Here is a 47,623-nt window from a genome sequence, read left to right as displayed (position 1 = left end):
ATTTTCACCGCATTTATCATGATACGAATGATCATGCATATAACCCGGTAAAATATTTAGTTTTAAAACAGGCTCTAATATGGATACTGAACACAAGAAACAATTACGCGCCGCTTACAAATTAGCGCCAACTTACTATGGAGTGATTCAAATTAAGAATCGCCGTAATCAAAAGATATTTATTGATACTGCGGCCAATCTGCACAATCGCTGGCATTTTTACCAGCTTAACCTGGATAAGAATTTCTACCGTGACACACCCTTGCAATTAGATTGGAATTCACAAGCACCGACTGATTTTGACTACACCGTTTTATGGCAAGCTGAAACTGCCGATGTCACTAATATGCGACAAACGTTGAAAACGCTGAAGTTAAAATGGCTAGCTAAGCTAAAACCATTCGATGACCAAGGTTACAATCGCCGGCCCAAAGATTGGGAGGATGTTCAACATGACGACTGACTTAAACACTGCGTTTACGCCCATCGACCAAGCGACCTGGTGCTATGATCACATGGCCACGGCGCGATTACTTTTATTACTTTACTAAGCTGATGCCCACTGGCTTTAGCTTGACCGTCAACTTAGACATCACAAAAACCTTAGCATGGACCAAAGCCCATGCCTTCAAGTTTAATCCTGCGTATCTCTACTTAGTCAGTCGCTTGTTGACGCAGCACCCAGAAATGCGAGTGGGTTATGTCGACGACCAATTAGTGACTTTTGACGTCCTACATCCGAGCTATACTGTTTTGCATGCAGATGAGACCATGGCTAATCTATGGACAGCTTATGATGCCGACTTTGTAGTTTTTAATCAAGCATACTTGGCTGATGTGCGCACTTATCGTGATAGCGCTGGTCCGATGCCAAAAGCCCCGCAGTCCGCTAACCTAGTCAATATTGGTAGCCTGCCTTGGGTTAACTTCAGTAGTTACACGCCCTTACCAATGACACCTTTGAAGACCTTTTTCCCAATTTTTCAAGCTGGTCAATTCGTCACTAAGCAGCAAAAGACGACGATGCCCCTGTCAATCACGATTCATCACGCGACCGCTGACGGTATACATGTCAGTCGCTTTTTCAATGAGTTACAAGCAGCTTTTAACCAACCGGAAAAATTACTAGCACACTAAAAAATCCGTTTAGCTAATTTAATTAGTTAAACGGATTTTTTAGTGTGCTTAATACCGATGTGACCGTAGTGCTATCCAGCTAGCACCACCCACAACAACCAGGAGCCCGGCAACGGAACCCATTAAAACGGGTTTATCCGGAGACTCGCTAGTAGCTGGTGTCTGGTGCTTGGCAGGCTTAACTGACTTACCTTTTTGGGACTTAGCATTGACCTGATCACCATCAGCTTGCGTTGTCGTTGGTGATTGGGCTTGGCTAGTCGACTTAGAACTAGCTGAAGCACTCGGTTTAGCTTTGGAACTGACTTTGGTTACACTGCTGCTAGCGGCTGACTTAGCTGAAGAACTGGCCGCAGTGTGCGTCCTTTTTTTAGACTAGTTCCCTTAGTCGCCTTGGTAGACGTGGCCACTGCCTTCGTGATGACGTGGGCTTTCAACTTAGGCAACTGTGATGCCTTAAACTTGAAGCTCATCGCATGGGTCGCTTTATAAACGTGTAAGACGTTAATCGATAATTTCGCCGTTATTTTTTTCTTCAAGTTCTTAGTCGTAAAGGAATAGTAAATATTCGAATTACCTTTTTTATCCCGCACTTTGCGAACATGCTGTGGCTTGGCACCATTCACCTTTAAGACTTGCACCGGATACTTCCCCAGCGACTTGGCCGTCTTCAAATGCATCGTCACCACATACTTCTTATGTTTAACAACCACTTTTGCCGGCTTGACAAAGTATTTGCTGGCAATCGATGACTGATTAGTGCCATATTTTAATGCTGAATAATTAACGGACTTAGCTTGCGCACCAGTCGTTAGGCCAAAGAGACTCAGTCCCAGTACACCAGCGGTCATTAGCCATTTAGTCGTCATTTCATCACCCTGCTTTTCCGATAAATAACTGCGCCACTCACTGCCAATAGCGTGACGAGTCCTAATACACTAGCCAAAACGGTACGCCGTTCACTGGTCTGTGGCAAGTTGCCATGATGATTCCCAGTGGCTGTATCCGCCGTATCACCATTAGTTGAACCGTTTTTGGTCGTCTTGTTACTAGTTGGAACAGCTTGGGCACTGTCTGCCGCATGATTAACCGCAGTCCCTTGATGACTGAACTTGAATCGAACGGTAAAGTCTTGGTTAATCCCAACCGTTGGTACCGCAACGTGTACGGTGCCTTTAATCAGCTGGTTCAAGTCGCTTAACTTATTGACGTTAAACGTATAAGTCACCAAATAATTGTTACCACTCGTCCCATAAACCACATTCTGAGCGGCTTCACCATCAGTCGTGATTGGTTTAAATCCGCGTGCCTGCATCCCCGAGTTCTTTGCGTATTTAACCGTTAGTTGAACTTGATAGTGATTCCCAACCTTAGTGACTTTAGCGGCATGGGTATAAAACTTATTAGCAGCAGAAACCTGATTATTGTCCGCCTGTAAAACTTCATAGGTCCAACCAGTTGTATCTAAAGCTGAACGCGTTGTTTTAGCTTTAGTTGTAGTAGCTTTGGTCGTTGGTGTAGTGCTGGTCTTCTTAGCATCATTAGTCTTAGTCTTGGCACTAGTACTACTTGATGATGGGGCTGACGAAGTAGCCGGTGTCGAATCAGCTGACTTTGCCGGTGTAGTATTGTCCTTTGTCGGCGTTGTTACAACTGGTGACGTTCCCTCATTTACTTCAGAAGTTGCCGGTGCCGTGACAGTCGGTACATTGCTCCAATCGAAAACTAGCCATGCTGATTCCGTCTTTTTCATAGGTTTAGGCATTCCTGGCATATTTATCTCTAAATCGAATGCAATCTTTACATTAGTTGTTGGTTCAGAAAGGGTGAAACTAACGCTATTGTCCCTTAACGCACTTTGCCCATTAACAGTCACACCCTGCATCATCTTTTTTTGATCACTAGTAGCAATAGTTACTTGATATGTCCCATTATTGGCAACTACTGTCGCACTTTTAGCAAAATAAGGTTGTGCCGTCGAAGGGTTTGCACTAGGAGCGCCATTACCATCCTGCATCAATAAAACTGGTACGTTATACGTCCCATCCTTCAACGTACTAGCATGCACTGACTGCATAGCGCTTACATTTACCAACGCCAATATGAGCGCTATCAGACCCCCAAGCCAAACCTTGATCCACTTTAACTGCATTTATAACTCCTCCTAAAATAGAATAATTGTCAAATTCAAGATTAATTTTACCACAACTTATCCCTATTTTAATAACTAAATTATATTTATTTTCATTTAATAATGGAATTATCTTAAATCTAACAATTTCGAGTATTTCGCCCTCGACTTAATTTTACCGCACTTTGACTAATCTGGTTCAACCAGCTAACCATTTAATGTGAGTTATAGCCTGATAACTAAACTCAATGTCGATTAGAACGGGATTTTAAGATTGTTCACTGGCTTTTAAAACTAACACAGCCTGGTTCACTATTGATGCTAGTGAACCAAGCTGTGTTAGTTACTTCCTATATTTAAGTCGTTAATTTTTAATCTTAAAACTTTCCATCAAGTCGCCATGACTCACCATCCCGGTCTTCTCGATAACAAAATCAGTTGGTTGCCGATTAGTGACAAGACAAGTTACTAATGCTGACTGGTTAGCGGCATGCAACGAGTCAATAGCCATCGTAGCTAGCTGAGTTGCTGGTGCCACCGAGTCTCCCACCGCGACTAACCAATTAAAAGCGGTCGCTTCAGCGTGACCATCAGGCTGACCTAACTGCACCGTCACTTCGCAATTGTGATCAGCAATCAAGGTTAACCGCTGGGCGCTAATTTGCGTCACGGTCCCGGCAATTGGGGCTTGCACCTCACCGACCATCGGCTCCACGGCAAAGCCAACACTGGCACCTTGACTCCCGGCTTGCCGTAAATCAACATACAAGCCATTAACTGGGGCGACTAACTGCATTTGGTGTTTACGTTGAAATAACTTCATCATGATCCTTTACCTCCACTAACTTAAGCTAAGCGTATCGGTGGCCACCTGATTCACACTTAAACCGTTTGCTTTTTGGTCCACCTTCACTATAAAATATCGAACGAGTTTCAAGTCAAATGGTATTTTAAATGAGAGCTAGCCAGTCGCCACTAATGTCAAAATAATTATTTAGCCCTTAAATCGTTTCAATCAATTGTAATCAACTGTGATAGACGCGTAACTGCTTAGTAATACAACTGCAACATTAATCGTGTATCTTAGTATGTAGCGATTAATTAACGGGGAGTTTTTAAACTATATGTCAAAAATCAAAGTAAAATTAGCAGCACTCTTATTATTGTTCGGAATGGGCTTTGGCTTAACGACCAATGTTGCTTCCGACGTGTTACCACAAACGGCAACCACAACAGCTCAAGCTGCCACCCGGTTGTCTGCCAAACAAAAGAAGCAAATTAAAGCAATCAATGCTGGCTTATCTAAGAAACAAAAAGCCGCTAAAAACTGGATTGCCTACCGTGAATCAAGCTTTAGTTACACAGCACGCAACGGGAACTGTTACGGCCGTTACCAATTATTACGCGCTTACTTGCATGGTAACTACTCCGCCGTCAACCAAGAAAAGATGGCTAACAAATACGTTAGCGGCCGTTATGGTTCATGGACACATGCAAAGAAATTCTGGCAAGCACATCACTGGTATTAAACCAAATCAGCACTTACAAATCTGACATATAAAACAGTAAGACGACTCGGCTGCCTTTAGGGCGGCGGGTCGTCTTTTTTTTGCTCCTGCTCCGCGCAGTTGCTAATGAACTAACAACTGCGCTATGATATAGCGATACGCATAAGAGCCCTTGAAAGTGATGATGATAATGACCAAACGAATTTTAAAAATAGTGGGTTTCCTACTATTATTAGGGGTTTTAATTGGCGGTGGTCTATTAGTCGCTGGATCAAAAAAGGCACCAACGACCACTCACCCAGCCACCGCTAGTTCTAACAAGCAACCTAAAAAGATTACTACTCCTAAGCCAGTTGCTAAATTAACCATGACTGAATTAAAGCGCCATCCAGACTTACGCTATAGTAGTATTATCTACTACGGCATTAAATACACGCACATTCAGCGTTGGCAAGAAGTTTCCGATTTTAGCCGTGGCTGGCAAGTTGAAATTTATCATGCGCAGGCAAAGTATCTCGTCTGGCCGGATAAACATATCAAAGCTGAAGCCAAACAATTAGAGCCCAACTGGTTTAAGCTCGACCCACGAGGCAACGTGACTTATCACAGCTTTGTCGTCCACTCGTTTCGGGATGATCAGACGAAAACAGTTAACCTAACTGAAATCGTTGCTCAGATTAATCATGACCACGCCATGAAAAAAGTCCGTCAAATGCCAACGAATCTAACCACGCTCAATCACACTCAATAAGTTATTCCACACAAAAACCGACTTGCCGTTAAGGTGGCAAGTCGGTTTTTGTGTGTTCAGGTTGTGGGACAACTCAAAACATTAGCATGCACAGTCTTACCGATCTAAGGTCAAAAGTAAGCTTTCCTGAAATTAATCTGACAAATTCTCAGATAACCTTCACTCGGCATAAGGGGCAACCAATTCATCAACTGCGTATACTTAGGTCATCAAATACGAGTAGATTGTTTAACAAATGGTCACAATAGTTATTTATAGAAAGAAGTTGCGTTTATGATGATTATAATAAAAAAGCTTCACCACCTATTAACTAAGAATGATGTACTGGTTAGTATCGCCCTTTTAGTTGCGACTTTGGTCCCTCTAGCTTGCCTCTCATTACTGATTTGAGCGCCGTCCATAAAAATGATCTTTCAGGAAATAATCTTTCTGAAAAACGATTTTTAATTTGTCGCTGGTTGAATCTGTAGCAACACTGCTTTACGAATCGTATCAATCGCATCAGCGACCGCCGCATTTGACACGTCGCCATGCGCCAAAGTCCATTCGAGCACCGTCATTTGCACATTGGTTCCCATCGTTGCCATCAGGTCCGCGGGTACTTGCATCGCGTTACCATAAGGCGCAATAAACCGTTGCCATTCTTTTAATAATAATGACCGAAAGTTTGCTTGTAGATCAGCATGGTCTTCGTGAATCGTAAATAAGATTTGAATCGCCGGCCGTTTATCTGCCATATCCGCCAATAAGCCTTGGACGAGTTCATCAATCTGCCCATCAATCATCTGCATAAATCGGACATGAACCTGTTGGGCAAACATAGTTGTATGAACCGCGACCATGTTTTCTAATAAATCATACTTGTCTATATAATGTGCATAAAAGGTCGAACGACTTGTTAACGACGTCTGACAAATATCAGCGACCGTGATTTGTCGCACCGTCTTTTGCGTTAATAACGTCAATAATGCTTGTTGAATATCGCGCTCCGTCTTAATTTTCCGGACATCTTTAACCATATTACGCCTCGCTTTTGCTTGTTAATTCTAGCATAACACAGTCACTTTCAAATTAAACGTTGGTTTTCGAACACTTTGTCTGATAATTGTCCGAAAGCCAACGATTGTCACCATTTTGCTAGTGTACGCCCCCGTGACTTGGCCTTATGATGGTCTTGTTGAAAGCGAGATGGGTCAGCGCTTTCAAATCTAAGTGAGAAATGAGGTAAGTATTATGTTCACATGGATTTTTTGGATTTTAGCAATTTGGTTTGTTGTTAACGTCATTTGGATGTGGTTCGATCTGGATAATGAACAACTACAAAAGACATTTGCCTGGATCAATGTGGCTGCTGTTATTATTGGCTTCTGGGTCTTCTATGGCGCAACCTCGGTGGCCAGTTTAGCCACTTGGTTCCAAGTACTGAATTGGGTCAACGTTGTGTTAGCCGCCATCCAGTTCTACTTTGGCTACCGGCACGCTAATGGGAGTAGTCATAAAACCGCTTAATTAAACTAGCAACAAAAACTAAGTCCAGCATCAAACGTAATCGATCATCTCCAAGTAAGCCAAAGTCCGTTTTAACATCACCCACAGCTGATGTTGAAACGGACTTTTTTATTAATCAGCGCGTGGTCGGTACCACACACTGCCTAACACCGCTACCAGAACAGCTCCTAGCATTAACCCAATCGTACTTGTACGGGTTAATGTAACTGCCGCATGCGTATTCACGATATAGTACCGCCAACTGGCTTGTGGTCGTTTGAGAAGCTGACCCGTCGTTTGCTGATAATTCGCATTTGCGACACTATAGTTCACCGCGGATTGACCGATATTCCTAAGTTGTAAATATAGTTGACGTTGCGCCGTTCGCGGATATGTGACCTGCGCCAACTGGTTTGGTGTACCGGTCACTTGCCGCACCAGTCCTTGCCGAGTACTAATGGTCAAGCAGACCCGACCTTTTTTAGTCACCGGTAACAATTGGACCTGATTACTGACACCACTAGTTGGTATCAGTAACGTTTTGGTTTGTCCAGGCTGCAAAGCTTGACTGGTGGCGGTAAAATAAGCCCCATTCCCTTGGCGAGCCACAATCTGACTCGTTTGAGACCTATTTTGACTGGTTTGCAAGATACTGATAAAGCTGAAAATTGTCAACCATCCAGCTAAGCAACTCACTAGCTTTCGCCGTTGGGGCTGCCACACTGGTATCGTCATCCAGCCGTTAATTCCCAGTAGCATCAAAACTGGCAATAATGGTAATGCATAGCGAGCTTCAACTTCCCATAAACCAACATGAAATAGGGTCAGGCCGACGATCATTAATGCCAGTAGGCTAATGCCAAAGCGGTAATGGCTTGGCGTGACTAAGGTCCAAATACTGCCTAATAGTAACGCTAGGAACCCCACCTGCGTCCCAGTGACCAGCCAGAATTGCCAAGCCCGTTGTCCTTGCAAATACCAAGTCGGCGCTCGTAACCATTGCGTCGTTAACTTGAAGCTATCAAAGTCACCAGTTGCCCAAAAGACGCGAAACTTAGCGAATAAATGAGTTAAGCTACCCCAGACACCCATTTTAGTTAAGCGTTGCCTGATTAGCTTTTGTGCAGTTTGTTGCTTTTTAGCGGCTGATGGTTGTTGGCGAATCAGCTGCATGTCAGTAGCATTATATTGTCCGGCCAGCTTAGGATTCAAACTCATCGCCAGCCAACTCGTCGTGGGCAACGCAACCGCGGCTTGTTTTTGATAGCCGCTTTGATGCGCCCAGAGTTGCATGCCGAAAATGCCAAGGCCAAGTGCCACCACAGCGCGAACTAACCAAGTCCAAGTGACACACTGTTGCCAAACGGCCACCATCAGACTCAGTATCAAGGCCAGCCATAACACGATTAAGTTGGCTTTCATAGCCACGCCCAGCGCAACTAAGCCTAAACCAAGCCAACCTAACACCAGTTGTCGCCAGCCAAACGTCCGTTTAGCCAGATACGCTAGCGCTAAAACATCCACCGTTAGTGGCATCACTAGTGCATCCGTATAGGCAAATAGGCCAAACGCATAGATGGGCACACTTAACAACCAAGTCACGGCTAACGCCAAAGCCCCCGGTTGCCATCGCTGCCAGTGCTTGATAATAACTAAACCAGCCGCTAAGCCGGTATCAAGCCACAAAAAACGACTGATATTAAGTGCTACCCATGGTGTCTGAAGACCCAAACTCAAGCCGAGCTTAATTAACGCCGCTTCTAATAACGTAAAGTTGACATTATTTGGATATACCAGGAAGTAGTCATTCCAGTGATGACGACCTTGTGCTAAGACAATGGCTTGGTTGCGTACAAAGTAAGCATCGGCACGGCCCACATCAACAAATTGCCACGCGACAATTAATTGGGTCACCCCAATTAAAAGTATCACCCCAATTAAGACGCGCCGATACGTTATCGCTGACCAACGTGTCACCCACCGCCGTAACCCGTTTAAAATAACTAGCAATGCCAGCACTAGCAAGACCATTACCGCTGGTTGGACCCAGTCTTGATCGGCAAAAAAGTGAATTGGTTGTAGCGCGGCGAACAGTCCTGCCCAGCACAAGATGCCAGCTGCTAACCAATTCACGGCTTTCACCACCCGTGACATCCGGTCTAACCGCGTGATGACTTAGCCACTAACTGCGGCTGCTGGGCGGCAGAATAGTCATCGATCTCAATAATATAGCGCGGACGGTGTTTAACCTCGGCGAAAATCTTCCCGATATACGTCCCAATGACACTAATTCCAATCAACTGAATGCCACCTAAGAACCACAAACTCATCATTAATGAGGTCCAGCCATTAATGACATTGCCAGTAAAGAATCGAATTGCCGTATATATTAACATTCCTAAACTAATCAAGATCACCCCAATCCCCAACACCATAATCGCTTGAATCGGCGCAATTGAAAACGACGTGATGCCATCTAGCGCAAACGCGAGCATCTTCTTAAATGGATATTTTGATTCACCAGCAAAGCGTGGTTTGCGGCGATAAAAGAGCTTACTCGTTGGTAAGCCTAATTGTGGAATAATCCCTCGCAAGAATAAATTAGTCTCTGAATATTGCATCAATGCCTGCACAGCCCGGTGACTCAACAAACGAAAATCGGCATGATCTGGGACTAATTGCACCCCAATCTGCCGCATTAATTTGTAAAACGTCTCGGCTGTCCACCGTTTAAACGTCGAATCGCTACTCCGATCATTACGCACCCCCAAGACGATATCGTTACCGTCGTCAAACTGGGTAACCATCTTCGGAATCAGTTGCGGGTCATCTTGCAAGTCCGCATCAATCGTAATCACCGCATCGGCAAACTTGCCAGCCACTTGCATGCCAGCCATTAACGCATTCTGATGACCAAAGTTGCGACTGAATTTTAAACCACTAAAGATTAAATTATCCTGCTCTAATTGCCGAATCAACGTCCAAGTCTGATCGCTACTCCCATCATCCACGAATAAAATCTGACTGCGGGGATTAACCTGCTTACTTTGAATCATTTTCGTTAGGATTGTGCCTAAAACCTGCGACGATTTAGGTAAGACCGCCGCTTCGTTATAACACGGAACAATAATCGTTAATCGTGGTGCTGCCATGTTAACGCCCCCTCATATTCTGATACTTAACCCACACTCAGCTCATCAATCATGACCGACTGATAAGTCTAAAAATCCATAAGACACTCGCCATTAACCAAAATCCTTAATTAAGGCTTAATCTGAGAAATTTTCAGAAACGGTTTAGTTTTTCTAATTGGTCCCGAACTTGACGATTACTTATAATCAAACTTGTTGTTCAACTCTCGATACAAGCTAATTAATACCCCAATATTAATTAAGATTGTCATTATTATACGCATGCAGCCCAATTAACAACAGTAAGCCGGCGTTAATTCAGCCTCAAAAAAGTTGGCTTAACAAAGCTGTGTCATTAATTGAATTATTCTTGACCGTCACTTATGGTAATTAAAAAACAACTTATAAAAACACCTGGGCATTGACAAAATTAAACCGCCGCACCGTTCATTAATCTGACTGGGGGTCCAGCTCATGCAACACATTAAAACAACTTGGCACGGCCCATTAATCGCCGGTAGCTTAGCCTTATTAGTGATTAGTACCGTCTTGTGGCACCAACAAATCACCCCATTTGGCAACCATAATTTATTAATCAGTGACATGGGCACACAATATCTCTCCTTTTTCACCGCCTATCGCTACGCTTTACTCCATCAGAATTTTCAGCTCTATTCCTTCTCACAATCCCTAGGTGGTAGCGTGGTCCCAACCTTGGCCTACTACTTAATGAGTCCATTTAACTTGATTATCCTGTTGTTTCCAGCGGCTAACTTACCAACTGGAATCACAGTGCTTCTAATGGCAAAAGTCGCCGCAATTGCCATAACGATGACAATCTATTTACAACGCCACTACCACTCACAACGCTGGTCAGCCGCTATTTTTGGTGTCGCCTTTAGCCTATGTGGCTTTGTCGCGTTGAATTACTTTAACTTGATGTGGTTTGATGCTTTAATCTGGCTACCTTTAGTATTGGACGGCTTAGATTATCTGCTTGCGACTGGGCGTAGTGCCCGTTTCTTCTGGTGGCTCTGGCTCAGCATTGTTACTGATTTTTATCTTGGTTATATGACTTGTTTATTCGTCGTTTATTACTTCATTTATATGTGGTTTGAGACTAAAGCACCTGGTCAAGCTTTTAGCGCTGACTTTAAACAACGCCGAACCCTCGTTGGTAAAGCGATCTTAACTGGTATCTTAAGCGTAGTCACGACCTTATTTCTATTGATTCCAACAGTATTTGGTATGCTACAAACCGCTAAGAGTGCCAATTCAATGACGAACTTCTTACCAGTCCCACAGTACGGCTTAGATATTTTAAGCCAATTAGGCGTTGGGGCGAATACCTACGCTGATCGGTTGGTTCACGCCCCTACCTTATTCAGTACAACGGCGGTGGTCTTGTTGGCCTTAGCTTATTTCGTGCATCCTGATATTAGCCAAGCCCACAAATGGCATGCTGGAAGTTTAGTCATCGCACTGTTGCTCAGTATGGGCATCCGTTTATTAGATACTGTATGGCACATGTTTCAACAACCAGAAGGCTTTCCTTTCCGAGATGCCTTCTTCTTCAGCTTCGTCTTGATTAGCTTAGCTTTCGCTACTTGGCAGGCCCGGCCACAAAAAATCGCACGTAAGTGGCAATGGGGGTTACCGACACTGCTAGCTGGGCTATTGGTAATCGGTTGGTTGGCCAATCGCGCGGCTAAAACGCCGGTATCTCGCAACGCGTTATTACTTAGCTTCGGCTATGTGCTGTTAACCAGCTTAGTGTTATTCGCCACCCAACGCACGGTTCGGACGGTGTTACTTACCGGTCTAATGATGAGTGAAATGGGTGCCAATAGTCTGCTAAGTATGCGGACCACCCAATTTGGAAATCAGACCATTTATCAAAAAGCCTATAAAACGGAAGATAAACAGATGTCAGCCGTTAACGATCCCGATGGTCAACTTTATCGAGTCGACAATTCAAATACGCTGATCAATAAAGCTTATCAGGAAAAATATAATAACTATAATGATCCGTTATTATTCAACTTCCATGATATTAACTATTACAGCTCGACCTTGAATCAGACGACTTGGCAGACGCTGAAATCATTAGGTCTGTTTGGCAAGAATGCGCGGCGCATTAGCTCACAAGGTTTAACCCCCGTCAGTGGCATGTTATTAGGCATTAAGAATGACATCATGCTACAACGAGATGGACAAGCTCAGACAACACCTAATCTGAGTTACTTAGGGATGGGCTTTGCTGTCAATCATGGTTTCAGTAAGATTCAATTGATGAAAACCCACGCCTTGGCCAACCAAGAAAATAGCTTACAAAGTTTACGACCAAGTTCAACACCTTATTTTGTGACCGCCACGATCGCTAGTGACCAGGTCACCATTGATCGTCAAGCACTGATGTACCATAACTTGCATACCACAACCATCAAGATTAAGGCGACCGGACCACTGTATTACGATGATATTAGTGGCACGACCAAATACACGACTTTCCGCGTCAATGGGCAGTTGATTGCGCCAAACGTTGATGCCAATGAGCATCAGATGTTACTAGATTTAGGCAACTTCAACAAAGGTCAGACCGTTAAACTGACCTTCAAGACAAAACATCAAAGCTTAACGCCTAAAGTGGTGCTTGCAAGCTTGAATCTAACTCAGTTCCAACAAGTTAGCCAACAGTTAAAAACGAGTGCCTGGGTTCCCACTTATCGTGCCACTGGGTTTAATACGACCGTTACGGGAACGATGTATAACCCCAATATGCAAAACTGGTTGTATACCGCAATTCCTTATGATCCGGCATGGACGGCAACCGTGAATGGCCAACCTACCACGACTAAAAAGGCACTGAACGGTCTGACTTTAGTTCATATTGGTAATGGCAAACAAACCATTAGCCTGCATTATCAGGTATCTGGCTTAAAGCTTGGGGCAACCCTTTCGTTACTAAGCTTAATCACTTACCTTGCCTATGGTTGGTACTGCCAGAAACAACACCTTGTTTAACCCTTAAACCAGGCTGATAGTTGGCCTGGCTTTTCATTGTTTTATAAAATTAGTGGTAAAAGCCAACACTCAAGATTTTCAAATGCGGCCACCGCGTTCCAGCCAATTTTAGACCGACCAGAGTGGCAATTTAAACCAACTAGCCCCAAGCATAAATCAATCATTTTATTATCAAAATAATTGGTTCAAGGCACGAATTATCGTTATACTGAAATTAAGAGAAATTACGCTTGATGCTAGTTGAAATTATCGCCTGCCGGTTGGGTCCTAAAACGCTGGAACGCCAAGGCCCATTTTGAAGCTAAAGCCCGGTCTTCAAAACTGGCCTTGGCCTTAGTCCGAGCAGCCCACTTGCACTAAGGCCAACGACACGGCTGAGCATTTTAGGAACCAACCTCTCAGCCAAATTTGTTGATTGAACATTTTATAAATATCGACTAACTAACGGCGGGCGGGCCAGAATTGGCTCAGTGGTGTCGTTTGACTTAGCCGGGATTTTTCCGGGTTAGTCAAAGCCCGGCTTGTGAGACCGCTCTTCGGCTCACAAACGTGGCCACCACGTTCCAGCCGATTCTGGACCAACCAGAGTGGCAATTTAAACCAACTAGCACCAAGCGTAGAGAAATTAGAAAGTGGTGTCTGCATGGCAAAAATACTATTGGTCGATGATGAAGCCAGTGTCATTGACTTCTTACAACAAGAATTAACCTTTGAAGATTATGAGGTCGTGACCGCTTTAGATGGCCAGCAAGCTTATGACATTTACACGGAACAAAAAGACAGCTTAGACCTCGTGATTCTGGATTGGATGTTACCGAAAATGGATGGCTTAGAGGTTCTCCGTCGCATCCGTAAGCACGATACCCTGCCGGTAATCATGATGACCGCCCGCGATTACGTTGGTGATAAAGTGGCGGGTCTCGACGGTGGCGCTGATGACTACATTACCAAGCCTTTTGATACCGAAGAACTCTTAGCTCGTATCCGGGTAATCTTACGCCATGCGGATCAGACTAAGCATACCCAGGCCGTTTATCAATTCGCTGATTTGGAGCTAGATACTAAGGCCCGCCAAGTGCATCGTAACCATCACTTAATCCAATTGACCCAGCGTGAATACGACTTATTATTAACACTCATGCAACACGCCGGCGAGACCTTGTCCCGAGATGAACTTCTTGATGAAGTCTGGGGCATTGATTTTGATGGGCAACCTAATATTGTCGATGTCTATGTACGTTACTTACGACATAAAGTTGACACTGAAGCTGATCGTAAGCTCATTCATACGGTCCGTGGCGTTGGTTATTGTTTGCGAGATGATGCCCATGTTTAATCTACGCGGTAAATCGAACGTGGCCCAAATCACCCGTTCATTTACTTGGATGATGCTTCTAATCGTCCTGATCACTGGCACTAGTATTTCATTAGTCGTCGGCTACCGCTTAACCCGTAATCGGGTCGACGAAGCTCGAGCGCTGACAAAAAGTCTCGATCGTTCCATTATTGATGATGAACCTGACTGGAACCGGTGGAGTATCAACAGTCCAATCAATACGAAAAATACTTTTGTTAAAGTGCAGACGAATATTCCGAAACGCAAAGCGCATACCTTTTATTCCAAAGGGACCGTTAAGTTTCTCAAAGCTGACGCTTACCAAATGCCAATCTTGAGATCTGTCTGGTACTTACCAAAATACGGATTTCTTTACCGCGCTTCCATGAAATCAGACCATATTTACTATGAAACTTGGACCAGCTTTCAAGACGTTTCACATATCTTTAAGCTGATTCTAGAAGTGTTAGTCCTAGTCTTAATTCTTTGTAGCTTGTTAGGCTACTTTATCATCGCCTGGCTAGCGCGCCGCTTGAATAAACCATTAGCCAGCTTGACGACTGCTGCTAAGCAGATCAATCATAGTGCCAATATTTCGTACCATGAAGCCTTGCCCGTACCGGATAGCCCCGATGAAATTCATGATTTAGGTACCGAAATCAATCAGCTTTTAAAATCACTGAATGAGCAAGTCTTGCGCGATCATCAATTTGTCTCGGATGCTTCCCACGAGTTACGAACCCCGTTAACGGCGATTCGTGGCCATATTAGCTTAATTAATCGCCGTGGTGAACAACATCCGGAAATCATTCCGAAATCATTAAAATTCATCGATGAAGAATCAGCCCGTATGCAGACGTTAGTTGAAAGTCTGCTGCGACTCTCACGGATGGATCACGTGACGATTGAACGGCAACCGTTGGATGTGAATCAAGTCGTTCAACAGACTGTCGAAAATTATCAAGCTGAGATTAGCCAGCCGTTACAGTTAGACTTAACCGCCGGACCCTTAATGGCGATGATCAACCTAGATAGTCTGCAACAGATTTTAGTGGCCCTCTTGACTAACGCCAACAAATATTCACCGGCTGATCAACCCGTTACCCTAACCACTAGTCGTGTGAATGGCCACCCAACCCTGGCAATTGCTGACCTTGGTACTGGAATTGATGATGACCACAAAGCTAAAGTCTTCGAACGTTTCTACCGTGTCGACCAAGCCCGGTCGCAAGAGATTCCCGGCACTGGCTTAGGCCTCGCCATCGTCAGTCGGCTCGTTACTTTGAATCACGCCCAAATTGCCATTAGTGATCACCAGCCACACGGCGCGGTCTTCACATTAACCTTGGCAACTAAATAGGCCTCCAAAAACACCAGCATATGGATTAAATCCGTAATGCTGGTGTTTTTGACTTGAACAAGTTTATGTAAGCGATCACAAAAAAGACTTGACGGTGACTGCATTCAAGCCGATATTAGAAGAGAACCTTTAATTATTGGAGGAAACTAATTATGACTAAAGCAATCGTCGCCTTCGATCTTGATGCGACCCTATTAAACGACGACAAACAACTCTCAATTGAGAATCAACAAGCACTGCAAGCTTTGCGGGCCAACGACTGTTTACCCGTGATTGCTACCGGTCGAGATCGCTTTGAGATTGCCGATATTATGACTACTGGCCAATTCGATGCCATCGTCAGTGCAAATGGTGCCGACGTTTACTTGGCTGGCGACCAATTATTCGAAGATAGCTTAGCGGCCACCGTGCTCCGTGAGCTAGCTGCTTGGACCGCTGAAAATGCCATTAGCTTTGCGGTCTCAAATCATGACGGTATGGCTATTAGTCAGATTGATGACTTGGTACGGTTAAACTATCAACGAATTCACCGGCCGTTACCAACCGTTAATGCCACTTATTTTCAGCAGCGTGCAATTACGAAAGCCTTAACCTTTATCGATGAGACCCCAGCTGGTCAACAACTGGAAGCGACGCTACGAGCGAAGTTTCCAACGTTAACGTTCTACCGTAATTCTGATATTTGTATTGATGTGGTCGCTAACGGGACGACTAAAGCCAGCGGTATCGCAACGTTACAGACCCAGGCCAACTTAGCCGCCATCCCCGTCTATACCTTTGGCGATGGTTATAATGATATTTCGATGCTACAGTCCGCTGACGTTGGAATCGCAATGGGCAATGCGGATTTAGCGGTACAACAACAGGCCAACTATGTCACCCGTCGTTATGATGATCACGGTATTGTCGCCGCCTTACAACATTTTAAGTTGATTTAGGCTGGTAATATTTGCGATAATGAATCTGACAGAACTTAAGGGAGATGGCAGGATGACCACAAATCGTGGGTTTGAAATGGAAAGTTTTTATGAGACTGGTGAAAAGTTAGGGGCTGCGGTCGATGTGATTCGCAAAGATGATACCAATGGCATGACTGTGCGCTATGCTACCCGGAATGCCGGTGAAATTAAATTTATTTTCACCAATATGCGAACGGGAGCCGTGATTGAAATGGTCTATGAACAAGATCGGCAAGACGGCTGGACCTTTAACCCAACTGAATCGACGACAGTTAATACGGATCTTAATGTTTAAATCAAAAATCTCACCGAACTTAATCGGTGAGATTTTTGATTATTCTTAGTAACTGTAACCTTATCAGGCTTTAATAACGGCACTAACTTGTTGATCAACATCGGCAATTTTTGTCGCATTCAAAAAAACTAGTGCTTGTTTCTGACGACCATCGTATAAAAAGAGTAGTCCATTGGTCTCAGCAACACCAAAGAACAATGATCCAAAGACCTGCCCCGTCTTTAGTAGTCGCGAGTACTTTTGATAAATTGGACCAGTTGGGGCTAACTGCGCCCGCTGCAGGCTCAACAACTCAAAATAGTCATCTGAAATTTCAGTAAATGCGGCGCCAATCTTTTCTAAATCACTTAAATACGTTTGTTGCGGTTGCCGCATTGGTCGACCGGTCACATTAACAAACGCGTGGGCCGACAAGCCTAATGCTTGGGCACGATTAACTAAATTGGCTTTGGCAGTCTGTTGATCCCCGTAAACAAACTCTGCTAAATTCACGATAACATCTGGCGCTGGCACTACAATAGCTAGATTTAGCAAAGTGAATAAAGTATACTGATCCCCAATCGTCAAATCAACTTTATGTTGGCTGTGATCTCGAGCTAAGTCTTGGGTAATTGTTACTCGATCCGTTAAGTGCAACTTGCCCTGACTTAACTGTTCTAAGCAGGCCAGAATCACTAATAATCGGCCAACACCGTTTTGAGTATAGGCACCTGAGCTGGGGGCTACCTGGGTCATCGCAAAATTTCCTGCCCCACTACTATAATACAATGCTTTTCTGACTAAGGTTGGCGCCAATCTTGTAATTCCCGAATTTCTTCCAGAGCCTTTGATAAAGATTACGGTGTCAGTCCGAATAGCTTGAATCAAGGTCCGTGATAGTGCGTCCAGCTGGTCGAAGTGACCACCAAAGTTAGCCGTCTTAAAAGCAGCGGCGACTGAACCAATTTCCGGACCAAATGTATACAGTTGATCAAAATGACTCTGCATTAGCTTTTCAATTAACTGTAGATGTACGGCCCGCGTTTTATCACCTAAATTAATCACACGACCCATCACAAAAACTTTTTGCGTCTGCGATGAAACTTGATAAGCCTGCGCAAAGTCGATAAAGTTTTGCATTGATAAAACTTCCGCGTTATGCGTATCATCTAGCACGGTTACCTGATGACCATTGACCATAAAAGTGTGTACTTTGCGCGGATTGGCCTGCTGACACAGTTGATGCAACGGGTCTTGCCACGCTGCATCAAAGCGACCTTGTAATATGGTCATGGCGCTGATGGCTCCAATCGCATTGCTGATCAGCCCCGCATCAAAGTGGCGAACATCAATCGCTGCTAGTAGCTGCTGCTGATGACGAACTTGTAGATATCCATCTGTAACTTGACCAATATAATCACAGCCAGCCTGCATGCCATACGTGATCACTCGCGACGTATAACGTTGCGCTAATTGTTTGACTTCAGCTAAATTCTTGATATCACCATTCACTAATAATGGCCGATCAGGTTTTAACCCATACGCCAGTCGTGTCTTGAACTCCGCCATCGCATGCTCATCATAGCCACGCTGACCAATCCCAACCTGCGTAATAATGCCTAAGTCCAAGACTAAATCTTGCATAATGCCGACTTGCTTCGGCTTCTTACCATACCAGAAAGCGCCTAAAGCAATCTCCAGTACGTTATAGGTTGTCCCGACACTATTCATAACCGTAATCCGCGCTGAAGTGCGTGAATTATGATTAGTTGGCGTACTATGCGTTGGCGCAACCAGTTTCAACAGCCCAGTTAATAGCGCTTTCATCGTGCTTTTACCCACTGTGCCTGTAATCCCAATATTACGACTTGGCTGCGCCGCATTAATTAACGCAAAGATCTGTTTCATCGCTTCATAGGAGTTAGCGACTTTCAATTGCGGGACATTAACATCTTTAATCAACCGTTGCACGACAATCATTCGCAACTGATTGGCAAACTTATGAACGAATTTATGAGAATCAGGTGGATTGACAGCATACATACCCGCATTGCCAGTCCCTCTGACCCAAGTTGGACCATCCATCGCAAAAAACAGATTGGCTTGATCACTTGTTGAAAGCTCACCTTGATAAACGGCATAGTGTTTAATCGGCAAACTTGCGTCTACTGGCGGGATAACCCACTCACCACCGATAATCTCTGCAATCTCTTGCATACTAAAATAATCACCATTAAATGTTACCAAGTTAATCCCCCACTTTATTGATTTATTGACTGTTGGCTAGCCGCCATCTGATGATCATAAAATAGGCTCACCATTGAAGCCTAACTTATCAATACTGTATGGACTACGCTTATAACGGTAAAACTACCGCATTCAATCCATCCAGCTTAGTTGTCGCGTAATCCGCCCCAAAGATTCCGGCTGCTTCAGCGAAATCAGTATCATTCACGAAATCCGGCTGCCAGAATGTCTTACGGTTATTTGCATAAAACGGACATAAATATAAGCGATGTTGATCTAAATCTAACCGCACTGTCGCCCCATATGCTGGACAACCACGTTTGACGAACTCACCATTATTATTGAAGACACCATTACCGATACTGTAAATAACTGGTGCATGACCAACATACTTGATTGGCTGTAAGATATGTGGACCCTGACCAATGATTAAGTCAGCCCCAGCCGTCACCAATTTTTCAGCGGTAGCCTGTTGGACCGGCATAATCGCCTCATGAAAATCATTTCCCCAATGGGCGCTCACAATAATTTTAGCAGTGGGATGCTGCTGCCGATAAGCTTGAACATCTTCCCATACCAAGGTATCTAAGCAATTAACCCCGGCACTAGCCGACTTCGCATAAAAATCAAATAAATTGTAAGCGGGATTACGATACCAATAGCCATTGAATAGCGCGATTTTTTGACCTTGATAGTTAAATTCAACAAAGTGGCGACTATCCGTCTGATCACGTCCAGCCCCAATTGTCTCAATGCCAGCCTGATGGAACGCTTGAATGGTTTCCGTTAAAGCCGTCGCCCCCGCATCTTTAGCGTGATTGTTACCTAACATAGCTAGGTTAAAATGGCGTCTTGTTAATTCTTTCAATGTCGGTTCAGTTTTGGCATCCAAGACGAACGGTTTGATTCCTGTCAAAGCATGTGGATTTTCCGCAAAGACTGCTTCAAAGTTGCAGACATTATAGGCTGAACGATCAAAGAATCGGCCCAACTTTTCAAAAGAGTATCCGTAACCGTACTTTTGCAATGCATCATCGATTTTATTTCGTTTACGAGCTCGGGTATACATCTCACCAAAATACGTATCACTGAGTAGATTAATAATCGGTTGCTTCAAAGTAACCGTTGTCTTTGGTGGCATTATGGCCGTTGCTGACAAGCCACCATCAACTAATTGTTCCATCTTAGCATCAATGTAGCTAATATGCGGCGCATTAATAAAAGCACTGAAACGCTTGCCGTGTTGGTCATTAAAGAAAATTAAGCCATTGGTTTCTTTGGGACCGAAGAAGACTGAGCCATACGCTTTCCCGGTCTTTAATAACTGGGAGCGTTTCTGATAGCCTAACCGCTGATTCGTTAAATTTGCTCGTTGTAAACTTAGCAAACTAAAGAATTCATTAGGTAACTTGATATAGGCCGCGCCAATCTTTTCCAAATCACTTAAATAAGTTCGCTGTTCTGAGCGTGTTGGTCGGCCAGTAATATTTACTAACGCCTGTTTTGACAATTCTAATTGCGTCGCTTTTTTTCGTAACCCTTGAACCGCCGCTTGATTGCCGCCAAAAATCGACTCTGCCAGATTAATGATGACATCAGGTGCAGGCACCACAATGGCAACGCTTAGTAGTTCCAAAGCCGTATGCGTATCACCAACTGTCAGTCCAACCTTATTAACACTGCGATCGTTAGCTAAGTCTTGAGTAATTTTCACAAGATCAGTTAATCTGATTTTACTGTAAGTTAACCGTTCTAAGCATTCCAAGATCACCAGTAGTCGACCGACACCATTGCGCGTGTATGCGGTCGGCCGCGGATAAATATCAGAAATGGCAAGCCGATCCGCCTGTGTTGCAAAGTAGTCCGCTTTAGTAACCATTTGACGACTAATGCGATTAATATTAGAATTCCGACTCGACCCTTTAATGAAAATGAGCGTATCACTTGTCACTCGTTGGGTTAAGGCCTTAACTAAAGCGTCAACCGACGTAAAGTGCCCGCCGTATCGTTGCGGTTCAAAATCAGTGGCAATCTGATCAATCTCAGGACCAAACGTGTAAACAGCCTCAAACTGACTATGATTAAAGGTCGTTACTAATTGCTGATAGACTTGGTGTGCTTGCTTTCCCAAATTAATAATCCGACCAACAATAAAAATTTTCTTAGTTGTCGCCGGTGCACAGTAGGCTTGTGCATAATTGATAAAGTTCTGCATCGACAGTAGCTCAGCGTTGTGCGTATCATCCACAATCGTCACTTGATGCTGATTGATCGTCATTGTTTTGGTATTCTTGGCGGCCTTAACCCGACAGATGCTATCAAATGCCGCTAACGACTTGGCATCTATATCGCCGACTAATAGTTGATAGGTCGCTAAAGCGCCAATGACATTACTAATTAAGCCTCGATCAAAACCATTAACGGACATCGATGCGACTAAATGGCCCTGATGGCATACAGTTAAAACACCTGCCGCCGTCACTTGACCGATAAAGTCACAGGTTGAACTGAATCCATACGTCACGACATGCTGTGTATATCGATCCGCACCCTTTAAAACATCGTCAAGATTTGCAATATCACCATTGACTAAAAAAGGTTTTCCCGGCTTCAGCCCATAAGCAATTCGCGTCTTGAAATCAGCCATTTGATGCTCATCAATGCCTCTTTGACCAACACCGACTTGTGTCAAAATTGCTAAGTCCAGTTTGACATCTTCAACGATACCAACTTTCTTTTGACCATACCACAGGGATGCTAAGGCAATCTCCAAGACATTATATGCCGCATGATGATTGTTCAAGACTGAAATCCGTGATGAAGTCCGTGAATTATGATTTAGCGGTGTCTTATTGACAGTCGTCTTAAGCGCTAACAATGACGCCACCAATTCTTTCATGGTACTTTTACCAACCGTACCCGTAATCCCAATATTATGACTGGGATTATCGGCATTAATTAACTTAAATAAAGTGACCATCGCGGCATACGGATCTTCAACTTGTAGTTGTGGGACCTGCGCATCGACGGGATGTTGCACAATCGCCATTTTTAGAAACCGCTGTAGTTGTTTTACCTTAGGATGCGAGTCCGCAAAAGTTCGGGCGTAGATACCATGATTACCGGTGCCCCGTTGCCAAGTTGGCAAGTCCATCGCAAACCACAAATTAGCATGGTCCTCATGCACTAATTCACCTGAATAAACCGCATAGTGTTCGATCAACTCATGATCATCGGCCGGTGCTACAACCCATTTTCCATCTAAAACATCCGCAATCTCGTGCATACTTAAGTATTTATTCTGATTGGTCATTGTTCCAAACGCCCCCATTTTTTCTACCAAGCTGGTCACCCAGTTAGCATGGCTAATCCTATTTATATACTGCAATTATAATGGCATTAGCATCATTTTTAAACTGATTGCAATCGTTAATTATTAGCCCCGGAAAGCGGTTATTTGTATCTGACTCAATAAGTTATTTTGCTTAATTCATTACTTGAAATTTTGATAGTGACTTATTAAAAAGTAGTTCAAAATTGACCTGACTCCCCATTTAATCAATAAAGATTCAAAAAAACACATTCGATACTGAGCGAAACAATTGACACGCATATATATTCAATATATGTTGGACGTATATTGAAAGAAGGGGTATTAATGAAATCTGTCAAAGCAAGAAAAGTCGGTAGTTCGACAGTTTTAACCGTACCTAAAGAAATCAAAGCCCTATATACTGATTACGATGTTTTTGCCGGAACTGACGGCGCAATTGTCTACCTACCCAAACTAAGAATCCATTTACTGATGCCAAGTTTATTGAAACTCATCGGCATGCCTTATCCGACCAAGATTTTTTAGAAACTGAGTTATTAGATAATGAATTCTAAAGTCGTCCATGTCCTTAAGCCAGTTCAACGAGAGATTGTTTGGATAGATTTCCAGCCCTCACAGGCAAATGAATTACGTGGCCGCCACCCCGCCGTCGGTCTCAGTACAGCTGGATTTTCTGAATTAACTGGACAAGTAGCAGTGTCACCAATCACACACGCGACTCATAATCACTTAAAAACAATGTTCATTCCAATTAATAACAATCCCAAAATCAATGGTTTCGTTAATCCGCTACAATTCCATACATTTAGTATTATTGGTCGCCATATCGAAAGTACCGGTACGCTTCTAGATATTGAAGCTTTTGCACGCGTTATCCGCATACATCAACAATTGCTTAATATCTATTAGCCCGATAGTTGTTCGCTTTGGCACTAAAAAAGTTCCCACCAAATTTAATTGGTGAGAACTTTTTTGTACCCTGAAACTCTATTGACGCCGTTTCCGTTCTGCAAGGCCTAAAACTCCTAACAAACTACTGAAAGCTAACAACAAACTCCCAGCAAGTGTCGGCGTTGTCGTTGAGGTTTCATCAGTTTGCGGTAACGTCTTAGCGCCAGCTTTGGTCGTGGCTGTGGCCGTAGTCGACTTAACTGGCTTAGTCGCTAACTTAACAGGACTCACTGTCATAGTTGCGTTTTGAACCGTTTCAGTCGTTGCCTTAGTCTCGCTGGCCGTTACCACTTTAACAGCCAGTCTAGCTGGCTGATCAGTTGGCTGCGGTGCTAATCGCAACGTATTACCAACCCAAGTGGCAGTAGTATCCGCTTTAACGACTGGCATCACACTGACATTAGGCTTAGTGCTAGTTGGCTTGGTCGGCTTAATCACTACAGTGGCAGTACCATTAGTCGCTGGCTTTGTCACTGGTTTCGTTGTCGTTGGCGCATCAGTCTGACCAGTTGGCGCTGTCGCCGTAACGGTCACGGTTGTTTGGGCCTGTTGCGTTTGACCAGTAGCATCAACAAAGCTATACGCCACCACATAAGTCCCGGCAGTCATCGTTGCCGTGGTAGCGACTGGCTGACCATTCTTAGTGACCGTGACCATCAAGCTATTAGGGTTAATCGTACTGCCATCCGTATTCACTGCACTTAAGATCGCACTAACTGGTTGCCAAGTCGTGCCAGCTGTGACAGCCACAGTTGGCATTACGGTCAATACCGCTTGATTAGCCACAACGGCAATTGTTTGACTAGCCGTCGTCACAACCCCTAATTGATTCGTGAACTGATACGTGACAACATAAGTCCCAGCTTGTTTCGTATCAACACCACTGACGGGTTGACCAGCTTTAGTCACCTTAATAGCGACCTGATCAGCTGCAACTGGTGTCCCATCAACGTCAGTCACCCTTGCCAGATTGGCAGTTGGTGTCCAAGTTGAGCCGGCAACAATCGTCGTATTAGGCGTTAAGCTAATCGCTGCTTGGTTAACAGCCACCGTTACCGTTTGACTTTGCGTTGTTAACTGACCTTGTTGATTGGTAAAGCTGTACGTCACAACGTAAGTCCCAGCTTTACTTGTATCAACACTCGTCACGGATTGACCGTCCTTAGTAACGTTGACTGTCACTTGACCGGCATCAACCGAGCTACCATCTGTATTTGTCACTTTAGCCAAATTTTCAGTAGGCGTCCAAGTTGAACCGGCTGGAATAGCCGTTTGATCAGTTAAGGTAATGGCTGCCTGATTAGCATTAACGGTCACAGTCTGTGTCTGGCTAGTCACCTGGCCTTGTTGGTTCGTAAATTGATAGGTAACCTCGTAAGTACCCGCCTGTTGCATATCGATATCACTGACTGCCTGACCGTTTTGAGTGACCTGATAAGTCACTTTGGCAGTAGCATCGCTGCCATCAACATCGGTTGCCGCCGTTAAGTTAGTCATTGGCGTCCAAGTATCACCGACAACAAAACTAGTCTTGTCAGCCAAGTGAATGGCATCACTGGCCGCAACGATAGTCACTTTAATCGTTGTTGACTTCGTTTGCCCGTTCACATCTTTAAAGCTGTACGTTACTTGATACGTGCCCGGCGTTGAGGTATCAAGCGCGGGCACAGTTGTCCCAGCTGCCGTCTTAATCGTTGTGACGACTTGAGCGGTGACATCCGTATCTGCCGAATTGGTAGCGTTGATTAAGCTGCGACTCGGTTCCCAAGTTGTGTCACCTACATACAAAGTGGCATCGTTCGCTTGTACCGTCCCAGTCAAAGCTTTGACCGTCACCGTCGAACTCGTCGTCAAGTTCTGTCCATGACCATCATTGAAGACTGAAGTGATGACATAGTCGCCACTCACATTAGGATCAATACCCGTCACCGGTTGACCATCACGAGTATAGGTCGTCGTCACCACACTAGCATCCGCCGGTGTGCCATCTGCATTGGTTGCGGTTACCGCACTAGCTTGGTACGTGTCACCAACATATAGCGTTTGATCCGCACCAGTTGTAATCGCCCCGGCGGTTGGTTTAATGGTGACTGTTGACTGACCCGTTTGGACCTGGCCATTTTGGTCGGTAAAACTCGTGGTGATAGTATACGTCCCAGTATGAGTAGGAGCAACCGTAGCAACTGGCTGTCCATCTTTCGTTATCATCGTCGTCAATTTATTAGCTGGGACCTTGTTACCATCAGCATAAGTTGCAGAAACGGTATTAGGTGTATAGGTATCACCCTGATACAAGGTTTGACTGGCCCCGGCATCGACCGCACTCGTGTTGTCCACGATGGTTACTTGTGAGGCACCACTTTGAATGTGGCCGTTTTGATCAGTAAACTGAGTCGTAACGGTATACAAACCCGGCTTAGTCGTATCAATTGTCGCCACGGTTTGCTTCGTTGCATTATCGGTAATTGCGGTCGTTAACTTGTCCGCCGCAACTGAAGTGCCATCTGCATAGGTCGCCGTAACGGCACTTGGGGTATAAGTGTTGCCCGTGTAAAGCTTTTGATCAGTGCCTGGTTTTACAGCACCACTATTATCTACAATGGTGACCGTTGAAGCACCACTTTGTACTTTACCGTTTTGATCAGTAAAACTAGTTGTCACAGTGTACGTCCCAGCTTGAGTCATATCAACCGCTGACACTGGTTCATTGGTGGCATTTTTAATCGTCGTCGTTAACTGATCAGGTGCGACGGCCGACCCATCCGCATATTTTGCAACAACTGGACTTGGGCTATAGGTATTACCGGTGTATAGCGTTTGATTAGCTCCTGGCTTAACGGCACCACGATTATCCACGACAGCGACCGTTGATGTCCCACTTTGTGTTTTGCCATTTTTGTCAGTGAAAGTGGTTGTAACGATATAATTGCCAGCTTTCTTCGTGTCAATCGCTGCCATTGAATCACCAGTTGTCGCATCGACAATCGTTGTGGTTAGCTGATTAGTTGCAACCGCGGTTCCATCGGCATACGTTGCTGAAGTGGCACTTGGCGTATAGTCATCACCAGTATAAAGAATCTGACTAGCACCAGTTTGTACGGCACCAGTATTGCTAACAATGGTAACGGTTGACGTCCCACTTTGTACCGCACCGCTTTTATCCTTAAAGCTAGTCGTCACAGTGTACGTCCCAGCTTGGGTCGTATCAATCGACGACACGGGTTCATTAGCCGCATTCTTAATCGTTGTAGTTAAATCACTTGGCGCTACGGTAGACCCATCTGCATATTTCGCAACAACCTCGTTTGGCGTATAGTCATTGCCAGTGTAAAGTGTCTGGTTAGTGCCTGGTTGAATGGCACCGCGACTGTCCACGATGGTGACCGTAGACGTCCCACTTTGTACCGCACCGCTTTTATCCGTAAAGCTAGTGGTAATCGTATAGTGACCAGCTTTATTCGTATCAATTGCGGCCACAAGCGTATTAGTTACTGTATCGGTAATCGTGGTCGTGATATCTTTAGTTGCCACTGCCAGGCCATCTGCATATTTCGCTGAAGCCGAACTTGGGACATAAGCATCGCCAGTGTATAGCTTTTGGCCATTCCCTGGGGTCACCGCACCGCTATTATCCACGACGGTCACTTTTGAGGAACCACTTTGTGTTTGACCATTTTGATCAACAAAACTAGTCGTGACAATATAGGTCCCTGCCTTGGTCGTTTCAATCGCTGAAACCGGCTGATCAGTCGTGACGTTCTTAATCGTGGTCGTTAACTCAGTCGTGACCTTAGACCCATCAGCGTTAACCGCACTCACCGGACTAGGAACATACGGATTCCCAGTATAGAGGGTCTGGTCAGCACCGGTATTAATTGCGGCCGTCCCATCTTTGACCGTTACTGTTACGACTTTAGACCACGGTTTTCCTTGGGTATCTGTAAACTGATAATTTACGATATAAATCCCTGGTTTAGTCGTATCAAGACTCGTCACGGCCGTCTCGGTGGCTTGGTCAGTAATCGTATACGTGACCCCGCTAGTCGTATTAACCCCGGTGCCATCGGGTTCAGTGGCCACTAATCCAGTATCTGGCTGCCAAGGATCAGTCGTATATAGCACCGTATCCGTCGCCGTTAAGCCAGCTTGGTTCGCCGCCACGGTTAACGCCGTCGTTGCCGTTTGGGGATTGCCTTGCGAATCATCAAAAGCATAGGTCACCGTATAGGCACCTGGATTGCTTAAAACATCCGTTTCGGTCACGGCTTGATGGTCAGCGTTCGTGTAGGTCACGGTTAAATCAGTAGCTTGTAACGGTGTGCCGTCAACGTTGGTGGCACTAACAAAGTTCGTCGCAGGATTCCAATCATTTCCGACAATGACTGTATTTGTTGGGCGCACTTTCAAACTAACATTATTAGCAACAACTGTCACAGTAGTCGTTCCAGTAACTGGATTGTCCAATGCATCGTTAAAACTATAGTTGACCACATAAGTCCCCGCAACCGTATTATCAGTCAAATTAATGCTATCGACAGCAGTTGTGGTGCCATCAGCGTTTTGCTTTGTAATAGTAACCGCAATGCCACTTTGATCAGCATCCGCTGCATATGGTTGTGTATTGCCATAATAATCAGTTGCTTTAATAATAGCCGTTTCTGGGTCCCAACTAGCATCGTCTTTAGGATTAACAGTTAGTGAAACAGTTGGCTTAACACTTAAACTGGCTTCATTTATCCGTGGTTCCCAAGTATACTTATCTGCCACCGGAGTTGCAGTTGAATCATACGCAGTCATCAGATCATTAGATGTTCCAGATGATTGACCAGCACTATTAACCCAGTTACCTGTGTAGAACAGACTATTTGGCACGGCATATAAGCTAACATTACCAGTTGAATTCGTTAATAAGGTTTTAGCACCTACATTCAACGTACTCAACATATTGTTTCCAGACAGCATCTTGTCAATATTAGTACCGTCAGTCATCACGAAATGATCAAGTTTTAAGTCTTCCAAGTAGTTTGCACCCGCAAACATTGACGACATATTGGTCACCTTGTCTGTATTCCAGGTGGCAAGATCAAAACTATTAGGCATCGTCGCTTCGGCAAACATCGATGCCATAGTTGTCACGTTGCCTATGTTAAAACTATTTATACCCGTAATACCATTCACGCGTGCATCTTGAAACATACTAGTCATGTTAGTGACCAATCCAGTTGAGAACGTAGATAAATCGGTACCATCTAAGCTAGCGTCGCCACCAAACATAAATGACATATTGGTCGCAGCAGGTGTTTTAAAGCCAGCAAGATTTAACGTTACAAGATTAGGATTATCCGCAAATGCGTAGCTCATATCAGTCGTGACATCGTTAGTCCAACCAGTGCCTAAAGTCACAGTGGTTAGCTTAATATTTCCTTTAATAAAATTGTTCATTGTTTGAAGCTTTGTTGTCACAAAGCTAGAAAGATCTAACGATGTTAAAGCTTGAGTCGATGTAAACATCGAGTTCATGTTAGTCACCTGACTAGTATCAAAGTTAGATAAATCTAAACTAGTTAAGTTGTAAGTCTGATTGAACATGTACTGCATATTTGTTACTTTACTAGTATTAAACTTTGAGACGTCAATGGCCGTCACATGGCTAACTGCCGCAAACATATTTTGCATATCAGTGACATTTTGTGTGTGGAAATTTGAAACATCCAACGACTTGATTCCAGTATCGTAATCAAACATATCAGCCATGTTAGTTACATTATCGGTAACAAAATGGGATACATCTATTACCGGTACTTTAGTATCATGATAAAACATGTGTTGCATAGTTTGAACATGGCTTGTATCAAAATTAGAAACATCAAGACTTGTCACATTACCGAGACCAGCAAACATATATGCCATCCCTGGAACTAGTTGCCCCGCAGCAGCATTAATAGTACCAACTGCGCTCGTATTAAAATTGGAAACATTTAGGCTAGTTAAAGCAGTATCCCCATTAAACATATAATTCATATTTGTAACTTTTTTTGTATTCCATGTATCAACCGCTATTGCAGTTAGAGCAGCATCCCCATTAAACATATATTGCATATCTTGCACGTTACTTGTATCCCAATTGGTAGTTCCAAGTGCCCCTAAAGAAGTCAGGGACGTATCACCAGAGAACATGTAAGCCATTCCGGGTAAACTTAACGCTACCGAACTATCAATCGCGGCTGTCCCAACTTTACCTGTATTCCAGTTTGAAACGTCAATTGTAGTTAATCCCTTATCACCGCTGAACAATTGGTTCATATTCGTGACATTAGTAGTATCCCAGCCAGAAACATCCAAAGTTGTTAAGCTACTATCGTTAGTAAACGCATAGGCCATATCCGTTACTTGGCTAGTCTTCCAATTGGAAACATCCAAGGTCGCTAGGGCACTATTATTATAAAACGCATAGGCCATGTCAGTCATTTTACTGGTATCCCATTTAGAAACATCTAATGTGGTTAACGCCGCATCACCCCAAAACATATTAGCAATATCGGTAACATTACCTGTCTTCCAACCAGAAACATCCAAAGTTGTTAGTGCTACCGTATTATTAAACATATCATCCATTCTTGTAACTTTGCTGGTATCCCAATTAGTAACATTGACACTTGTCAATGCTTTATCGCCACGAAACATCCATTGCATGTTAGTCGTCGCACTAGTATCCAAATTTTCTGCATTTACAACGGTAGTCAAATTAGCCAAGTTATAAAATAAACCTGACGAATCGGTCGCGGCTTTTACTGGACCATCAAAAACAACCGACTTCACTTGAGAGGCATTTTTTGCCCAAGGACTAGTGGAAATACCATCACCAATATTAAAGCCCGTGTCATCCAAGCCACCACCATTACCGGTAATCGTCAAGACACCATCACTGTCTAAAACCCAAGTTGCACCAGCATTAAATTTCCCACTGGCAACCGTTGTGGCTGCGGTAACTGCGGCACTTCGCAACAAACTAGCCCGATCGGTTAACGTCCCACCTAAAGCTAAATTAGCCGCAACCGGCATCGCCAGGCGTGACATCATTAGATTAGCGCCCAATAACTGATTACTTGAGTTTTCAGTCAAATCGTCAGTTGTTGATTGAACATTAGTTAGTTCATTAGTATTCGTGTCTTTCGCACTTTGATCAGTTGGCGTCTTAGAATCATCAGTGTCAGTTGGTTGCTGACCGCTATTAGTCGGTGTATTCGTATCATCCGAGTTACTTGTCTCAGATACACTATTGCTCGACTCACTTGATGAACTGCTACTAGTCGAAGAGCCGGCTGACATGCTTGATGAACTTGTGGTTGAACGACCTGCATTTTGCCCAGTTTGGTCGTCAGCGGCACTATTTTCAGTTAGTTGTGTACTACTTGTTTGGGTCGCTTTCGTCGTGGCAGTCGCATTCCCATCATCAGTCCTATCACTCGTTAATGAGTCCTTGCTACTTGAACTGTCCGAACTTGAAGACGAGCTACTCATTGAGTGCTGTTGACGATTACTTGAACTGCTTGAACTCAAGACGACCGCTGATTGACTCAACTGTGATGCGGACGTTGTGCTGCTCGTATCAGCTTCCGAGTTACTGCTCTCATCAGTATTAGCTTGTGCAGACGGACTACTCAGTTGCCAGGTCAAAACGGCGATCCCCGCAAACAACCAGAAGCGCCCCTTTTTATACATTTTATAATGAACTTTTGGTGATGTTACTGAAGTTACTCGTTGTGTATGACGCATGCTAAAATCCCCTTTAAACGGGTAGTCCTCAACGCTGAGCAATCGGGCTATTCGATTATTTTTTATTATTAAAATATTAATTTTTAGTTTATAAATTTAGTATAGTCCGTTAATTTGATTAATTCAATTTGTAAATCATTGTAAATCGCGTCGTTGAGCCATTCGTCAGTGGTTTCTTCAAATATATAGCGGTAATCAAGTGGTTACTACAATTAAGTCCTTCACCAATTTATTGTGGCTAATTATAACTGCTAGCTATACCATTTTTATTAATTTACGACAATAATCATTTAAGAACTAACTAAATTAGCATTAGTTAATATTTATTGACATTACCATTTTTAATACACCTACTTTCTGATCAATCACCAATTTTAATAGTTAACACGCTTAAATAAATGTATTACAATTTTTGATTAATCTATGACACAAAAAAACGAGTGATCACCCACTTAAGAAGGGTCACTCGTTTAAACTTTTAAATGCTAATGTTCCCGCCGTTTCCGACCAAAGAACGCGGTTAACGAACTCAGGCCTAATAGTAGTAATCCTAATCCAGTTGCACTGGCTGCTGTTTGATCACTAGTTTGTGGTAATGACGTGGTTACAACTGGCTTAGCGGCTGCCTTAGATTTAGTTGGCGCCAAGCTAATCTTAGCCGCTTGAACCGTTGTCGTGGTTGCCAGCTTGACTGGCTGAGTCGCTACTGGGCTGGCATCACTAACGACTGACTTCGACGTGGTTATCACCGGCTTAGCGGCAATCTTAGCCCCTTGCCAAGTCGTTGTGGTCCTGCCCTTAGTTGCAGTCTGGGCTGACTTAGCAACAGTTGGTTGATCAGGCTTGGTTGGTGTAACCGCAATATGATCCGCCGCGGCATCAGTTGTTGGTTTATCGGGTCCGGTTACCGTCTGACCACCATTATCTGGGGTCGCGGCTGGTTCCGTCGTTGGCGTTGTATTCGCCGCTTTAACGGTTACAGTAACTGTCTTAGTAACCACATTGTGATACGCATCCGTGTAGCGATAGGTCACTTGGACCTGACCAGGTTTGTCTAGATCAACTTTATCCGCACCAATGACTTGAACTTGGCTGAAGGCAACGGTTTTCCCGGTCGCATCGGTCGCACTGATGAAGCTATCACTTGGCTGCCAAGTGCCGTTTTGCGTCACGGTCATATCTTTAGCATTAACGGTTGCCTTAGTTTTAATCACTGTTAGGGTAACGGTCTTAGTTGCATTGTTACCATAGCTATCCGTATACTGGTACGTTACTTGGTACTGACCAGGTTTGGTTAAATCGACCTTATCCGCACCAAGCACCTTAACTTGACTAAAATCAACGGACTGACCATCAGCACTAGTGGCACTCACAAAGCTATCACTTGGTTGCCAAGCTGCGTTTTGAATAATCGTCATGTTTTTAGCATCAACTGCCGCTTGCGTTTTAAGCACCGTCAACGTCACCGTCTTCGTCGCAAGATTCTGATAAGCGTCCGTATATTGATACGTCACTTGAACTTGTCCAGGAACCTGCGTGTTAACCTGATCTGCACCCAGCACCGTGACCTGCTTGAAGTCAACCGGCTGCCCAGTCGCATCGGTCGCACTAACGAAGCTATCAGCTGGTTGCCAACTTTGACCTTGTGTTAACGTCATAGCTTTCGCATCAATGCCGACTTGACTCGCAATTACGGTAATCGTCACCGTTTGACTAGCGGGATTACCGTTAACATCTTGATAACGATAAGTAACCGCATACGTCGCACCCACTTTACTCGTATCAACAGCCTGGTCACCAGTAACCGTTACCCGACTGAAATCAACGGCGCGACCCGTGGCATCTGTCGCCGCTTTGAAGTTATCACTCGCTCGCCATGGTTGACCTTGAATGACCGTCATATCGTTAGCCTTGACTGAAACTTTGGTTGCCAACACCGTAATCGTCGCAACACCACTGTAAAAGTCACCATTTTGGTAGGTCACTTGATAAGTCCCCGGCGTCGTTGTGTCGACTGTACCGGTAACCTTCAAATCACCAACGTTTAAAGCCTGGCCAGCGTCATCAGTCGCACTAATCAAATTATCTTTAGCATGCCAGATATTGGTTAGCGTCTGAACCAAAGTTGTATCTTTGATGGCTAAGCTGGACTTATTCATTAACCACGTATAGGTATCCGCAACGCCAGTGCCATCCGCTGAATACAGTGCCATCAATTCTGGCGACGTAAATGTTTGTCCTTCCGTGTTAATCCAACGACCTAGATACGTCGCATTAGTTGGCACGGCTGGCAATGAAACGTTAAGCGTATCGTTTTGTAACACCGCACCTTTACCAAGGGTTAGCGTTTGTAGTGCCGTATCAGTGTCAAAGATTAGAGCTAAGTTATCTGCGGAACGCATATTAAAGTTCGCTAGATTTAGCATCTTCAAGTTAATATCGCCATAGAACAGCCATTTCATCCCAGTGAGACTACTGGTATCCCATTTACTTAAATCTAAGTCAGTCATACTGTAATTATTCGCAAACATCCCCGCAATATCGGTTAAGTTGGCGGTATTCCAATTGCTGACATTGACACCCTTTAACTTAGTGTCCCAATAAAACATGAACCGTGCACTTTGTAACTTACTCGTATCCCACTTGGAAACATTCGCGGTTTCGAGATTATCCATACTATAGAAGAGATTCCGCGCAGAAACCAAATTGCTCGTATTCCAATCGTCAACCGCCACGGTCTTAAGACCACTGTCATAGATAAACATTTGCGTCGCATCTTGTAAGCTACTAGTATCCCACTTGCTGACATCAAGATTAGTGGCACTTAAATTACTCATAAACATACTATTAGTATCTTGCAACTTGCCGGTTTGCCAATTAGAGACATCCAGTGTTGAAAGCTTTTTACAGCCAGCAAACATTGAGTTGGCATTCGTTACATTTCCCAACTGCCACTGACTTGAATCTAGACCGTCTAAAACATAGTCATTCATAAACATGGCCCCAGCATCGTTTAAACTACCTAGGTTCCACTTAGACGACTCTAAAGTCTTCAAATTCCAACAATCTAAAAACATGTTGCCCGTATCCGTCACACTGGATAATTTCCAGCCAGTGACGTCCAGATTAACTAAGTTATGCACTTCATCGAACATATTATCTGCTTTGATCACATGGCTCACATCCCAACCACTTAGATCGAGATTAATTAGGCTATCATCACTATCAAACATTGTGCTCATATTTGTCACACTGTGCGTATCCCAATTGTTGATTTTCAAATCAGCTAAGTTAGTATTTTCATTAAACATAAACATGAAGGACGTGACTTTACTCGTGTCCCAAGCATTCAAATCCAAGCTGGTCAGGGCACTACAGCCAGTAAGCATGCTTTCCATATCAGTGACATTGCTTGTATCCCAATGACCGATGTCTAACTTTGTTAATGCCCTGCACCCAGCAAAAGTGCCATCCATAGTCGTGACCTGACTGGTATCCCAATTACCAACTGCTAAATCAGTCACCGCCCAGTCACCACCAAACAAGAGGAAAAACGACGTCACTTTACTCGTATCCCAGCCACTAACATCAATTGTCTTCAGGCTACTTGTTCCGTTGAACATCTGATCCATCTTCGTCACATTACCGGTCCGCCAACCACTAACATCCAAAGTGGTTAGCTTCCCATCACGATAAAACATTGAATCCATATTAGTGACATTGCTGGTATCCCAACCGGCATCGTTAACGGTCGTTAGTGCTGAACAATAGTAGAATGCATCCCCAAAACCAGTGACATGACTCATATCCCAGTTGTCCATATTGACGCTGACTAGATTGGTATCATACCAAAACATACTGCCAATTGAGGTCAAGGCGCTAGTCTGCCAGGTATGTAAATCTAGACTAACTAAATGATTATCCTTCATGAACATATTGCTCATTGAAGTCGTTTGGCTAACATCCAACTGATCTGGATTCGTAATCGTCGTTAAATTTGGCAAATAATTAAAGAGGCCATTCGCATTCACCGGCGCCTTAACGGGGCCATCAAACGTAATCAATTTGATATCACTGCTATATTGTTCCCAAGTATTCTTAGTTGGGGCTAGCTCCCCAGCACTAATATGCAAGGTGCCCGCGCTATCAATCTGCCACGTACAGGTTCCCGATGTACCATTCGCAATATCGGCTGGAATGGCGGCGGCCCGCATTAATAAGGCCCGTTTGTTCAAGACTTGTTGCTCATTAGCGGTTACACCCAGTGGCATTGCAACTTTACTAGTTCCAAACAAAGCAGTCGTTAAACTAGCAGTCGGCAAATCAGTGGTCGGGACGTTAACTTGGGTCGTGGTCACTAGCTTATTAACCGCTACCGTTTGCGTGGTTGGCGTATTCGTCGGTTGAGCGCCCGTCGTGACTGGCGGATTGACCTCGTTAGTCTTGGGGGTCACAACTGGCTTGGGCTCAGGAACAGCTACTTTATCCGAATCAGCAGTGATTGATTTTTGATTCTGCTTATCGGCACTATTATCGTTAGTTGCTGTCTTGTCGGGAATAGTCTTGACCGTTGAATCTGACTGACTGGCATCGGCCTTAGACCCGTCGCTAGTTTGACTAGCATCAGTTTCAGCAGTTACGTGCTCATCTTCATAAGTCGTTGTTGCTGTCACCTGACTATCAGTTGAGGTAGCTGGCGCTTTAGGCGTTGTCACCTCACTATCCGAGGTTACTTTATCTGGCTGTGTTGTGGCTGACTTATCTGAATTACCGGTACTAGATTCATCGGAACTAGGTGTCTCAGTCGGCTTAACACTGCTATCAGTCGTGGCTTGGGGCTGTAAAGTAACCGTTTTGTCAGCGACCGATGTCTTAGTCGTCGTGGCCGAACTGTCAGCGCTTTCAGTTGTTCCCGTAGTCGCTGCTTGTACCGGCATGCCATTGCCTTGCCATGCCGTCAACACTAATACGCCGGCAAATAACCAGAAACGGCCTTTTTTATACATCTTATAGTGTAGATTTTGATTCGTTAAGAAACGCTGTTGTTTATTTATACGCATCATGCAGACCCCTTTTTAGACGCACTGTCATCAGTTTCCCATTAAGTGATGGCCCTTATAACTAATTACATTAATATTATTTATTCATTAATAGTATATGCCCTCAATCTATAATGTTCAATACAAATTACGGTTATAAGCGCTGCTGTATCAACGTTTGCGACCGTTACGACTTAAATACACTACCGGTAATTGTGAGGTCAAAATACGCGGCATCATGGCTGACTGTACCTTTAGGTATTAATTTTAATTATAAATATTCTTATCATTGACCAGTTGTCAGTGTTTGAAACTAAAAATAACCGAAAAAACGATAACGATTAATTATAATGAAAAGTGATCGCGATCAGAGCGCTTAGCTAGCCATTTGTTTGACCCGCTTAACTAATTTAAACCGGTTATATTGCCATAATTATTTTAAATTATTGCTATTTTATAGTAAGTTTACCTATCTTATTCCAAATTAATTCCCGCACACTGGTTAAAAAAAGCCGTTACACTAAGCAATCACTTAGCGTAACGACGATTATTTTTTAACTCACCCAATGACTAGTCTTTAATAATTTGACTTTCGATCCCCGTATCAACGATCGTTTCGATTCGATCTAACAAGATCAATAACCAACCGAATGCCAGCGCAAACGCCACCATTTCAAACGCGGTTAACGAGAAGTAACCAATTCCCTGATAGAGAATTTCTGCCACCACTAAAGCCACCCCAATTCCATAGGATAGGTAGAGAAAGTCTTTGGTAATTTGTGGTAATAACCACCGTATCCCTACAATCAAGCCGATAATCAGATAAACCAAGAACATGGCAAACTGATCGTGCAGCCAGTGTGACGAGACGTTATTGGGGAAGACTCCCACGAGCCCTAGGTCAATCGCCGTCATCGTCAGGAGTCCTCGTAAGACGAATAAACGTCGTGATTGTGGGTATGCCGCTTGTAAACTAACGAATAAGTAATCGACCAAAGCAATCATGAGCAACGCCGAAAAAATCAATGTAGTGTTAAATTGCCAGCCACTGGACGCATGACTAGTCCCTAAAAAGCTGAGGTTATGTTGCCACCAATACCGTTCATTATTGACCGCCATTGAAATCACCACGCCACTAATGATGACTACAGTTAACACCGTTGATAAGACGTTCACATCCATCGCCTGGGCAAAATAGACCATCGCTAAATTACTAAACAGACTGAACACAAAGACAATAATACTAGCCGTCAAGTAATCAAAGCTGGCCCCTCGAAACAGCATGCCCAACAGCCACATGCTCCCAATCAAAAACAGTGCTAAAATCAGCGCAAAAGACAGCACGATGACCGGAAAGTTACGCCAATAAACATTCTTCACAAAATGATTATGCGGATTCTTGCGGTCTCCAATCAGGAACCCCGCAAATAAGATGGTTCCCATAATCGTGCCTAAAATAATGATCCCGGTCGCTAACGAATTGTCGCCAGACAACTTTACATACCGCGTCTTCTGCCAAATGCAATAGGCACTATAACTCATACTAGCCACTAGCGCCAATAATAGTGGCCATAAGATTGCCCATCGTTGTAGCAAGTTGCGCCGTGACTCTTCAATCTGAACCACTAGTCGTCCCCGCTTAACAACTAGTTTAGCCGTTGTTTGGTCTTGCAGCTTAAGCTGCTCTCCAACCTCAGCCGGAATTTTTAACTGAAAATCTGGTTTTTCCATGTGTTCCTCCGCCATCTAAACTCAATTAGATTAATTATAGCAAAAGCCACACGATAATAATGGATTTCTACCATTAATTATTGTTAGTGCTAGTTAAAAGCGTACCCTTGGTGCTAGTTGGATTAAGCTGTCACTCTGGTTGGCCCGGAATCGGCTGGAACACGGTGGCCACATTTGGAAGCCAAGTGCGGTCCTCCACAAGCCGGGGGTATCTAAGCCGGAAAATCACCGGGCTAGGAAAGCCTGAACATCTACAATATCGCATCGACAATGGTTGGTCACGACGAATCGATAAAGAAAATCGACTAGTTTACTACATTATTCAAGAAATCTTGTTTATTGCACACTGTCGGTTTCACTATGATAAATAGCAAGTATTATTTATTTGCAATCTCAATTTAACAACAAATCGCTTAGACTGAACTTACGTCCAATCTAAGCGATTCGTTTTAGTTACACTTTATTCTAAACAGCAATTATTGTTAACAAGACGAATAAGTTTAAACACCAGCAACCCATTTATCGTTAGCGTTAACTCGTTAGCTTTATTGAAACTTTGAAACTTCAATCGCCACTTTTTGACCGATCCGCTTTTGCAACGCTGCTTTCACCGTCGCGACAGTTCCGGTGAAGATCATATTGATTTCACGGCGCGACTCTAAACCAAATTTAACGATGACACGTTTTTTCTGATTCAATGCGGGAATCGCCGCAATTTGAATGCCGGTAATCTTGTCAAAGGCAATGGTTCGCCGGAACCAGGCCCCTGGTAACACCAAGTTTTTGGCGGCCAAGCCACCCGTTCCCATCATAATATTAATCATCATAAATAAGGACCAGAATAATAAGTCGGCGAAGTCCGTCAAGCCACCATAAGCACTCCAGATTAGTAATAGCGCCGCCACCACGATTTGCCCCCAGCGGTACTTCGAGCGCAATTCCAGTTGCGATTCTATCACCACGTTACGCAAAACCAAATAGGCTAATAATAAATTTAATAGTAGCATGCTTATTTCACCTCATTTCACTTATTCTTACCTTATCTATTCTATCAGTCCTGCACCAATAAGTAACCCTAGAGGTTCGCTTGCAACCCATCACTTACTAAGTCAGTTTTGCAAAATTTTCCGTTGTTCTGTTTGCGCTTAAAATATCCACTTGTCTTAACCGTGCTTAACCTATTGATAGACATGCCATGATTTGCTTGATTAATTTTAAAAAAATAAAAAACGGAGACTTCGCATAAATGCGTATCTGTACAGATGTAGTGAGCAAAACTCACGAATATTTTATATTTATGGAGGAATTTATTTTGAAAAGCGTTAAACAGTTGTGTTTAGGATTAATATTGGTGATGCTGAGTGTTCTTTTGATTGGTTGTCAGACGAGCGACACCACCACTGACTCAAACGATGACTCGGCAACTGAATCTGTTTCGCACACAACCGATAAAGATGATGAGGAGGATAAAGATTCGAATAGTATCGACGAAGACGAGGATGAAGATAAAGATTCAAGCAGTGCCGATGAAAATTCTGACAGTGAATCCGAATCATCAGATACTGCTACTAGTGATTCAGAATCAGACACTAGTTCTGCAAGTAGGGTTACCCAAGCAAGTTCAAGTTCGGCAGCGTCCAGTTCCAGTGTCACTGCCACATCTTCAGCAACTAGCAGCACTACCACGCAGACCCACCCAACAACCACAGGGGTCCCTGATAATAAAGTGTCCACTGCCGGTGATTCACGGGTTTGGGGCGATTCACGTACCATGCTCTATTACATGCCAGCCCAAAATTACCGTGGTTACCGTCCCCGCAATGCCGTGCCATTCGCTGATGAAGCTGCGGCACAGGCCGCTGGTTATCAACAATCACCACGCCGACCTCGGTATTAATCGTAAGCTAATTAATCTCTGACAAACTAACCGCGCTATGACTGCATTTTGACGCAATCATAGCGCGGTTTTTATAAAATCATCCTATTTTCAAACTAATTAATCTATGTTCACACGTCTTCTCAATAAATTCAAATGTCCAACCGATCTAATTCATCCATCATCGCTCGGCGTCGACCATAACGTTCACGCCAGTCAGCAATCACTTGCACCACGACCGATTTTCCTTGTGGGTAGCGTAGCATCCGTCTTAAAATTGCCACTAGTTGCTGATAATACTTGCGACCGCCTGTTTTTTCGGCCATTGCTTGCAGTGTGACGACATACTTAGTCAATAACGCTTTAGCAAATTTTGGTTTTAACAATTTTTCATAAGTTTGGACACTCTCTAAGCCATCATCTGCTAAAACGGCGGTCAACAATGGTTGCAGGAGTCGTTCATCAGCTAGGATTGGTTTAATATCAACATATTCTTTTATCGCTGACAAAAGCTTTTCCCGCTCAACCGGCCACTGATTGTCAGAAAATAATCGCTTATAGTCATGGTAAAGCCCCATATCAACCGATGTATCAGTCGTCAGTAACGACCATAAGGCTTGTTGGTAATCTGCTGGTCGTTTTAATTGGTGGAATAGGTCCTTTAACTGAACACTAAACTGGCGTCTGATGATTCCATTGGCCTGCTGCTTACCAGCTTTTAATAACTGAATTGCCCGATCAAAATCATATTGCTGTATACAACGATCAATAATATACTGGCGTACTCGACTATATTGACTGTTTTCTTGAAAAAATTGGTCAATTTCAGCATTCGGTCGTTTTAACGCGACTAAAGTTTGAACATGATACAAGGCCCACTTTTCAGCGGTCAAACTACTTACCCAATCATCGTCAATCTTTTTTGCCTGTTTCAGTTTTTCGGCCGTCCAGGTCAGTTTGGTTGCCATAAATTCCGATTCTTTAAAGTTATCAAAGAGTAGGTCTTCGATCACCTCTTCAAGTAAGGCCATTTTTTCAGTTAACTGACTACGCAACCAATCAAACAATTGCCGTTTTGCAGGTAAATTTGCTTGTTCCAAAATTTGTTGCCAAACATCGCTACAATTGTCCATTAGCATCATTAACTCACCATCAGAGTCATCAATCTCAAGTTGGGCAAGCTTGATCATGATTTCTTCAAGCAACGTACTTGGTAGGTCAACTTGTTCAGGACTAATCAAGTCGGCAATATCAGTCGTCATGAAATCAGTCAGATCGACTTCAAAATCACTAGCCGATTCATAGTCAATAAAACCATAACGATCCATATAAGCGTTGAATATATCGTCGATTTGTTGCCGATAATCGCCTAAATCAGTCGTCATCTTTTGACCTAATGTGGCTTTAAACCGCAAGACTAAACGATTATCAGCTTGTAATAACGTTGTCAAAAAGGTACGCACTTGCTGGTCATCTGCTTGGGCCACTAAGTCATTAATATCAGCGGCTGCCACTGCTGGCGTAGTCGGTGTTTCATCTAACATAAATAAAACAGCAGCCATGTGTTTACAATATTCACCCTCTGCCGCATAAGGGCAGTCACAATCTGCATCTACTAACTGATCATCTTGCACTGTCAATGTCACTCGATATCTTTCAGTTCCGAGAACATTGGCCTGAATTTGTCCTTTAGTTGTGACAAAGTTAGTGACTAACCCACGCTGGTAGTAATCCAAACCACGATCTAAAATCTGTGGCGCAAATAAGCCTTCCCAATCCATTTGCTGCAACTCCTTTTAAATATTTATACCTATCATAACAAATTAATTTATGGAATCGTTTTATTTTTGATAAAAGAACTAAAAACTTCACCGATTCAGGCTATTTGCACTTGATAATTATCAAGTCTTTTCAACAACAAACCGACTAAACTAAGTCTTGTGATTAGCTAGCTCACAATTAATAAGTAACTTTAGTTTATTCAGTCACTGAACAGTGCTAAGCTAATCGAAAATAAACGCAACCAATCGAAGGAGTGCCTGTAAAATGCCATTAATGCGAATTGATATGTTCCGCGGTCGCAGCAAAACTGAAATTAAGACTATTTTAGATATTGCCTACAAAGTTGCCACGGAAGAATTACACTTATTGCTCCGTGATCGTTACCAGATTGTCACTCAACATGATCCGGAAGAAATGATTATTGAAGATGTTGGCTTAGGCTTTGAACGGACTGAAAAGTTCCTAATGTTCAGTTTAACTTCTAGTCCCCGCGCAGAAGCCGATAAGCGGCGTTTTTACGCACACTTGGTAAAAGCACTCCAAGTTGGTTGGTGCCGACGTCGATCCTGCCGATGTAATGATTAATCTTGTCAGCAATACGAAAGCTGATTGGAGCTTTGGCAATGGTGAAGCGCAATTCATGAACGGCAAATTAGATTGACAAAAAATCCGGTATCCTTTTAAACAAGGTCATACCGGATTTTCATTTGTCACAAATTTAGTTAATCATTAGCATGGACATCAAAAGCCTGCAGTAACATGTCCTTAACACCCGCCGCATCCGGATCATGCTGTCCCTTATTCTGATCTAATGCCCGCATTTCAGCCATCTCATCAGCGGTCAATTCAAAGTCAAAAATATCCAGATTACTCTTAATTCGACTGGCATGAACCGACTTGGGGAAGACGATAATCCCACTTTGGTTTTCAAAACGTAAGATCACTTGACCCACATCTTTACCATACTTTTGGGCTAGCTTAACCACGACAGGATCAGTCAATAAAGCCTGATTGCCTTGACCCAAGGGCGCCCACGCTTCTAGTTTAACGCCAGCGGGAGTAATCAAATCCCGTAACGCCCGTTGTTGGAAGTAAGGATTAAATTCCACTTGGTTCACGGCCGGCAACGTTTCAAATTGCGGTACGAATTGTTGCCAAATTTTAGGCGTCATATTGGAGACCCCGATTGACCGAATTTTACCCGCTTTTTGCGCGGCTTCCATTGCTCGCCAAGCCCCAGGCACATCGCCATAAGGTTGGTGAATCAAGTAGAGATCCATATAATCCAAGCCTAACTGCTGTAAGGAAACGTCAATCGCTTTTGTAGCGGCTTCAAAACCAAAGTCTTGTAGCCATAACTTACTGGTTACCCAAATTTGTTCACGCGGAATCCCACTATCACGAACGGCCCGGCCGACTTCAGCCTCGTTAAAGTAAGCTACGGCGGTATCGATATGTCGATACCCGACCGCTAACGCTGCTTTAACCGCCGCATACGTCGACCCGTCATTTGGGATCTGGAACGTACCGAAACCAATCGCTGGAATTTCATGACCATCATTTAATTTAATTGTCGGTGTTGTCATCATTAATGTCCTCGCTTATTCATGTAACTTTTTCAAACTAGCGCCAAAGATCTGTTCAATGGTGACCGGATCACGGTGGTCAAAGAATTGGCTCACCCCTTGATCTAAGCTTGCCATCGTCTGCATCTCAGCGTCACTTAACTCAAAGTCAAACACAGCCATGTTTTCAACCATGCGACTGCGATGAACCGACTTGGGAATAACGGTAATCCCGCGTTGTAATAACCACCGTAGGATAACTTGCCCATTCGACTTACCATGAGCCTGTGCAATTTTAGCAATGGTTGCATTCGTAAAGAGCCCTTGTTTGCCTTCTGCAAATGGGGCCCAAGCTTCCACCCGAACTTGTTCATGCTGATTGAATTGCACTTCTTTAGGCTGTTGATACCAAGGGTTAACTTCGATTTGGTTCAAGGCTGGTTGGACCGTCATCGTTAATTCTAGATTTTTTAATTGATCCGCATAGAAGTTCGAGACGCCGATCGCCCGAATCTTGCCAGCGTGGTAGGCTTCTTCCAAAGCACGCCAAGCCCCCATCGTGTCACCATAGGGTTGGTGTAGCAAGTAGAGGTCCATATAATCCAAGCCTAACCGTTGTAGTGACTCATCGATCCCTTGCTTCGCCCGTTCATAGGTGAATTCAGAGACCCAGAGTTTCGACGTAATAAATAAGTCTTTACGGTCAATTCCGCTCTTTTGAATGGCCCGCCCGACTGCGGCTTCGTTTTGATACGCGGTCGCGGTATCGATTAATCGATAACCGGCTGCCAAGGCATCACTGACGGCCGCTTCACATTCGGCTAAATCTGGCACTTGAAAGACCCCAAAGCCCAGTTGGGGCATCTCAACGCCGTTATTTAAAGTTACTGTTGGAATAGTTGTCATCATTTTAAGTCCTCACTTTTTTCTGAATAAAGCTAGTTTAGACCCGGACTGCGAATTTGAAAATTACTAGTTAAGCATGCTAGTATACTAGTAACGTATACTGGGAAGTGAACTCATGCTTGAAACTTACTTATTAGCAGAACTCGTGACGTTTGCCGAGACCGGGACATTGGCTGCGACCGCCGCTAAATTAAACGTCACCCAGCCGACGATTACCCGTGGCATGCAAAAGCTGGAGACTGATCTAGGTGTCATCTTATTCGATCGTCAACCCAACCGGCTTAGCCTAACCGCGACTGGTCAACTCGCAGCACAGCAAGCACGAGAACTCTTAACGGCTCAAGATCAATTTGTGACGCAGATTCAAAACTTTGATCAAACACAACGAACCATTACAGTTGGCACGACGATTCCTGGACCGTTGTATCTTTTGCCGTTGTTTAATGATCAATTCAGATTGACCATTAATGCTGAGTTAGTAACACCAACTGACGTGACCACAACATTAACCAGCAACGCAGCAACTTTAATGTTTACCGCCAAGCCTTTACAAACGACAGCTATTAAAAGTCAGTTAATTGGGACTGAACAGCTAGCCGTTAATTTGAACAAATTTATGTATCAAGCCAATCAATCCCAGATTACCTTTAAAGAACTGGCTGGCTTAAGTTTTATTGTTTTGAGTAAAATTGGCCCGTGGCGCGACATCATTCAACAAGCCATTCCCGATGCTAAGTTTTTTTACCAGAAAGAATTCGACGCCTTAGCCGAGATCACCGAATACGCCGACTTTCCATACTTCAGCACCAATCTTGCGCAATTCTACACCGCGTATCATTCGCGACTAACCGTCGATGATAGTCGCGTGGAAATCCCCATCAGTGATGCGAATGCCCAAATGCCGATTTACGCGGCTTATCTTAAAACTCAGCAGGCCCGCGTCAAACCATTAATTAGCGCTTTAGTTAAAAAATGGCCCACTAGCTAGCCAAGCCGTTTACTGACAAGGTTGGTCGTTAGACAGTATCGAAGACTGATATTATCAGTTCTTGCTATTAACAATAACCAACTATTTTTTTATTTTTAATTAGTTGGTACCCACAAGCTACCAATTACAGAGCTAGCCATTACGCCTTAAAAAATGATAGTTAATTTTTTATTCTTTAATTCATAAAAAAGCCATCGCTCCAAAATCGGCGATGGCTTTTAAAGTCAGTTCAAATCTAACAACGGTACTTTTCCTTGTCTTTATTATACCATGCTAACGCTACCAAAAATAGACTATTAATTTAGCACGAAGCGTGTAAACTAGTAGCTCGGAGGTGGTGGCAACATGTTAACTGAAACCCAACATTTGCACAAGCTGTACCAACAATTTCAACACGATATTGCGACGCTTACGACCCAATTGGCCGACTTGTCCACGGAAGCGAAGCAAGTCAAACGCCAACTGGGAACGGACGGTCATCTGGATTTGGGCACCTACACTGAAACGCTGGATACCTTTGCCAGTATCGAAGCCAATAACCGCCAAATCGATACCTTAAATACCCGCGCACAAACAGCGGCGACCCGACTGGCCCATGCCAAATTATTATTGCCACAAGCTTATTTTGCTAAACTACAATTAGACTATGGTGACGATGACCCTGAAGCCTACCACTTAGGCAAAGTCGGCTATATCGATGCCCAAGCCAACGACTTAGTCTATGATTGGCGCGCCCCAGTCGCCGATGCCTATTACGCCAATCGCACTGGCGCAACCAGTTATCAGGCAAACGGTCGTGACATTCCCGTCACTGTGCTAGCGCGGCAGCAATTCGTGATTGACCACGATCAATTGTTACAAGTCGTCAATACGCAATCAGCGATTGGTGACCCGTTACTGTTAGCCGTCTTAGCTGAGAACCGTAGCGGTGGCTTACAAGAGATCACTGCCACCATTCAACAAGAACAAAACGCCATTATTCGTGAAAGCACCCATCAAGTTGTGCTAGTTGACGGCGTTGCTGGTAGTGGTAAGACCTCGGTATTACTACAACGCGTGGCTTACCAACTTTACCGTCACCGCGACACTTGGACCAGTGCCGACATCTTGATTTTGACACCGAATACCGCTTTTAGTCGCTATATTCGCGGCGTGTTACCAGCCCTGGGTGAAGCTGAACCATTGACTAGTACTTACGCCAACTTAATCCAAGCAGTCGGTACTCGCTTGGGGTTAACAGTGACTAACCTAGCTGATAACCATCTGGCAACCTTGGATCGTTTGTTGCAACAGCCCTTCCTTCCGACCCCGGCAGGGTTATCACCACAAGCTTATGCCCAAACTGACAGCCAAGACTCATTTTTAAATCGCATGCAACATGCTTGGCGATGGCTAACGGCAATGCAGCAATTACCTGCAGATGTCAGTCACTGGTTAGACTGGGACGCGTTAGCTGCGCAATGGCACTTGGCGACCCTAACCACCTATGACCAACTCTATCTCTTAATTAAAATCACCAACTATCAACAAACCACTACCGCCGCGCTTTTTGTCGATGAAGCCCAAGATTATGATGCTGATACTTGGCTGATGCTACAAGCGTTATTCACTAAAGCGCAACTGACAATTGTTGGTGATCATCGGCAACGTTTAACCGGCCAAGCACCAGACATTGCCGCCTATTTCACCAATCAGACGATTCAGCCGCTCCAATTAACCACTAGTTATCGAGCGACTGGGGCCATTACGACCTATTTTGCGCAATTCGCTGGTGATTGGCAATCGCGAATTAAAGCTGTGCAAGCCAATGGTCTGACACCACAAACAGTCACCACCGCGGATTTAAAATCGGTGCTTGATCAGTTACCCATCCAAAACGGCCAAAGTGTAGGCATTATTACTCCTAATCAAGCTAGTGCTGATACGCTAGCAACCCAGTTTCCAATTGCCCATCATTTGACAGCTGCCGGCCATCAAACGGTGCAACCGGGGCTTAATCTGATGGCATTGCCGGTTGCTAAAGGCCTAGAATTTGATCATGCGATCATTGTCGATTGGACGAATCCTTATTATTTGGATACTGAAACTGGCGATCATCGTCGCTATGTGGCCACTTCGCGCGGCACCAAAACGTTAACATTAATAACTGATTCAGGGCCAATAGACTAAATTCAAAACACCACTATATAAAAAACTCATGTTGACTATCACTTAGTTACAGTCAGCATGAGTTTTTTGTCTAAAGATTAAAAGCACAAAACAAACCACACACCTTGATACAAAAGACCTGTGGCATTGAATATTAGTATTTCCTGATTTATTGCGCATT

The 47,623-nt window shown here is 43.9% G+C and carries 33 protein-coding genes; 18 read left to right on the top strand and 15 right to left on the bottom strand.

Features of this window, described 5'->3' with window-relative positions; translation table 11 throughout:
• Positions 1 to 79: 79 nt before the first annotated feature.
• Positions 80 to 463, top strand: a complete 384-nt coding sequence (locus FFM80_RS04850; protein ID WP_137639772.1) for a GIY-YIG nuclease family protein — start codon at positions 80 to 82, stop codon at positions 461 to 463.
• 44 nt (positions 464 to 507) lie between these two features.
• Positions 508 to 1,137, top strand: a complete 630-nt coding sequence (locus tag FFM80_RS04845) for a chloramphenicol acetyltransferase (protein WP_137639771.1) — start codon at positions 508 to 510, stop codon at positions 1,135 to 1,137.
• A 311-nt stretch (positions 1,138 to 1,448) separates the two neighbouring features.
• Here the strand turns inward: FFM80_RS04845 and FFM80_RS04840 are convergent, their stop codons facing one another.
• The 3 genes from FFM80_RS04840 to FFM80_RS04830 all read right to left on the bottom strand — a co-directional run bounded on the left by FFM80_RS04840 (position 1,449) and on the right by FFM80_RS04830 (position 4,094).
• Complete coding sequence (locus tag FFM80_RS04840; RefSeq protein ID WP_137639770.1) at positions 1,449 to 2,006, bottom strand: NEAT domain-containing protein; 558 nt, start codon at positions 2,004 to 2,006, stop codon at positions 1,449 to 1,451.
• Positions 2,003 to 3,289 carry an NEAT domain-containing protein gene (locus tag FFM80_RS04835; protein WP_137639769.1) on the bottom strand — a complete coding sequence of 429 codons (1,287 nt, stop codon included), beginning with the start codon at positions 3,287 to 3,289 and terminating at the stop codon, positions 2,003 to 2,005. The genes FFM80_RS04840 and FFM80_RS04835 overlap by 4 nt, the downstream gene beginning before the upstream one ends.
• Before the next feature lie 343 nt (positions 3,290 to 3,632).
• Positions 3,633 to 4,094, bottom strand: coding sequence for a PTS glucose transporter subunit IIA (locus FFM80_RS04830; RefSeq protein ID WP_137639768.1), 462 nt, complete (start codon positions 4,092 to 4,094; stop codon positions 3,633 to 3,635).
• 298 nt (positions 4,095 to 4,392) lie between these two features.
• On the opposite strand from FFM80_RS04830, the gene FFM80_RS04825 reads away from it, so the two are divergent.
• Both FFM80_RS04825 and FFM80_RS04820 read left to right on the top strand, forming a co-directional pair.
• Positions 4,393 to 4,797: an aggregation-promoting factor C-terminal-like domain-containing protein gene (locus FFM80_RS04825; protein WP_137634403.1), complete on the top strand. Its 405-nt coding sequence runs from the start codon at positions 4,393 to 4,395 to the stop codon at positions 4,795 to 4,797.
• A gap of 169 nt (positions 4,798 to 4,966) precedes the next feature.
• Positions 4,967 to 5,527, top strand: coding sequence for a hypothetical protein (locus tag FFM80_RS04820; RefSeq protein ID WP_137639767.1), 561 nt, complete (start codon positions 4,967 to 4,969; stop codon positions 5,525 to 5,527).
• A gap of 443 nt (positions 5,528 to 5,970) precedes the next feature.
• On the opposite strand, the gene FFM80_RS04815 is transcribed toward FFM80_RS04820, so the two are convergent.
• A complete protein-coding gene (locus FFM80_RS04815) occupies positions 5,971 to 6,546 on the bottom strand; it encodes a TetR/AcrR family transcriptional regulator (protein ID WP_137639766.1) in 576 nt (191 codons plus the stop codon).
• A gap of 214 nt (positions 6,547 to 6,760) precedes the next feature.
• On the opposite strand from FFM80_RS04815, the gene FFM80_RS04810 reads away from it, so the two are divergent.
• Entirely contained in the window at positions 6,761 to 7,036 is a 276-nt protein-coding gene (locus FFM80_RS04810) for a hypothetical protein (RefSeq protein ID WP_137639765.1), read from the top strand.
• A 111-nt stretch (positions 7,037 to 7,147) separates the two neighbouring features.
• On the opposite strand, the gene FFM80_RS04805 is transcribed toward FFM80_RS04810, so the two are convergent.
• Positions 7,148 to 9,148: a hypothetical protein gene (locus FFM80_RS04805; RefSeq protein WP_137639764.1), complete on the bottom strand. Its 2,001-nt coding sequence runs from the start codon at positions 9,146 to 9,148 to the stop codon at positions 7,148 to 7,150.
• 26 nt (positions 9,149 to 9,174) lie between these two features.
• Positions 9,175 to 10,167: a glycosyltransferase family 2 protein gene (locus FFM80_RS04800; RefSeq protein WP_137639763.1), complete on the bottom strand. Its 993-nt coding sequence runs from the start codon at positions 10,165 to 10,167 to the stop codon at positions 9,175 to 9,177.
• Between the two features lie 453 nt (positions 10,168 to 10,620).
• Between FFM80_RS04800 and FFM80_RS04795 the strand changes: the two genes are divergently transcribed.
• The 5 genes from FFM80_RS04795 (at position 10,621) to FFM80_RS04775 (ending at position 17,120) form a co-directional block, all read left to right on the top strand.
• Positions 10,621 to 13,170 carry a YfhO family protein gene (locus FFM80_RS04795; protein WP_223877297.1) on the top strand — a complete coding sequence of 850 codons (2,550 nt, stop codon included), beginning with the start codon at positions 10,621 to 10,623 and terminating at the stop codon, positions 13,168 to 13,170.
• 643 nt (positions 13,171 to 13,813) lie between these two features.
• Positions 13,814 to 14,506: a response regulator transcription factor gene (locus FFM80_RS04790; protein WP_137634396.1), complete on the top strand. Its 693-nt coding sequence runs from the start codon at positions 13,814 to 13,816 to the stop codon at positions 14,504 to 14,506.
• Positions 14,499 to 15,866, top strand: coding sequence for a HAMP domain-containing sensor histidine kinase (locus FFM80_RS04785; RefSeq protein ID WP_171001039.1), 1,368 nt, complete (start codon positions 14,499 to 14,501; stop codon positions 15,864 to 15,866). The genes FFM80_RS04790 and FFM80_RS04785 overlap by 8 nt, the downstream gene beginning before the upstream one ends.
• Positions 15,867 to 16,018: 152 nt before the next feature.
• Positions 16,019 to 16,804 (top strand): Cof-type HAD-IIB family hydrolase, encoded by a 786-nt coding sequence (locus FFM80_RS04780; protein ID WP_137639760.1) that lies wholly within the window; start codon positions 16,019 to 16,021, stop codon positions 16,802 to 16,804.
• A 52-nt stretch (positions 16,805 to 16,856) separates the two neighbouring features.
• On the top strand, positions 16,857 to 17,120 hold the full coding sequence (locus tag FFM80_RS04775; protein WP_137639759.1) for a hypothetical protein: 264 nt from the start codon (positions 16,857 to 16,859) through the stop codon (positions 17,118 to 17,120).
• Positions 17,121 to 17,183: 63 nt separating this feature from the next.
• Here the strand turns inward: FFM80_RS04775 and FFM80_RS04770 are convergent, their stop codons facing one another.
• Both FFM80_RS04770 and FFM80_RS04765 read right to left on the bottom strand, forming a co-directional pair.
• Complete coding sequence (locus FFM80_RS04770; protein WP_137639758.1) at positions 17,184 to 19,346, bottom strand: glutamate ligase domain-containing protein; 2,163 nt, start codon at positions 19,344 to 19,346, stop codon at positions 17,184 to 17,186.
• Between the two features lie 109 nt (positions 19,347 to 19,455).
• Positions 19,456 to 22,659: a CapA family protein gene (locus FFM80_RS04765; RefSeq protein WP_171001038.1), complete on the bottom strand. Its 3,204-nt coding sequence runs from the start codon at positions 22,657 to 22,659 to the stop codon at positions 19,456 to 19,458.
• 345 nt (positions 22,660 to 23,004) lie between these two features.
• On the opposite strand from FFM80_RS04765, the gene FFM80_RS04760 reads away from it, so the two are divergent.
• Entirely contained in the window at positions 23,005 to 23,205 is a 201-nt protein-coding gene (locus tag FFM80_RS04760) for a hypothetical protein (protein ID WP_223877296.1), read from the top strand.
• Positions 23,206 to 23,223: 18 nt separating this feature from the next.
• Positions 23,224 to 23,589 carry a type II toxin-antitoxin system PemK/MazF family toxin gene (locus FFM80_RS04755; protein WP_137639756.1) on the top strand — a complete coding sequence of 122 codons (366 nt, stop codon included), beginning with the start codon at positions 23,224 to 23,226 and terminating at the stop codon, positions 23,587 to 23,589.
• Positions 23,590 to 23,667: 78 nt separating this feature from the next.
• Here FFM80_RS04755 and FFM80_RS04750 read toward each other — a convergent pair whose 3' ends face one another.
• From FFM80_RS04750 to FFM80_RS04740, 3 genes are all read right to left on the bottom strand, one after another.
• Positions 23,668 to 31,407, bottom strand: a complete 7,740-nt coding sequence (locus FFM80_RS04750; protein WP_137639755.1) for a BspA family leucine-rich repeat surface protein — start codon at positions 31,405 to 31,407, stop codon at positions 23,668 to 23,670.
• Positions 31,408 to 31,892: 485 nt separating this feature from the next.
• Positions 31,893 to 36,467 (bottom strand): BspA family leucine-rich repeat surface protein, encoded by a 4,575-nt coding sequence (locus tag FFM80_RS04745; RefSeq protein WP_171001037.1) that lies wholly within the window; start codon positions 36,465 to 36,467, stop codon positions 31,893 to 31,895.
• 549 nt (positions 36,468 to 37,016) lie between these two features.
• Positions 37,017 to 38,177: a DUF998 domain-containing protein gene (locus tag FFM80_RS04740; protein ID WP_137639753.1), complete on the bottom strand. Its 1,161-nt coding sequence runs from the start codon at positions 38,175 to 38,177 to the stop codon at positions 37,017 to 37,019.
• Positions 38,178 to 38,263: 86 nt separating this feature from the next.
• Between FFM80_RS04740 and FFM80_RS04735 the strand changes: the two genes are divergently transcribed.
• Positions 38,264 to 38,548, top strand: coding sequence for a type II toxin-antitoxin system YoeB family toxin (locus FFM80_RS04735; RefSeq protein ID WP_307722452.1), 285 nt, complete (start codon positions 38,264 to 38,266; stop codon positions 38,546 to 38,548).
• Positions 38,549 to 38,722: 174 nt separating this feature from the next.
• On the opposite strand, the gene FFM80_RS04730 is transcribed toward FFM80_RS04735, so the two are convergent.
• Positions 38,723 to 39,184, bottom strand: coding sequence for a hypothetical protein (locus tag FFM80_RS04730; RefSeq protein ID WP_137639751.1), 462 nt, complete (start codon positions 39,182 to 39,184; stop codon positions 38,723 to 38,725).
• A 305-nt stretch (positions 39,185 to 39,489) separates the two neighbouring features.
• On the opposite strand from FFM80_RS04730, the gene FFM80_RS04725 reads away from it, so the two are divergent.
• Entirely contained in the window at positions 39,490 to 40,074 is a 585-nt protein-coding gene (locus tag FFM80_RS04725) for a hypothetical protein (RefSeq protein WP_137639750.1), read from the top strand.
• 131 nt (positions 40,075 to 40,205) lie between these two features.
• Here FFM80_RS04725 and FFM80_RS04720 read toward each other — a convergent pair whose 3' ends face one another.
• The gene (locus FFM80_RS04720; RefSeq protein ID WP_137639749.1) at positions 40,206 to 41,834 is read right to left on the bottom strand and encodes an SWIM zinc finger family protein; all 1,629 of its coding nucleotides are present in this window, start codon (positions 41,832 to 41,834) and stop codon (positions 40,206 to 40,208) included.
• A 265-nt stretch (positions 41,835 to 42,099) separates the two neighbouring features.
• Between FFM80_RS04720 and FFM80_RS04715 the strand changes: the two genes are divergently transcribed.
• Entirely contained in the window at positions 42,100 to 42,420 is a 321-nt protein-coding gene (locus tag FFM80_RS04715) for a tautomerase family protein (RefSeq protein WP_263390481.1), read from the top strand.
• Positions 42,413 to 42,496, top strand: a complete 84-nt coding sequence (locus FFM80_RS14800) for a hypothetical protein (protein WP_379853064.1) — start codon at positions 42,413 to 42,415, stop codon at positions 42,494 to 42,496. Before FFM80_RS04715 ends, FFM80_RS14800 begins: the two co-directional genes overlap by 8 nt.
• A 61-nt stretch (positions 42,497 to 42,557) precedes the next feature.
• On the opposite strand, the gene FFM80_RS04710 is transcribed toward FFM80_RS14800, so the two are convergent.
• Positions 42,558 to 43,424, bottom strand: a complete 867-nt coding sequence (locus FFM80_RS04710; protein ID WP_137639748.1) for an aldo/keto reductase — start codon at positions 43,422 to 43,424, stop codon at positions 42,558 to 42,560.
• Positions 43,425 to 43,436: 12 nt separating this feature from the next.
• Positions 43,437 to 44,306 carry an aldo/keto reductase gene (locus FFM80_RS04705; RefSeq protein ID WP_137639773.1) on the bottom strand — a complete coding sequence of 290 codons (870 nt, stop codon included), beginning with the start codon at positions 44,304 to 44,306 and terminating at the stop codon, positions 43,437 to 43,439.
• 115 nt (positions 44,307 to 44,421) lie between these two features.
• Between FFM80_RS04705 and FFM80_RS04700 the strand changes: the two genes are divergently transcribed.
• Positions 44,422 to 45,294, top strand: coding sequence for a LysR family transcriptional regulator (locus FFM80_RS04700; protein WP_137639747.1), 873 nt, complete (start codon positions 44,422 to 44,424; stop codon positions 45,292 to 45,294).
• Positions 45,295 to 45,639: 345 nt separating this feature from the next.
• The gene (locus tag FFM80_RS04695; protein WP_137639746.1) at positions 45,640 to 47,463 is read left to right on the top strand and encodes an AAA family ATPase; all 1,824 of its coding nucleotides are present in this window, start codon (positions 45,640 to 45,642) and stop codon (positions 47,461 to 47,463) included.
• Positions 47,464 to 47,623 lie beyond the last annotated feature (160 nt).

The organism is Lactiplantibacillus dongliensis (assembly GCF_005405105.1).
In the GTDB taxonomy this organism is placed as follows: Bacteria; Bacillota; Bacilli; order Lactobacillales; family Lactobacillaceae; genus Lactiplantibacillus; species Lactiplantibacillus dongliensis.
Note: the sequence above shows the minus strand (reverse complement) of the source record. Positions and strands in the feature narration are given on the sequence as shown.

Excerpts from the sequence above, each read along its gene's own strand:
- FFM80_RS04850 (WP_137639772.1), top strand. The coding sequence starts at position 80 with ATGGATACTGAACACAAGAAACAATTACGCGCCGCTTACAAATTAGCG.
- FFM80_RS04845 (WP_137639771.1), top strand. The coding sequence starts at position 508 with ATGATCACATGGCCACGGCGCGATTACTTTTATTACTTTACTAAGCTG.
- FFM80_RS04840 (WP_137639770.1), bottom strand. The coding sequence starts at position 2,006 with ATGACGACTAAATGGCTAATGACCGCTGGTGTACTGGGACTGAGTCTC.
- FFM80_RS04835 (WP_137639769.1), bottom strand. The coding sequence starts at position 3,289 with ATGCAGTTAAAGTGGATCAAGGTTTGGCTTGGGGGTCTGATAGCGCTC.
- FFM80_RS04830 (WP_137639768.1), bottom strand. The coding sequence starts at position 4,094 with ATGATGAAGTTATTTCAACGTAAACACCAAATGCAGTTAGTCGCCCCA.
- FFM80_RS04825 (WP_137634403.1), top strand. The coding sequence starts at position 4,393 with ATGTCAAAAATCAAAGTAAAATTAGCAGCACTCTTATTATTGTTCGGA.
- FFM80_RS04820 (WP_137639767.1), top strand. The coding sequence starts at position 4,967 with ATGACCAAACGAATTTTAAAAATAGTGGGTTTCCTACTATTATTAGGG.
- FFM80_RS04815 (WP_137639766.1), bottom strand. The coding sequence starts at position 6,546 with ATGGTTAAAGATGTCCGGAAAATTAAGACGGAGCGCGATATTCAACAA.
- FFM80_RS04810 (WP_137639765.1), top strand. The coding sequence starts at position 6,761 with ATGTTCACATGGATTTTTTGGATTTTAGCAATTTGGTTTGTTGTTAAC.
- FFM80_RS04800 (WP_137639763.1), bottom strand. The coding sequence starts at position 10,167 with ATGGCAGCACCACGATTAACGATTATTGTTCCGTGTTATAACGAAGCG.
- FFM80_RS04795 (WP_223877297.1), top strand. The coding sequence starts at position 10,621 with ATGCAACACATTAAAACAACTTGGCACGGCCCATTAATCGCCGGTAGC.
- FFM80_RS04790 (WP_137634396.1), top strand. The coding sequence starts at position 13,814 with ATGGCAAAAATACTATTGGTCGATGATGAAGCCAGTGTCATTGACTTC.
- FFM80_RS04785 (WP_171001039.1), top strand. The coding sequence starts at position 14,499 with ATGTTTAATCTACGCGGTAAATCGAACGTGGCCCAAATCACCCGTTCA.
- FFM80_RS04780 (WP_137639760.1), top strand. The coding sequence starts at position 16,019 with ATGACTAAAGCAATCGTCGCCTTCGATCTTGATGCGACCCTATTAAAC.
- FFM80_RS04775 (WP_137639759.1), top strand. The coding sequence starts at position 16,857 with ATGACCACAAATCGTGGGTTTGAAATGGAAAGTTTTTATGAGACTGGT.
- FFM80_RS04765 (WP_171001038.1), bottom strand. The coding sequence starts at position 22,659 with ATGACCAATCAGAATAAATACTTAAGTATGCACGAGATTGCGGATGTT.
- FFM80_RS04760 (WP_223877296.1), top strand. The coding sequence starts at position 23,005 with ATGAAATCTGTCAAAGCAAGAAAAGTCGGTAGTTCGACAGTTTTAACC.
- FFM80_RS04755 (WP_137639756.1), top strand. The coding sequence starts at position 23,224 with ATGAATTCTAAAGTCGTCCATGTCCTTAAGCCAGTTCAACGAGAGATT.
- FFM80_RS04750 (WP_137639755.1), bottom strand. The coding sequence starts at position 31,407 with ATGCGTCATACACAACGAGTAACTTCAGTAACATCACCAAAAGTTCAT.
- FFM80_RS04745 (WP_171001037.1), bottom strand. The coding sequence starts at position 36,467 with ATGCGTATAAATAAACAACAGCGTTTCTTAACGAATCAAAATCTACAC.
- FFM80_RS04740 (WP_137639753.1), bottom strand. The coding sequence starts at position 38,177 with ATGGAAAAACCAGATTTTCAGTTAAAAATTCCGGCTGAGGTTGGAGAG.
- FFM80_RS04730 (WP_137639751.1), bottom strand. The coding sequence starts at position 39,184 with ATGCTACTATTAAATTTATTATTAGCCTATTTGGTTTTGCGTAACGTG.
- FFM80_RS04720 (WP_137639749.1), bottom strand. The coding sequence starts at position 41,834 with ATGGATTGGGAAGGCTTATTTGCGCCACAGATTTTAGATCGTGGTTTG.
- FFM80_RS04715 (WP_263390481.1), top strand. The coding sequence starts at position 42,100 with ATGCCATTAATGCGAATTGATATGTTCCGCGGTCGCAGCAAAACTGAA.
- FFM80_RS14800 (WP_379853064.1), top strand. The coding sequence starts at position 42,413 with ATGATTAATCTTGTCAGCAATACGAAAGCTGATTGGAGCTTTGGCAAT.
- FFM80_RS04710 (WP_137639748.1), bottom strand. The coding sequence starts at position 43,424 with ATGATGACAACACCGACAATTAAATTAAATGATGGTCATGAAATTCCA.
- FFM80_RS04705 (WP_137639773.1), bottom strand. The coding sequence starts at position 44,306 with ATGACAACTATTCCAACAGTAACTTTAAATAACGGCGTTGAGATGCCC.
- FFM80_RS04700 (WP_137639747.1), top strand. The coding sequence starts at position 44,422 with ATGCTTGAAACTTACTTATTAGCAGAACTCGTGACGTTTGCCGAGACC.
- FFM80_RS04695 (WP_137639746.1), top strand. The coding sequence starts at position 45,640 with ATGTTAACTGAAACCCAACATTTGCACAAGCTGTACCAACAATTTCAA.